Annotated in this window: 40 protein-coding genes and 6 pseudogenes; 24 read left to right on the top strand and 22 right to left on the bottom strand. The window is 69.3% G+C overall.

The window, feature by feature from the left end; translation table 11 throughout:
- Positions 1-235: 235 nt before the first annotated feature.
- Positions 236-2,299 (bottom strand): annotated as a pseudogene (locus tag ABH941_RS00230) (SpoIIE family protein phosphatase); the annotation flags it as partial.
- A 324-nt stretch (positions 2,300-2,623) separates the two neighbouring features.
- On the opposite strand from ABH941_RS00230, the pseudogene ABH941_RS00225 reads away from it, so the two are divergent.
- A pseudogene (locus ABH941_RS00225) lies at positions 2,624-2,881 on the top strand (IS110 family transposase); the annotation flags it as partial.
- 47 nt (positions 2,882-2,928) lie between these two features.
- On the opposite strand, the gene ABH941_RS00220 reads toward ABH941_RS00225, so the two are convergent.
- Positions 2,929-4,392, bottom strand: coding sequence for an aldehyde dehydrogenase family protein (locus ABH941_RS00220; RefSeq protein ID WP_370126436.1), 1,464 nt, complete (start codon positions 4,390-4,392; stop codon positions 2,929-2,931).
- A 175-nt stretch (positions 4,393-4,567) separates the two neighbouring features.
- Between ABH941_RS00220 and ABH941_RS00215 the strand changes: the two genes are divergently transcribed.
- Positions 4,568-7,024 (top strand): SpoIIE family protein phosphatase, encoded by a 2,457-nt coding sequence (locus ABH941_RS00215; RefSeq protein WP_370126435.1) that lies wholly within the window; start codon positions 4,568-4,570, stop codon positions 7,022-7,024.
- A gap of 246 nt (positions 7,025-7,270) precedes the next feature.
- Here the strand turns inward: ABH941_RS00215 and ABH941_RS00210 are convergent, their stop codons facing one another.
- Complete coding sequence (locus ABH941_RS00210; RefSeq protein ID WP_370126434.1) at positions 7,271-8,839, bottom strand: sialidase family protein; 1,569 nt, start codon at positions 8,837-8,839, stop codon at positions 7,271-7,273.
- A gap of 341 nt (positions 8,840-9,180) precedes the next feature.
- Here ABH941_RS00210 and ABH941_RS00205 point away from each other — a divergent pair, with 341 nt between their 5' ends.
- Positions 9,181-12,576 (top strand): lectin, encoded by a 3,396-nt coding sequence (locus ABH941_RS00205; RefSeq protein WP_370126433.1) that lies wholly within the window; start codon positions 9,181-9,183, stop codon positions 12,574-12,576.
- A gap of 167 nt (positions 12,577-12,743) precedes the next feature.
- Here ABH941_RS00205 and ABH941_RS00200 read toward each other — a convergent pair whose 3' ends face one another.
- Positions 12,744-13,277 (bottom strand): MarR family winged helix-turn-helix transcriptional regulator, encoded by a 534-nt coding sequence (locus tag ABH941_RS00200; RefSeq protein ID WP_370126431.1) that lies wholly within the window; start codon positions 13,275-13,277, stop codon positions 12,744-12,746.
- 87 nt (positions 13,278-13,364) lie between these two features.
- Here ABH941_RS00200 and ABH941_RS00195 point away from each other — a divergent pair, with 87 nt between their 5' ends.
- The 7 genes from ABH941_RS00195 to ABH941_RS00165 all read left to right on the top strand — a co-directional run bounded on the left by ABH941_RS00195 (position 13,365) and on the right by ABH941_RS00165 (position 21,742).
- On the top strand, positions 13,365-14,273 hold the full coding sequence (locus ABH941_RS00195) for an NADP-dependent oxidoreductase (RefSeq protein WP_370126430.1): 909 nt from the start codon (positions 13,365-13,367) through the stop codon (positions 14,271-14,273).
- 46 nt (positions 14,274-14,319) lie between these two features.
- The gene (locus ABH941_RS00190; protein WP_370126429.1) at positions 14,320-14,703 is read left to right on the top strand and encodes a limonene-1,2-epoxide hydrolase family protein; all 384 of its coding nucleotides are present in this window, start codon (positions 14,320-14,322) and stop codon (positions 14,701-14,703) included.
- A 383-nt stretch (positions 14,704-15,086) separates the two neighbouring features.
- The gene (locus ABH941_RS00185) at positions 15,087-16,259 is read left to right on the top strand and encodes a Clp protease N-terminal domain-containing protein (protein WP_370126428.1); all 1,173 of its coding nucleotides are present in this window, start codon (positions 15,087-15,089) and stop codon (positions 16,257-16,259) included.
- A gap of 372 nt (positions 16,260-16,631) precedes the next feature.
- Complete coding sequence (locus tag ABH941_RS00180; protein WP_370126427.1) at positions 16,632-17,474, top strand: nitrilase-related carbon-nitrogen hydrolase; 843 nt, start codon at positions 16,632-16,634, stop codon at positions 17,472-17,474.
- A 59-nt stretch (positions 17,475-17,533) separates the two neighbouring features.
- The gene (gene hydA, locus ABH941_RS00175; RefSeq protein ID WP_370126426.1) at positions 17,534-18,934 is read left to right on the top strand and encodes a dihydropyrimidinase; all 1,401 of its coding nucleotides are present in this window, start codon (positions 17,534-17,536) and stop codon (positions 18,932-18,934) included.
- Positions 18,935-19,020: 86 nt separating this feature from the next.
- Positions 19,021-20,037 (top strand): TIGR03842 family LLM class F420-dependent oxidoreductase, encoded by a 1,017-nt coding sequence (locus tag ABH941_RS00170; RefSeq protein WP_370126425.1) that lies wholly within the window; start codon positions 19,021-19,023, stop codon positions 20,035-20,037.
- 106 nt (positions 20,038-20,143) lie between these two features.
- On the top strand, positions 20,144-21,742 hold the full coding sequence (locus ABH941_RS00165) for an NCS1 family nucleobase:cation symporter-1 (protein ID WP_370126424.1): 1,599 nt from the start codon (positions 20,144-20,146) through the stop codon (positions 21,740-21,742).
- Between the two features lie 34 nt (positions 21,743-21,776).
- Here the strand turns inward: ABH941_RS00165 and ABH941_RS00160 are convergent, their stop codons facing one another.
- The 3 genes from ABH941_RS00160 to ABH941_RS00150 form a co-directional block, all read right to left on the bottom strand.
- The gene (locus tag ABH941_RS00160) at positions 21,777-23,420 is read right to left on the bottom strand and encodes a PucR family transcriptional regulator (RefSeq protein WP_370126423.1); all 1,644 of its coding nucleotides are present in this window, start codon (positions 23,418-23,420) and stop codon (positions 21,777-21,779) included.
- A 78-nt stretch (positions 23,421-23,498) separates the two neighbouring features.
- On the bottom strand, positions 23,499-23,669 hold the full coding sequence (locus tag ABH941_RS00155) for a hypothetical protein (protein WP_370126422.1): 171 nt from the start codon (positions 23,667-23,669) through the stop codon (positions 23,499-23,501).
- 135 nt (positions 23,670-23,804) lie between these two features.
- Entirely contained in the window at positions 23,805-25,103 is a 1,299-nt protein-coding gene (locus ABH941_RS00150; protein ID WP_370126421.1) for a hypothetical protein, read from the bottom strand.
- Positions 25,104-25,467: 364 nt separating this feature from the next.
- Between ABH941_RS00150 and ABH941_RS00145 the strand changes: the two genes are divergently transcribed.
- Entirely contained in the window at positions 25,468-25,689 is a 222-nt protein-coding gene (locus tag ABH941_RS00145) for a hypothetical protein (RefSeq protein WP_370126420.1), read from the top strand.
- 224 nt (positions 25,690-25,913) lie between these two features.
- Here ABH941_RS00145 and ABH941_RS00140 read toward each other — a convergent pair whose 3' ends face one another.
- The 6 genes from ABH941_RS00140 to ABH941_RS00115 form a co-directional block, all read right to left on the bottom strand.
- Positions 25,914-26,840: a hypothetical protein gene (locus ABH941_RS00140; protein ID WP_370126419.1), complete on the bottom strand. Its 927-nt coding sequence runs from the start codon at positions 26,838-26,840 to the stop codon at positions 25,914-25,916.
- On the bottom strand, positions 26,837-27,661 hold the full coding sequence (locus ABH941_RS00135; RefSeq protein ID WP_370126418.1) for a hypothetical protein: 825 nt from the start codon (positions 27,659-27,661) through the stop codon (positions 26,837-26,839). The genes ABH941_RS00140 and ABH941_RS00135 overlap by 4 nt, the downstream gene beginning before the upstream one ends.
- 215 nt (positions 27,662-27,876) lie before the next feature.
- The gene (locus ABH941_RS00130; RefSeq protein ID WP_370126417.1) at positions 27,877-28,188 is read right to left on the bottom strand and encodes a hypothetical protein; all 312 of its coding nucleotides are present in this window, start codon (positions 28,186-28,188) and stop codon (positions 27,877-27,879) included.
- Between the two features lie 363 nt (positions 28,189-28,551).
- Positions 28,552-28,728, bottom strand: a complete 177-nt coding sequence (locus tag ABH941_RS00125; RefSeq protein ID WP_370126416.1) for a hypothetical protein — start codon at positions 28,726-28,728, stop codon at positions 28,552-28,554.
- Positions 28,729-29,044: 316 nt separating this feature from the next.
- On the bottom strand, positions 29,045-30,991 hold the full coding sequence (gene htpG, locus ABH941_RS00120; protein ID WP_370126415.1) for a molecular chaperone HtpG: 1,947 nt from the start codon (positions 30,989-30,991) through the stop codon (positions 29,045-29,047).
- A gap of 211 nt (positions 30,992-31,202) precedes the next feature.
- A complete protein-coding gene (locus ABH941_RS00115) occupies positions 31,203-31,886 on the bottom strand; it encodes a type III effector protein (RefSeq protein ID WP_370126414.1) in 684 nt (227 codons plus the stop codon).
- A gap of 122 nt (positions 31,887-32,008) precedes the next feature.
- Here ABH941_RS00115 and ABH941_RS00110 point away from each other — a divergent pair, with 122 nt between their 5' ends.
- The 3 genes and pseudogenes from ABH941_RS00110 to ABH941_RS00100 all read left to right on the top strand — a co-directional run.
- The gene (locus tag ABH941_RS00110; protein ID WP_370126413.1) at positions 32,009-32,464 is read left to right on the top strand and encodes an Hsp20/alpha crystallin family protein; all 456 of its coding nucleotides are present in this window, start codon (positions 32,009-32,011) and stop codon (positions 32,462-32,464) included.
- 338 nt (positions 32,465-32,802) lie between these two features.
- The gene (locus ABH941_RS00105) at positions 32,803-33,237 is read left to right on the top strand and encodes an Hsp20/alpha crystallin family protein (RefSeq protein ID WP_370126412.1); all 435 of its coding nucleotides are present in this window, start codon (positions 32,803-32,805) and stop codon (positions 33,235-33,237) included.
- A gap of 1,193 nt (positions 33,238-34,430) precedes the next feature.
- Positions 34,431-34,811 (top strand): annotated as a pseudogene (locus ABH941_RS00100) (hypothetical protein); the annotation flags it as partial.
- Positions 34,812-35,016: 205 nt separating this feature from the next.
- Here ABH941_RS00100 and ABH941_RS00095 read toward each other — a convergent pair.
- The 3 genes from ABH941_RS00095 to ABH941_RS00085 all read right to left on the bottom strand — a co-directional run bounded on the left by ABH941_RS00095 (position 35,017) and on the right by ABH941_RS00085 (position 39,321).
- On the bottom strand, positions 35,017-35,679 hold the full coding sequence (locus tag ABH941_RS00095) for a DNA-binding response regulator (protein WP_370126411.1): 663 nt from the start codon (positions 35,677-35,679) through the stop codon (positions 35,017-35,019).
- A gap of 1,160 nt (positions 35,680-36,839) precedes the next feature.
- A complete protein-coding gene (gene gap, locus ABH941_RS00090) occupies positions 36,840-37,853 on the bottom strand; it encodes a type I glyceraldehyde-3-phosphate dehydrogenase (RefSeq protein ID WP_370126410.1) in 1,014 nt (337 codons plus the stop codon).
- Positions 37,854-37,893: 40 nt separating this feature from the next.
- On the bottom strand, positions 37,894-39,321 hold the full coding sequence (locus tag ABH941_RS00085; protein WP_370126409.1) for an MFS transporter: 1,428 nt from the start codon (positions 39,319-39,321) through the stop codon (positions 37,894-37,896).
- 53 nt (positions 39,322-39,374) lie between these two features.
- Here ABH941_RS00085 and ABH941_RS00080 point away from each other — a divergent pair, with 53 nt between their 5' ends.
- A complete protein-coding gene (locus ABH941_RS00080; RefSeq protein ID WP_370126408.1) occupies positions 39,375-40,136 on the top strand; it encodes an ArsR/SmtB family transcription factor in 762 nt (253 codons plus the stop codon).
- 160 nt (positions 40,137-40,296) lie between these two features.
- Here the strand turns inward: ABH941_RS00080 and ABH941_RS00075 are convergent, their stop codons facing one another.
- Entirely contained in the window at positions 40,297-40,707 is a 411-nt protein-coding gene (locus tag ABH941_RS00075; RefSeq protein WP_370126407.1) for a cupin domain-containing protein, read from the bottom strand.
- Complete coding sequence (locus ABH941_RS00070) at positions 40,704-42,611, bottom strand: FAD/NAD(P)-binding protein (RefSeq protein ID WP_370126406.1); 1,908 nt, start codon at positions 42,609-42,611, stop codon at positions 40,704-40,706. The genes ABH941_RS00075 and ABH941_RS00070 overlap by 4 nt, the downstream gene beginning before the upstream one ends.
- Positions 42,612-42,957: 346 nt before the next feature.
- Between ABH941_RS00070 and ABH941_RS00065 the strand changes: the two genes are divergently transcribed.
- The 3 genes from ABH941_RS00065 to leuD are packed head-to-tail and all read left to right on the top strand — an operon-like array spanning position 42,958 to position 45,537.
- The gene (locus ABH941_RS00065; protein ID WP_370126405.1) at positions 42,958-43,515 is read left to right on the top strand and encodes a cysteine hydrolase family protein; all 558 of its coding nucleotides are present in this window, start codon (positions 42,958-42,960) and stop codon (positions 43,513-43,515) included.
- Between the two features lie 17 nt (positions 43,516-43,532).
- Positions 43,533-44,933, top strand: coding sequence for a 3-isopropylmalate dehydratase large subunit (gene leuC, locus ABH941_RS00060; RefSeq protein ID WP_370126404.1), 1,401 nt, complete (start codon positions 43,533-43,535; stop codon positions 44,931-44,933).
- A 10-nt stretch (positions 44,934-44,943) separates the two neighbouring features.
- On the top strand, positions 44,944-45,537 hold the full coding sequence (gene leuD / locus ABH941_RS00055; protein WP_370126403.1) for a 3-isopropylmalate dehydratase small subunit: 594 nt from the start codon (positions 44,944-44,946) through the stop codon (positions 45,535-45,537).
- Here leuD and ABH941_RS00050 read toward each other — a convergent pair.
- Positions 45,489-46,430, bottom strand: coding sequence for a LysR family transcriptional regulator (locus ABH941_RS00050; RefSeq protein ID WP_370126402.1), 942 nt, complete (start codon positions 46,428-46,430; stop codon positions 45,489-45,491). The two genes, leuD and ABH941_RS00050, sit on opposite strands and share 49 nt — an antisense overlap.
- A gap of 260 nt (positions 46,431-46,690) precedes the next feature.
- On the opposite strand from ABH941_RS00050, the gene ABH941_RS00045 reads away from it, so the two are divergent.
- The 4 genes from ABH941_RS00045 to ABH941_RS00030 all read left to right on the top strand — a co-directional run bounded on the left by ABH941_RS00045 (position 46,691) and on the right by ABH941_RS00030 (position 51,889).
- Positions 46,691-47,692, top strand: coding sequence for a TauD/TfdA family dioxygenase (locus ABH941_RS00045; protein ID WP_370126401.1), 1,002 nt, complete (start codon positions 46,691-46,693; stop codon positions 47,690-47,692).
- Positions 47,693-47,802: 110 nt separating this feature from the next.
- Positions 47,803-48,981, top strand: a complete 1,179-nt coding sequence (locus ABH941_RS00040; RefSeq protein ID WP_370126400.1) for a pyridoxal phosphate-dependent aminotransferase — start codon at positions 47,803-47,805, stop codon at positions 48,979-48,981.
- A gap of 44 nt (positions 48,982-49,025) precedes the next feature.
- Positions 49,026-50,846 carry a 2-isopropylmalate synthase gene (leuA, locus tag ABH941_RS00035; RefSeq protein ID WP_370126399.1) on the top strand — a complete coding sequence of 607 codons (1,821 nt, stop codon included), beginning with the start codon at positions 49,026-49,028 and terminating at the stop codon, positions 50,844-50,846.
- Positions 50,847-51,181: 335 nt separating this feature from the next.
- The gene (locus ABH941_RS00030) at positions 51,182-51,889 is read left to right on the top strand and encodes a DUF6215 domain-containing protein (protein WP_370126398.1); all 708 of its coding nucleotides are present in this window, start codon (positions 51,182-51,184) and stop codon (positions 51,887-51,889) included.
- Between the two features lie 251 nt (positions 51,890-52,140).
- On the opposite strand, the pseudogene ABH941_RS00025 reads toward ABH941_RS00030, so the two are convergent.
- The 3 genes and pseudogenes from ABH941_RS00025 to ltrA all read right to left on the bottom strand — a co-directional run.
- Positions 52,141-52,650, bottom strand: a pseudogene (locus ABH941_RS00025) (integrase core domain-containing protein); the annotation flags it as partial.
- Positions 52,651-52,680: 30 nt separating this feature from the next.
- Positions 52,681-53,100, bottom strand: coding sequence for a TIGR03668 family PPOX class F420-dependent oxidoreductase (locus tag ABH941_RS00020; protein ID WP_370126397.1), 420 nt, complete (start codon positions 53,098-53,100; stop codon positions 52,681-52,683).
- 274 nt (positions 53,101-53,374) lie between these two features.
- A pseudogene (ltrA, locus tag ABH941_RS00015) lies at positions 53,375-54,484 on the bottom strand (group II intron reverse transcriptase/maturase); the annotation flags it as partial.
- A gap of 757 nt (positions 54,485-55,241) precedes the next feature.
- Here ltrA and ABH941_RS00010 point away from each other — a divergent pair.
- Positions 55,242-56,621: pseudogene (locus ABH941_RS00010) on the top strand (IS1380 family transposase).
- 396 nt (positions 56,622-57,017) lie between these two features.
- The gene (locus ABH941_RS00005; RefSeq protein ID WP_370126396.1) at positions 57,018-57,533 is read left to right on the top strand and encodes a hypothetical protein; all 516 of its coding nucleotides are present in this window, start codon (positions 57,018-57,020) and stop codon (positions 57,531-57,533) included.
- The last annotated feature ends 138 nt before the right edge of the window (positions 57,534-57,671 follow it).

Genomic DNA, 57,671 nt, shown 5'->3' with positions numbered 1-57,671 from the left:
GGTACGACGCGCACGCCGAATCGCCGCGACCCCTGGTTCCCGAGGAGCAGCCTGACCGCCCGATGATCCGACGAGGCGACGGGCTCCGCCCGTGACCGACTTCCGGGCGCGCGGCGACCGGACCGGCCTGTGCGGCATCTGCCGCGCAGGCCCAAACCACCCGGGCGATGCCGCCAGCCGGACCCACGCCGAGCTGATGGCTGCGCGGGCCCGCTCCATGAGGCGTCCGCCCAGCTCAAGCCTGGTGACCACACTCCTGCGACGGTCGGATCGGCAGCTCGGCCCAGATGGTCTTGCCGGTAGGGGTGTGCCGGGTGCCCCAGCGCTGGGCCAGCTGGCTGACCAGCATCAGGCCCCTGCCCCCCTCGTCGAAGACCCGAGCGCGGCGCAGATGAGGCGCGGTGTCGCTGATGTCGGAGACCTCGCAGATCAGAGCTCGGTCACGGATCAGCCGCAGCTGGATCGGGGGCTCGCCGTAGCGGATGGCGTTGGTGACCAGCTCGCTGACCACCAGCTCGGCGGCGAACCCGTCCTGGCTCATCGCCCAGACGGTGAGCTGGTCGGATGTCAGCTTGCGGGCGTGCCCCACCAGGGCCGGGTCGGCGGCGATGTCCCAGGTGGCCACTTGGTCCGCGGGCAGCGCCCGGGTACGGGCCAGCAGGAGGGCGACATCGTCGGTGGAAGGGGCCGGGAGCAGCGCGTCGCACACGGTGTCGCAGAGGGTGTCGAGGGATGCGGCAGGCCGCGCGAGAGCCTTACCGAGCAGCAGGTAGCCCTCGTCGATGTCACGGTCACGGGACTCGATCAGGCCGTCGGTGTACAACGCCAGCAAGGTGCCCTCGGGCAGTTCGATCTCGACGGCCTCGAATGTCCACCCACCCAGGCCCAACGGCGGACCGGCGGGCAGGTCCACGAATTTCACCGTGCCGTCCGGGGTGACCAGGGCGGGCAGCGGATGACCGGCTCGGGCCAACGAGCACAGCCGGCTGATCGGGTCGTAGATCGCGTACAGGCAGGTGGCGCCGACGTCTCCGTCGCTCTCCGCTTCGCTCCCCAGACGGGAGACCAGGTCGTCAAGGCGCGTGAGCAGTTCGTCCGGCGGCAGGTCGATGTCGGCGAGGGTGCGTACGGCGGTGCGCAGCCTGCCCATGGTGGCCGACGCCTGGATGCCGTGGCCGACCACGTCGCCGACGACCAGGGCGACGCGCGTGCCCGACAACGGGATCGCGTCGAACCAGTCGCCGCCGACCCCGGCCTGGGCCCCGGCCGGCAGGTAGCGGGAGGCCAGCCGCACAGCGGATTGCCGGGGCAGCCCGGTCGGCAGCAGACTGCGCTGCAGCGTCAGTGCTGTTTCGCGCTGAAGCGTGTAGCGACGGGCGTTGTCGATGCATACGGCGGCCCGAGCCGTCATCTCCTCGGCCAGCAGCAGGTCGTCCCGCTCGTACGGCTCGGGGTTCCGGTGGCGGAAGAACACCGCCACCCCGAGCGTGGTTCCTCGCGCCCGCATCGGAACCGCCATCACCGTGTGGGCCCCGAAATGCTGGATCCGGGCCGCCCGGACCGGGTCCTGCGCCGCCCCGCGGCGCATCGACTCGTCGGTGATCCGGCGGCTGACTGGATGGCCTTTGGCCAGGCACTCGGCGGGCGGTGAGTACTCGGGGTAGTACTCCACCTCGCCGAGCGGGACGACCACCTCCGGGGTGCCGGGCAGCACCGACCGGTGTGCGACCCTGCGCAGCGCGACCGGGCCGTGCAGCGGGCCGGACGGCGGCTCACCGCCGTGGTCGAGGGAGACCAGCAGGTCCACGCTGACGAAGTCGCCGAGGGCGGCGGTGGCCACGTCGGCGAGCTCCTGCGCGGTGCGCCCGACATCCAGGGTGCTGCCGATCCGGGCACTGGCCTCGTTGAGCAGCCGTAGCCGCTGCCGGGTGACGTCCAACTCGGTGCTGTCCTGGGCGGCCAGCAGAATGCCCCGGATGGTGCCCGCAGTGTCTGTCAGCGGCGCCAGGCGGACCGAACGGGTGGGTTCGCCGACCGCGCCCGCACTGGGTAGGCAGTTCTCGACGGTGACCGGTACGCCGGACTCCAGAACCTGGCTCATGCACCTCTCAATCTGCTCGCCCTGCGGAGGCGCCACGATCTGCGAGATCCGCAGCCCCCGCATCTCGTCCTCCGAGCGCGCGAGCAAGCGCTGCAAACCCGGACTGGTCCGCCGGGTCCGTAGGCCGGTGTCATAGAGCGCCGTGACGCCCGGGTAGTACGCGAACGCCAGGCTCGTGAGTGCCGAGTCCCCAGGTGCCCCCCGCGGGTTGTCCTCCCATACATCCCGCGCTACGGGTTCCGACGCTGGTCCCGGTACGGCTTCCGGTACGGGTTGCGGTGGGGGTTCCGGCACGGTTTCAGGTGGGAGTTCCGGCTGGGAGCGGCGATCGTGGTCCGGACGATCGCCCGGGGCGGTGCTGCGGCGCTCCATAGTCGCTCATCCCGCCCTTCGCCGGAGACCGTCCCGCTGAGCCCCGGAGGGAGCATGTGCCGGGAGAACACCTCTACCAATCCTGATGCTCCGGAGCCGCTGGAGCAACCGCGTACGCGGAGGGGTGCGTTTCTCCCCTGAGAAGCTGACGACCTGGCCCACCAGCTCCTGGCCCTGGACGAGCGGATCAAGGAGAACGACAAGGAGATCCGCGAGACCTTCCGCACCGACGATCGGGCCGAGATCATCGGGTCCATGCCCGGCATGGGCCCGATCCTGGGAGCCGAATTCGTCGCCATTGGCGCCCCGGCGCAGACGGATGGCGGCGATGACCAGGGCCGCGAGGGGGCAGGCAGCCTCCTCGTGCTGGGCGCTCTCGTCGGCGCGAAATGCGGCGCGGCACGGCGCTGGCGGTCGCAGGGGCATCAGGGGCGACTGCCAGCCCCCGACCCTGCTCAAGCTCCCTCGGTCACCGTCATCCAGCGCCATTGGGTGAACAGCTCCAGGTTGGCCGTGCCGCCGATACGGGAGGCGTTGCCCGATGCTCCCATCCCGCCGAAGGGCGCGTTCGCGGCGTCCTTGGCGGACACGTCGTTGAGGTGCACCATGCCCGTGCGCAACTGCTCGGCCACGGCGGTGGCCCGCCGCACCGAGCGGGAGTGCACGGCCGCCGTCAGGCCGTATTCGGTGTCGTTCGCGATCTCGACTGCCTCGGTGTCGGTCCGGAACGGGACGACGGGGGCGACGGGCCCGAAGATCTCCTCGCTGAAGGCGGGCATGGCCCGCCCGACGTGGTCCAGGACCGTGGGCGGGTAGAACAGCCCGTCGCGGCGTCCGCCGACCAGCACCCGTGCTCCGGCGGCCACGCTCTCGTCCACGATGCGCTCGATCCGCGCGGCCTGGCGCTCGTTGATGACCGGGCCGATCACCACGCCCTCCTCGCGCGGGTCCCCGATCCGCAGTGCCTCGGCCTGCCTGACCAGCGCCTGCGTGTACGCCTCCACGAGGTCGGCATGCACCAGATGGCGTCCGGCGGCGACGCAGGCCTGCCCCTGGTAACCGAAGGAGCTCATCGCGCCGGCCGCCGCCGCGGCCTCGACGTCCGCGTCGTCGAGCACGATGATCGAGTTCTTGCCGCCCAGTTCCAGGGCCACCCGCTTGAGCTCCTCGCCCGCGGCGCGGGCGACCGCCCGCCCGGCTTCCGTGGAGCCGGTGAACGAGACCATGGCGACGTGGGGGTCGGCCACAACGGCTTGGCCGGTCCCGATGCCTCCGGGCAGGACATGGAGCAGCCCTTCGGGTAGTCCGGCCTCCTCAAACAGCCGGGCCACGACGACACCGCCGGACACCGGTGTGTGGGGATCGGGTTTGAGCAGGACGGCATTGCCGAGCACAAGCGCGGGTGCCAGGGCCCGCATGGCGAACAGCAGCGGTGCGTTCCAGGGGTTGATCACACCGATGACGCCGAGCGGTACCCGCCATGCGTAACTGGCCTGACCGGGCAGTGACGGGCTGAGGATCTCGCCCAGCGGAAGCGACGCGAGCCCTGCTGCCTGCGCCAGTTGGCTCAGCCCGGCGGCAATCTCGTAGTCGCCCTTCGCCGGGATGCCTCCGGACTCCCTGACGATCCACTCGCGGATCGCACCGCTGTTGACGCGCAGTGCCCGGGCGGCGCGCAGCAGCACCTCGGCGCGCTCCGGAGGCGGCACCTGGGCCCAGGCCCGCTGAGCCTGGGCTGCCGTGACCGCGGCCCGGGCGACGTCCGCAGGCGCCGCCACACCCACCTGCGCCAGCTGTTCCCCCGTAGCCGGTTCGGTCACCGTGGCAGTCCCGCCCTCGGACAACCGCCAGCCACCGCTGTAGATCCTCCCGGTCCATTCATCCGTGTCCGGCCATGTCCCCTCGCCGAAAACGGTCATGGCTCGGCCCTCCATCCCCAGTGATCGATTGATCGAATAATCGACATATAGATGGGTCTTTGGGTCCTTTCAACCTTCTTGATCATATGTCTGATGATGTTGATCGGCCAGCGGTTGCTCCCGGCGTCGTGGCAACCCATGGTGGAAAGGACCGAGGCGAGGGCGGACGAGCGCGATGACGGGATCTGAATCCCAGGACGACCGGGCGGCGTGGCCCGAGGAGGATCCCGTCGACGGGGCAGCCACGGCCAGGGCTACCGTGGACCCGCGCGGCATCGTGACCGGGTGGAGCGAAGGAGCGCGACGGCTGCTCGGATACCGGTCCGCAGAGGTCGTCGGCCGGGCCGCGGCCGGGCTGCTCGCCAGGCAGCCTCCAGTCGATACGCTACGGTCCCTGAAGACGCTGCCGAGGTGGAACGGGACGGTGACGCTCCGGCACCGGGACGGCCATCGCCTCACCGTGGATCTGCTGGCCCACCGCCGGGAGCCGGACAACGGAGCCGGCGCAGTCGGCGGGGGCAGTCACTGGCTCCTGGTCTCCCCCCTGGCCCGCCCTCCCGCATCTCCCCAGGACGATGCGCTGACGATGTGGGCGTTCACCCAGTCCCCGGGGACGACCGCGCTCTACGACGCCGGACTGCGGCTGCTACGGGCGAACGCCCGCATGGAACGTGTGATCGGCCTCTCCGAAAAGGCGATGCAGGGGCTGCGCGTGTCGGAGATCGTGGTCGACCCGCAGAGCGACCGCACAGAGGAGTGCATGCGGCAGGCGTTGCGGACCGGCGAGCAGCAGCACATACAGGTGGCCCTGCACCTGGTGGGCCACGAGCGCGCGAGCTCCTGGACGACGGCACTCACACCCGTGCGGGACGCCGAGGGAACGGTGCGGGGCGTGCTCCTGTCCGCGCAGGACATGACCGAGGAACACCTGGCCCGGGGCCGTCTGGCCCTGCTCAACGACGCCAGCGTCCAAATCGGCAGCACCCTGGACCTCGCCCGTACCGCTCAGGAACTCGCCGACGTGGCCATCCCGCGGCTCGCGGACTTCGTCACCGTCGACCTGCTACCCGCCATCGAAGGCGGCGAGGACCCTCGCGCCGGTTCGCCGACCAGCCCGGTCATGCTGCGCCGCGTGGCCTACCAGTCGGTCCTGGAGGGCTGCCCCGAGGTCGTGGTCCAGCGTGGAACGGTGGCCGCCTACCCCGATGAGTCGACCGCAGCCAGGTGCCTGATCACCGGTCAGCCGCTGATCGAGAACGTGAACGCCGCCGCGATAGCCCAAGTGGCGGCCCGCACCCCGGACCGGGCCGAGCGGATGCGGCGGTACGGCTTCCATTCCGTACTGGCCGTGCCGATGCGCGCCCGCGGCATCACCCTCGGCGTGGCCACGTTCTCCCGCCACCGGCGGCCGGAGCCCTTCGAGCAGGACGACCTGCTCCTGGGCCAGGAGATCACCGCCAGGGCCGCCATATGCATCGACAACGCCCGCCGCTACGGCCGCGAGCGCCGTACCTCCCTGACCCTGCAGAGCAGTCTCCTGCCGCAGCGGCTGCCCCCGCAGGCCGCCGTCGAGGTCGCCTCCCGCTACCTGCCCGCCAGCGTGCAGGCCGGCGTCGGCGGCGACTGGTTCGATGTGATCCCGCTGTCCGGCGCCCGGGTCGCCCTGGTCGTCGGCGACGTCGTCGGCCACGGCATCCAGGCCTCGGCCACCATGGGACGGCTGCGCACCGCGGTACGCACCCTGGCCGATGTCGACCTCCCGCCCGACGAGCTGCTGACCCACCTGGACGACCTGGTCATCCACCTGTCCGCCGACGCCGACGCCGGTGCCGACAGCACAGCCGGCACCGCCGACGACATCATCGGCGCCACCTGCCTGTACGCCGTCTACGACCCGGTCTCCCGGCGCTGCACCCTGGCTCGCGCGGGCCATCCCCTGCCGGCGCTGGCGACCCCGGACGGCGCAGTGGAATTCCTCGACGTCCCGGCAGGCCCCCCACTCGGGCTGGGCGGCCTGCCCTTCGAAGCCATCGAGGTGGAACTTCCCGAAGGGAGTCTCCTCGCGCTGTACACCGACGGTCTCGTCGAAGCCCGTGGCCGCGACATCGACCAAGGCCTTGACGCGCTGCGCGCGGTGCTGGCCCGGTCGGTTCCATCCTTGGAGGACACCTGCGACACCGTGCTCCAGGCGCTGCTGCCGGACCGCCCTGCCGACGATGTGGCGCTGCTGATAGCCCGCACCCGCGCCCTGGACGCGGCCCACGTCGCCACCTGGGACGTGCCCCCCGACTTCGCCTCCGTCGCCCGGATCCGCAAGCAGGCCTGCAAGCAACTGGACGAGTGGGGCCTGGACGACGCCGTTTTCGTCACCGAACTGATCGTCAGCGAACTCGTCACCAACGCCATCCGCTACGGCGGCGCCCCCATCCAGCTCCGGCTGATCCGCGACCGCAACCTCATCTGCGAGGTCTCCGACGCCAGCAACACCGCTCCCCACCTGCGCCGCGCCCGCGCCTCCGACGAAGGCGGCCGCGGCCTGCTCCTGGTCGCCCAGCTCACCCAGGACTGGGGAACCCGCCAGACGTACACGGGCAAGACGATCTGGGCCGAACAGACCCTCCCCGCCACCTGACGATCCCGGCGCCGCCGAACTCCCGTAGGGTCGACGGCGGAACACGGCAGGGAGCCTTCGGCGATGCAGGTGGCACGGTTCTACCGGCGACGGCATCGGTGGCCTGGCTGCCCGCAGCTCCGGGTCGGCGACCAGCCACATCCTTACCGCCGGACCCTCTCCGACCACTGCTGCTCGGCCGACTGGCAACAGGTGGTCATACGAGACTGTTGGCGCCGCACAGGCCACATGTGCAGGTCGGTCGGTTCAGTGTCGGTAGGCGTGGGCGGTGAAGCGGGTCCGGGGCGTGACGTGCGCGGTGGGGGCTGGTGTGGGCGTGGCCGCGTTGACGATGCCCGGCCGGAGGAGACCGCTGTAGGCGTCGGTGGAGTCCAGCGGGCCGGCGTTGTTGGTCTCGACCAGGATCGGTCGCAGCGAGCCGGCGTCGGCGGCCAGGCCCTCGTAGTCGCCCAGGAAGTGGCCCCATCCGGCGTAGGGCGCCTGGAGCCAGTCGAAGACCGGGGTGATCCGCCGCTCCGACGGATAGCCCTCCCCACCGCGCGGGAGCGTGAGCAGCCAGGCCGCCGTGGGCAGGGTGGTGGTGTTGCCGGGGGTGAGGTAGCGCAGGTCGTAGTAGGTGATGTCGACCGTGCCGTGGCTGTCGACGGCGATCGAGGGGGTGAAGGCGGGCGCGGCGGGGGCCTGGTTCTCCCGGGTCGGCGCCGACCAGGTGCGTCCGCCGTTGGTGGAGTGCACGAGCTGGATGGAGTTGTACTGGCCGCCGCTGAAGTCGGAGCCCTCGTAGGCGAGGTACAGCTCGCCGCTCCGCGGGTCGATGGCGACGTTGGGCAGGCCGCTCCCCGCTCGCAGGGCCTTGGTGGCGTCGGCAGGGGCGTTGGGGTCGACCTCGGCGACGGACGTGTCCGGCGTCACCGCGACCGGCTTGCTCCAGCTGCGCCCCTGGTCGGTGGAGTGGACGACGCCGTAGTGCGCGTCGGTGACCGTGCCGGCGGTCGCGTCGGAGTAGGTGATCCAGTTGAAGAAGTCATAGAGCGTGTCGCTGCGCGGGTCGACGACGATGACATTGCCGATGGTCTGCGAGTTGGGCACGGCGGTGGTGTCGACGAAGGGACGGGCGGTCGACCAGGTGCGGCCCTTGTCACGGGTGATGGATATGTACGCCGGACCGGTGAAGAAGGGTGCAGGGCTGGTGGTCTGGTCGAGGCGGTCCCAGACCTGGTAGGCGACGCCCGCGTGGACCGGGTCGGCCGTGACCGAGTTCTTGTCGTCGCCGATCGCCGGGTCGTTGTCGTCGATCAGCATGCTGGTGTGCTTCCAGGTGCGGCCGCCGTCGTAGGAGGTGGTCGCGGCGACGCCGTTGCGGGCGTCGGTGACGTTGAAGACCAACCCGCTGGCGTAGGCGGTGCCGTCCGGGCCGAAGCTGACCCAGCCGTCGGAGGCCCGCTGGAAGGGGAGGCCGCCGGGAGCGCAGTGGCTGAACGGCAGCGGAGTCTCGCTGAAGTGGCGGCCGTCGCGGGTGTAGCTCGCGGTCAGGCCCCGGGCGCCGCCGTTGGACCAGCGGTCCTGCTGGAAGATGCCGACCGCGCTGCGCGGATCGCGGGGGTTCGCCGCGACGTACGGCTCCACCTCTGCGGAGGGGGAGTTGGTCCCGGGCCCGTCGCCGCTGAGGTCGCAGGCGGCGTAGGGGTCGCCGGGGGAGGCCAGGTTGAGCGGCTCTCCACCGGCGGCGGCGCCGGCCGATCCGGTGGTGAGGGCAGAGGAGAGCAGGAACAGCAGGGATGCTGTGGCAACGGCTGATCGGACATGTGCGCGCATGTGATCCCCCGGACATGGGATGCCTGTGACGCTCCTGTGCATCTGTCGACCCCAGAGCTTAGCGGGCCATGACACTCCGCGGGAGGGTGCCGTTGCAGCCCGATCGGACAGATGACGGTGAGTCAGGAGTCCATATCGACACCCGCAGTGACGAGGTGCGCCGAGGGGGCAGGTGATGCGGAGGCCCTGGTTGACATGCACTCAGCATCCGCGCTCTACTCATGCTTCGTGCCGATTGGCAACGTTGTCAGACCCTCGGGCGTGACGCCGATGCCGATCGAGGAAGCCACCTGCCCCTGGCACACCACCCATGCGCGAAGCGCAAAACGCGGAGGCAACCGATGACCACACGGCGCCGCCCGGGCGGACCCCGTATCAGCAGCAGACTCCGTCAACGCCTGACCGTGGTGGCCCTGGTGGCCATCTCGGTCGTACCCCTCCAGCCCCTCGGCAGTGCAGTGGCCGCGTCCGGCCCACAGCTCGTCACGGACCCCGCAGCCCTGGTCAATCCTCTGATCGGCACCTCGGGTGCCGTGGACACCTTCCCCGGTCCCGACATGCCCAACGGCATGATCCAGTGGAGCCCGGACACCACGCCCGCCCGCACCGACGGCGGCGGCTACGAGTACGACAGCACCAAGATCTCCGGCTACAGCCTCACCCATGTCTCGGGCCCCGGCTGCCCCGTCGCGGGCGACATCCCGATCCTGCCGCTCACCGGTGCGCTGAAGGGCAACCTCTCCGACACCATGTCCACGTTCAGCCATGCCAACGAGCAGACCGGGATCGGCTACTACGGCCTGACCGACGCCTTGGGCGTCAGGACCGAGTTGACCGACACCACCCGGGCGGGCCTGGGGACGTTCACCTTTCCGGCCGGCGCGCAGGCCGATCTGCTGCTCAAGCTGAGCGGCGGCGCCACGCAGGTGGACGGCACCCGGGCGAAGGTGGTCAGTGACACCGAGGTGAGCGGCGCCGTCGACAGCGGCCACTTCTGCGGCGCGAACAACCGCTACACGCTGCACTTCGACATCAAGTTCAATCACCCGTTCACCCAGAGCGGCACCTGGGTCGGCAGCACCATCAACCCCGACGCGAAGTCGCTCAGCCTCGGCCGGCCCCAGCAGACGCCGGCCGCGCCGCAGAGCACTCCGCGGAAGGAGCAGCACTTCACGCTCCCGGGCACCCCGTCGCCGAAGATCCACCCGACCAGCGGCGCCAGCACCGTGGGCGCCCGGCCCTCGACCGACAAGGCGCCCTCGCCCACCGCAACGGCCTCGTCCGCCCCCGTCACCGGCGCCAACGGCATGTACCTCACCTTCGACACCTCCTCGTCGACCACGGTGACGGCGGCCGTCGGGATCTCGTACACCAGCGACGCCAACGCCGCCTCGAACCGCTCCACCGAGGTCAAGGGGTGGGACTTCGCCGGCATGCGGCAGGCCAACCACGACGCCTGGAACACCGTCCTGAAGCGGGTGCAGGTCGGCGGCGGCAGCAACGACCAGCAGGTGCAGTTCTACACCGCCCTCTATCACTCGCTGCTGCACCCCAACGTGTACTCCGACGACAACGGCCAGTACATGGGCATGGACGACCAGGTCCACAAGCTCAGCAAGGGCCAGAAGGCGCAGTACGCCAACTACTCGGGCTGGGACACCTACCGCTCCCAGACGCAGTTGATCGCCATGGTCGAGCCGAAGGTGACCGGCGACATCGTCACCTCGATGCTCAACGGCTACGACCAGACCGGCCTGCTGCCCAAGTGGGCTTCCGACAACGGCGAGAGCTATGTGATGGTCGGCGACCCGGGCGCCTCGATCATCGCGGACGCGTACGCGTTCGGGGTGCGCAACTTCGACACCGCGCACGCCCTGGACGCGATGGTCCATGAGGCCACCGCGCCCAACCAGGACCGTCCCGGCGAGTCGGTACGCGATGCCAAGGGCTACCTGCCGCTGGACGAGACGGACTACGGCTGCTGCAACTTCTACGGCCCGGTCTCCACCCAACTCGAGTACGACAGCGCGGACTACGCCCTGGCGTCCTTCGCGAAGGCGCTGGGCAACACGGCGGACTACCAGAAGTTCGCCACCCGCGCCCAGGACTGGATGAACGTCTTCAACCCGCAGACCGGCTACATCCAGGGCAAGGACCTGGACGGCCAGTTCGCCGGCAGCTTCACCCCCGGAACGTCCAACGGCTTCGTCGAAGGCACCTCCGCCCAGTACACGCCCATGGTGCCGTTCGACCTCCAGCAACTGATCACCGCCCGTGGCGGGGACGCGGCGTACTCGTCCTACCTGGACAGCCTCCTGGGCGACATCACCGCCCCCGGTGCGACCAACGCCGACCTCAGCAACGAGCCCAGCCTGGAGATCCCCTGGGAGTACGACTACCTCGGGCAGCCCTGGAAGGCCCAGGCCGCCGTGCGCCAGGCGCAGCAGAAGCTCTACTTCAACGCGCCGGTCGGCTCGTTCGGCAACGACGACCTGGGGGCGATGAGCTCCTGGTACGTCTGGTCCTCGCTCGGGATGTACCCGGAGACGCCGGGCACCGACACGCTGGTGCTGGGCAGCCCGGCCTTCCCCGTCGCGAACGTGACGTTCGGCAACGGCAAGCAGGCCGCGATCAACGCCCCGCAGGCCGCGCCCAACGCCCCCTACGTCCAGGCAGTGGACGTGAAGGGCAAGGAGTGGAACAACTCGTGGCTGACGTTCACTCAGTTCGAGAAGGCCGGCACGGTCGACTACAGCCTCAACACCGTGCCGAACACCGCCTGGGCCGCTTCGGGCACCGCGGTCCCGCCGTCCGACACCACCGGCGGCGGCCGGATGCTCGCGGCCACCGGACCGAGCAGTGACGGGCTGATCGTCGCGCCGGGCGGCTCGGCCGACGCCACACTGCGGCTGACCAACCTCAGCACCCAACCGGTCACCGCCGACTGGACCGCCACCGCCCCCTCGGGCGTGACCCTCGCCGCTCTCTCGGGTTCGCTGACCGTGCCCGCGTCGGGCAGCGCCGAGGCGAAGACACCGGTGACGGTCGGGAGCACCGAGGGCGCGTACGCGGTGACGTTCGCGGTCACCGACCACAGCAGCGGTGCCGCGATCGCCGCAGCCACGCTGCGGGTGTCGGTGGCTCAACCGGGCGAACTGTGGCCCTACGAGTCCAACAAGGGCGTCTACCCCGACGGCACCCACTTCTCCGGCGGCTTCGACGACGAGGGATGGGCCTACTCACAGACCGCCCTGGCCACGGCCGGGGTCGGCAGCAACACGAAGGTCGGCGCGGACGGCATCGCCTACAGCTGGCCGACCATCGCCGCAGGCCGACCGGACAACCTGGAGGTCGCGGGCCAGACGATCCCGCAGCCCAACGGCACCACCGGCGCCTACCTCGGCCTCCTCGGCGCCGCGACCAACGCACCCCTCGACGGAACCGGCGTCCCCGGCCAACTCACCGTCACCTACACCGACGGCACCACCACGGCGGCGACGGTGACGTTCTCGGACTGGACGCTCAACGGCGCCTCCAAAAAGCCGGTGGCAGGCGACACCACCGCCGTCACCACCACCTACCGCAACACCGCCGACGGCACCAAGGACACCGTTCAGGCCTACGTCTTCTCGGTGAAGGTGCCGCTGGACAGAACGAAGAGCGTGGCGTCCGTGACACTGCCGGTGACCGGCGCCTCGGGAACGGTACACCTGTTCGCGATCGCCTTCGGCGGATAAGCCCACCACCACACCGCTGAACCCGAACCACGGCGCCGGTGGCACCCCGCACGAGTACCCGACATGCCGCCAAAAGTCACCTCGAAGCTGCTGGTGGGCGGGCTGGTACGGCACTCGTGCGGGGTACTCGCGCTGGTCTCCAGGTCAAGCCCTGCGCCCGCCGCCGGTCACTCGCTCCCGGGCGGGCGCCAGTCCACCGGCGGCGGCAGCGTGCCCTGCGCGATTATGTTCGCGTAGACGCTCTCCAGCGCCTGGCTGAGCGGCCCGACCAGCTCGCGCGGCAAGCCGTCGAAGAACAGGCGACGCACGAGTTCCACGTGTCCCAGAGCCGCGGCCTCCAGCACCTTCCGGCCGTGCTGGGTCAGCCTCACCTCGGTCACGCGCCGGTCGTTCGCAGACGGGCTGCAGCTCACCAGCTCCCGCTTGGCCATCCGCCGCACGTGGTGCGAGACCCGGCTGCGCTCCCAGCCGATCTGCGCGGCCAGCACCGTGATCGGCATCAGGCCCCCGTCGGCGACGCTCAGAGCCGTCAGGACGTCGTAATCCGGCAGGGACAGATCGCTGTCGGACTGCAGCTGGCGATTCATCTCGTAGGTCAGCCGCAGCTGAACCCGGATGTACGCCATCCAGGCCCGCTGCTGTTCGCCGTCGAGCCACCCGCCCTCGGGCACCGGCGCGCCACCATTGGCATTGCGTGACATGTCACCTATACTTTCTGTCCAGCACCACCGTCGAGGCGTGCCGCGCCCACATCATCTCGCGCGGACCGCCAGGAGCAGGAGGTACCCATGCCGTACGCAGCAGTGCTCACCGGATACGGATCGCCCGAGACGCTCGTGTGGTCGGAAGTCGCCCTGCCCGCACCCGGACCTGGTCAGATCAGGATGCGCGTACACGCGGCGGGAGTCGGCCCGACCGACCTGAAGATCCGGCGCGGCGACCTCCAAAGGATCTTCCCGCTGCCCGACCCCGCCGTTCTCGGCTTCGAGGCCGCCGGCACCGTCGACGCCCTCGGACCGGGCGTGACCGGCGTGTCGCTGGGAGACGAGGTCGCCGCCCAGTTGCCCACGCTCGGCGGGTACGGCGAATACGCCCTCGCCTCGGCCTGGACCGTCAAACCGGCCACCGTCAGCTGGGCCGACGCCGCAGCGCTGCCCGCCTCGGCCGAAGCCGCCGTCGGCGTCCTGCGCCAACTCGGCGTCACCTCCGGCGAGACCCTGCTCATCCTCGGCGGCGGAGGCTCGGTCGGCGTGATCGCCACCCAACTGGCCGTCTTCCAGGGCCTCACGGTCTTCAGCGCCACCGGCCCGAGCGACGAGCAGTTCGCCAAGGATCTCGGCGCGATCCCGGTCCGCTACGGATCGGCGCTCCTGGCGCAGATGCGCGCGCACGTCGGCAAGGTGGACGCCGTCCTCGACGCCGGAGGCAGGGGCGGCCTGCGCGACGCCGTCGAACTCGCGGGCGGCCCCGCGCGCGTGATCACCCTCGCGGACGAGCACGCGGCCGACTTCGGCGTCGCCCTCTCCGCCCCCACCCCGGACCGCGCTCCCGACGCGGTCGAGCAGACCATGCCACTACTCGCTTCCGGGCAACTCCGTCTGCGTGCCCAGCGGCTGCTGCCGATGCGGGACGCCGCGCAGGCGCACGCCCTCCTCGAAGCAGGCACAGCGCACGAAAAGCTCATCCTCACCGCTTAGCGGCCTGTCGCAGTGCACCGTTCGGATCAACCACGGGAGGAACCAGATGGAGAGCCCGATCGAGGTAGTGCGCAGGTTCTGCGCGGCGTGGTCGGACAACGCCGGGGCCGCCGAGCTGGCGGCGTTCTTCACCGACGACGCCATCTACCACAACATCCCGCTGGCGCCGATCACCGGCCGGGAGGCCATCGCCAACACCATCACCTCGTTCATCCGCCCAGGCCCGCCAGGCATTGAGCACATCGAGTTCCGCGTCATCAACATCGCAGCCAACGGACCGGTCGTGATGACCGAGCGGGTGGACGTCTTCAGGCTCACCGACACATCGTTCGAACTGCCGGTCATGGGAACCTTCGAGGTCACCGACGGCAGGATCAACGCCTGGCGCGACTACTTCGACATGAACCAGTTCACCAGCCGGATGGGATAAGGCCGGACCTCATCAGCGCTCGAGTCCACATGGAGCGCGTGCCGACGTGAAGCTGCTGGTGACCGTGCCGGGCGGCACTCGCCGGGGGCGAGGTGGGGCCTGCCCGGCAGTGAGGGCACGGTCCGACACGAGTCGGACTGCCAGATCCACAGCCCAACTGCACTGCGACGTCCGCATGTTGCCGGGGCACGGCAAACGATCGCGGCACTGCGCAGCGGCTGCATGTGAACGTCGGCGAACCGCTCGCCGGGCGGGGCGGGGCGTGCGACCATCTGCCCCAGCCCTACACACCGGGGGGACCGATGTTCGATGGATTCACCGCCGACGCCCGTAGTGCGGTGGGCATCGCGGCCTTGCTCGTGAAGCGACGCGGAGCGACGGAGATGGACAGCCGTGACCTGCTGCTGGGGCTGGCGGTCCACAAGGACTCGGGTGCCTGGCGGGCACTGACGGCCCTGGAGGTCACCGCCACGCGGATCGATCCCGGCCTCCCGGCGCTGCTCGCGGCCACCCGGGACGCACCCCCGCCGCTGGGGGACGTACCGCTGGGCCCGTCCGTTCGCGCGGTGTTCGGAGGTCTGTCGGCACTGCTGGTCGAGTCGGAGTGCTTCGCGGTCCACAGCGGCCACCTGCTGATCGCGGTCGCGGAGCAGAGCGAGGGGCCGGGAGCAGCGGCACTGGCCGCAACCGGGGTCAGCGCGCAGGCCGTCCGCGACCAGGTCGTGCCGCTGCTGCCCAACGGACCCGAGTTCGCCCTACCCCGGTCCTGGGAGGAACTGCCCGCGCCGGCCCGCCTGCCCGGACGGTCCACCCCGGTGGCGGTGATCACAGCCGCGGTGCTGTGGTACTGCCTGGTCGGGGCGGCGATCACGGCCCTGGCGGCGGGTTCGACGCGGCTGCCGCTCGCTGTCTTCCTGGGCGCCATGCTGCCGCTGGCACCGCTGCTCGCGTTGGCGCTGCGCGCCCGCAAGCTCCGGCGCCGGCTTCGGATCCTGGAGCACCGGCACCCCCGGGCCACACCGCTACCGCCGCTGCTGGCGGCGGTAGCGGCCGGGCGCGGCCTGTCCCGGGCCGAGATCCGGGTGGACCGCTCCAGCCGCCGAAGCTTCAACGTACGGCTGGGCGAGCGGGGCGTGGTCGTGATCGCCCTGGCCGCGGCGGTCAGCCCGGCTCAGTGGCGGTTCGTGGTACCGCACGAGATGGCCCACCTGCTGCGCAACGACCAGCTCAGCGGACAGGTGTGCGTGACGCTGCTGGTGCCGCTGGTGGTCGGCGGCGCGGAGAGCGGATCCGCGGCGGCGGCGCTGGTCGCCCTGGGCGGCGCCCTGCTCCAGCAGCTGACGGCCCGTTGGTCAGCGGAACTGGCCTGCGACCGGCTGGCTGTGCGCTGGAGCGGCCTGGCTCCACTGACCGCCTGGGCCGACGCGACCCGCACCCGCAGACGCCGGGGAAGGAACCGGCTCCTCAGATGGCGACTGCGACGCCTGCTGCTCGGCCCGCTGACCCACCCACCGCTGTGGCTGCGCGAGACCGTGTCCGGCGGAAACCACGGCTGACACCCATCACCGGGAACGGGACCGGCCGCTCTCCTGCTGGTGCGACCGGACACTGTCCTGCGCCGGCATCGTGACATGGTTGCCCGCCGACACGCCGCCTGCTCGAAGCCGAAACGTGGGGACCGACCGCGAACCGTGCACTCGATCAGGACTGACCGCGTAACCATAAATTAACGTCGGGACTCGACCGGAAACGTGGATTTCACTGGACCCGTCGCCGTTCTTCAAATTCGTTTTTTCGAATTCCGGCCGAGTGACGCCGCGCAACGGTGGAATGCCCACAGCGTTACACCGTGGCACTGCACCGCCCCGGCCACGGTCTCCTAATGTCGGCCGTCAACGGGGAAACCGCTCTTCCAGAGGAGACAGCCGATGAGCCGTGTGGTCCGCGCAGCCCTGGTCCAGACGAGGTGGACGGGCGACAAGGAGTCGATGATCGACCTGCACGAGCAGTACGCCCGTGAGGCGGCCGCGCAGGGTGCTCGGGTCATCGGTTTCCAAGAGGTCTTCAATGCTCCGTACTTCTGTCAGGTACAGGAGGAGGAGCACTACGCCTGGGCCGAGGCCGTGCCGGACGGGCCGACTGTGACCCGGATGCAGGACCTGGCCCGCGAGCTCAACATGGTCATCGTGGTGCCGGTGTACGAGGTCGAGCAGCCCGGTGTCTACTACAACACGGCAGCCGTGATCGACGCCGACGGCAGCTACCTCGGCAAGTACCGCAAGCACCATATTCCGCAGGTCAAGGGCTTCTGGGAGAAGTACTACTTCAAGCCCGGCAACCTGGGCTGGCCGGTGTTCGACACCGCCGTGGGAAAGGTCGGGGTCTACATCTGCTACGACCGGCATTTCCCGGAGGGCTGGCGCGCGCTGGGCCTGGCCGGTGCTGAGATCGTGTACAATCCGTCGGCGACCAGCCGGGGCCTGTCCGCCTACCTGTGGCAGCTGGAGCAGCCGGCCGCCGCCGTGGCCAACGAGTACTTCGTCGCCGCGATCAACCGGGTCGGCGTCGAGGAGTACGGCGACAACGACTTCTACGGCACCAGCTACTTCGTGGACCCGCGCGGCCAGTTCGTCGGCGAGCCGGCCTCCGACAAGGAGGAGGAGTTGGTCGTGCGCGACCTCGACCTCGGCCTGATCGGGGAGGTCCGCCATCAGTGGGCCTTCTACCGGGACCGCCGCCCCGACGCCTACGGCTCCCTCGCCGAAGCCTGACCGGAGCCGGCCGAGGCCCGAGCAACGCCCTGACGGGGAGAGCGGAAGGAACAACGCGTATGACTCGCACGGTGATCCGGGGCGGGCTGGTGATCACGGCGGCCGAGGAGACGGTCGCCGATGTCCTGATCGAGGGCGAACAGGTGGTGGCCCTCGCCGCCGGCGGCAGCCAGGTGGCCGAGGGCTGGTCGGCGGACCGCGTGATCGACGCGTCCGGGAAGTACGTGATCCCGGGAGGGGTGGACGCGCACACCCACATGGAGCTGCCCTTCGGCGGAACGTCCGCCTCGGACACCTTCGAGTCCGGCACCCGGGCCGCGGCGTGGGGCGGGACGACGACGATCGTGGACTTCGCGGTGCAGTCCGTGGGCCGCTCGCTGCGCGAGGGCCTGGACGCCTGGCACGCCAAGGCCGAGGGCAACTGCGCCGTCGACTACGCCTTCCACATGATCATGTCGGATGTCACCGGGGACAGCCTCAAGGAGATGGACTTCCTGGTGGACGAGGGGGTGACCTCGTTCAAGCTGTTCATGGCCTACCCCGGCGTCTTCTACAGCGACGACGGGAAGATCCTGCGGGCGATGCAGCAGGGCGCGGACAACGGCGGCCTGGTGATGATGCACGCGGAGAACGGCATCGCCATCGACGTGCTGGTGGAGCAGGCACTGGCCAGCGGACGCACCGACCCGCGCTACCACGGCCAGGTACGGCACGAACTGCTGGAGGCCGAGGCGACGCACCGCGCCATCCGTCTGGCCGAGGTGGCCGGCTCGCCGCTGTACGTGGTGCACGTGTCGGCCGCCTCGGCGCTGGCGGAGCTGACGGCCGCGCGGGACCGGGGGCTGAACGTCTTCGGCGAGACCTGTCCGCAGTACCTCTTCCTGTCCACCGACAACCTGGCCGAGCCGGGCTTCGAGGGCGCCAAGTACGTGTGCTCGACGCCGCTGCGGCCCCAGGAGCACCAGGTGGCGCTGTGGCGCGGGCTCCGCACCAACGACCTGCAGGTGGTGTCGACAGACCACTGCCCGTTCTGTTTCTCCGGTCAGAAGGAACTGGGGCGCGGGGACTTCTCGAAGATCCCCAACGGCCTGCCCGGCGTGGAGAACCGGATGGACCTGCTGCACCAGGCCGTGGTGGACGGGCGCATCTCGCGGCGGCGCTGGGTGGAGATCGCGTCGGCGACGCCCGCCCGGATGTTCGGGCTGTACCCGCGCAAGGGGACGATCGCGCCGGGTGCGGACGCCGACATCGTGGTCTACGACCCGGACGCGACGCAGACCCTGTCGGCTGCGACGCACCACATGAACGTGGACTACTCGGCCTACGAGGGCCTCCGGGTGCGCGGCAAGGCGGTGACGGTGCTCTCCCGGGGCACGGTGGTCGTCGACGACGACGCCTACCTGGGCCGGCCCGGACACGGCCGCTACCAGGCCCGCGCCACCTGCCAGTACCTCATCTGAACCCCACCCGACCCCCGTCCGAACCCCATCCGATCTTCTCCTGACGCTCCCCCGTCTTCCCACTCCCGTGCTACCGGAGGTTTCCCGTGGACATCGGCCTCGTTCTGCAGACCGACCCGCCCGCTTCGCTGCTGATCGAACGGATGAAGCGGGCCGAGGCGGCCGGCTTCAGCCACGGCTGGACCTTCGACTCGGTGGTGCTCTGGCAGGAGCCCTTCGTGGTCTACAGCCGCATCCTGGCCGAGACCGAGCGCATGGTCGTCGGCCCGATGGTCACCAACCCCTCGACCCGTACCTGGGAGGTGACGGCGTCGCTGTTCGCGACGCTCAACGACATGTACGGCAACCGGACGGTGTGCGGGATCGGCCGCGGCGACTCCGCGATGCGCGTGGCGGGCCGCAAGCCCGCCACCCTGGGCCGCCTCAGCGAGGCGATGCACGCGATCAAGGAGCTGGCGGAGGGCCGGGAGACCGTGGTCGACGGGACCGCGATGCGGATCCCGTGGGTCAAGGAGGGTGCGTCACTGCCGGTGTGGATGGGCGCGTACGGACCCAAGGCGCTGGCCCTGACCGGCCGTCAGGCGGACGGCTTCATCCTGCAGCTGGCCGACCCCTATCTGACCGAGTGGATGGTCAAGGCCGTCCGCGACGCGGCCGTCGCGGCCGGACGCGACCCGGGCGAGGTGAAGATCTGCGTGGCGGCCCCGGCGTACGTCACCGAGGACGACTCGCCGCAGGCCCTGGCGCACGCGCGGGAGCAGTGCCGCTGGTTCGGCGGCATGGTCGGCAACCACGTCGCCGACCTGGTCGGCCAGTACGGCGAGAGCTCCGGCCTGGTCCCCCACGCGCTGACCGCCTACATCAAGGAACGTCAGGGGTACGACTACCGCCACCACGGCCGCTCCGGGAACCCGGACACCGCGTTCGTACCCGACGAGATCGTGGACCGGTTCTGCCTGATCGGTCCGCCCGAGGCACAGGTCGCGAAGCTGGAGCAGCTTCGTGACCTGGGTGTGGACCAGTTCGCGGTCTACGCCATGCACGACGCCGTGGAGTCGACCATCGACGCCTACGGCGCCCGTGTCATCCCCGCGGTGAGCTGACGACCCGGGAACACCGCTCCACTCGTTCGTCCGGCAGCCCGACGCCGTGCCCGCCGGCTTCCTGTCCCGTCCCCACGCGAGACCCCGCGAACCGAGGTGGCCGTCCATGTCAAAAGTCACGCCGTCAAAAGTCACGCCGTCCACAGTCACGCCCCTGCCCACGGCGGCGCAGACCGCCCATCCCGACGGAAGAGTCGAACTCGCCGCCGGAGTCACTCTCACCGACCCGCGCTTCACCAACGAGGACCTGATGCCGGTCCCGGTCGAGCGCAGACGCTGGACCACCTACAACTTCCTGGCGCTGTGGGTCGGCATGGCCCACAACATCCCCTCCTGGACCCTCGCCTCGGGCCTGGTGGCACTGGGCATGGACTGGAAGCAGGCGGTGCTCACCATCGCCCTGGCCAACGTCATCGTGCTGGTCCCGATGCTGCTCACCGGACACGCCGGAACCAAGTACGGCATCCCCTTCCCGGTCTTCGCCCGCGCCTCCTTCGGCCTGCGCGGCGCCAACCTGCCCGCGCTGATCCGCGCGGCCGTCGCCTGCGCCTGGTTCGGGATCCAGAGCTGGATCGGCGGCGAGGGCATCTTCCTGCTGGCCGGCAAGCTCTTCGGGCACAGCTGGCAGACCGCCTCGGCGATCGGCGGCTTCCCCTGGACGCAGTGGCTCTCCTTCCTGCTCTTCTGCGCGCTGGAGATCGCCATCATCTGCCGCGGCATGGAGACGCTGCGCCGGTTCGAGAACTGGGCCGCGCCCTTCGTCATCGCCGGTGCGCTGGCCCTGCTCGCCTGGATCGCCGTCAAGGCCGGAGGCTTCGGCCCGCTGCTGTCCCAGCCCTCCAAGCTCGGCTGGGGAAGCGGCTTCTGGAAGATCTTCTTCCCGTCCCTGATGGGCATGATCGGCTTCTGGTCGACACTGGCGCTCAACATCCCCGACTTCACCCGCTTCGGCGGCAGCCAGAAGGCCCAGACCCGCGGCCAGGCCCTCGGCCTGCCCACCACCATGACCCTCTTCGCCCTGCTCTCGGTCCTGGTCACCTCCGGTTCCCAGGCCGTCTACGGAACGCCCATCTGGGATCCGATCGCGCTCGCGGCCAAGATGAACAGCGTCGTGGGCACCCTCTTCGCCCTGCTGGTGGTCCTGGTGGCAACTCTGTCGGTGAACATCGCCGCCAATGTCGTCAGCCCCGCGTACGACCTCTCCAACCTGCTGCCGAAGATCATCAGCTTCCGCACCGGCGCGCTGATCGCCTGCCTGGTCGGCATCGTGATCTTCCCCTGGAAGCTGGTCGCCGACCCGCACGTCTACATCTTCACCTGGCTCGGCGTGGTCGGCGGCCTGCTCGGTACCGTCGCCGGCATCCTCATCGCCGACTACTGGATCATCCGCCGCACCCACCTGGAACTGGACCAGCTCTACACCCCCGGCGGCCGCTACTGGTACGCCTCCGGCTGGAACTGGCGGGCGGTGGTGGCCTTCGTCGTCGGCGGCCTGCTGGCCGTCGGCGGCTCCTACGGCGGTCCCTTCCCCACGGGCGGCGTGATCCCCTTCCTGCAACCGCTCGCCGACTACGGCTGGGCCGTCGGCCTGGCCTCCGCGCTGGTGCTCTACGTCGGCTTCACCCGCCTGGCCCCGCCGGCGGAGCCGAACGCCCCGGTCTCGAACGCCCCAGTCTCGAACACGCCGGCCACGGCCGAGAGCTGAGGCCGGTCACGGCGACGGGCCGCCCGGTTCACCGTTACCGGGCGGCCTCAGGGCCCGCAGCCTGCTGCGCCTCGTGGGCGAGCAGCGCGACATAGAGCGAGGTCAGCTGCTCCCAGTCGTCCAGGTCGACGTCCAGGAGCGTCTGGATGCTCTCCAGCCGCCGGTACAGCGCGGGTCGGCTGACGTGGTGCGCCTGAGCGGCCAGCGACTTGTTGCGGCCGGTCTCCAGATAGGTCCGCAGCACCGCCAGCAGCGGTGCATTCTCCAGCAGCGGCCCCAACTCCCTTTCGATGAACGCCTGCAGCTCCGGCTCGTCCCGCAGCAGCCGGACCAGCCCGCGCAACCGTACGTCGCGCAGCCGCGCCACCGCGGTGGCCGGGGGTCCCGCCACCGCGGCATCCGCGACGTGCACCGCCTCGACGAAGGACCGGCGTACCTCGTCGAGCACGGCACAGCCGAACCCCGCCCCGACCACGGCCCGGCGCCCCCGCGCCGCCAACCGCTCGTGGGTCTGCACCGCGACCCTCCGCAGCGCGGCATCGGCGTCCTGGTCGTGCGGGATGCTCAGCAGCACCGCCGTGCCGTCCGCACCGATGCTTCCCACCAGGCCCGCCACCGACTCCTCGCCGAGGATCCGGTCCAGCAGCTGCGGCAGCCCCTCCCGGTCGGCCGCACTGCCGGCCAGCTCGCGGACCACCACCGGCACGAAAGTGCGCCGGTTCACCGGCAGTCCGGCGGCCCGGACCCGGGTGAGCAACTGCTCGGGCCGGGCCGCGCCCGAGGCCAGGTCGCCAAGCAGCGACTGCGCCGCGTGGTCCTCCCAGCCCCGGTCGCGGTCGCCGAGCAGACGGTGCATGGCCAGCGCCTCGGCCGCGCGCTGCCCCAGCACCCGGCCGGACTCCTCCGAGCCCGGGTAGCCGAACAGCACCAGCCACCCCCACCGCTGGCCCCGGGCCTCCAGCGCCGCCACGATCCAGCCGTCCGGGCCGACCGTCACCGGGTCGTTCCGCACCAGCTCGGCGACCTGCCGGGAGACCCGGTCCCAGTCGCGCATCAGCTCGCTCAGCGAGTTCCGGTCCCCCGCGGTGGCCAGTACCCGTTGCGCCAGGTTGACCAGAACGGCCGGGCAGCCGCCGAAGGAGGCGATCTCGTCGAGCAGCTGCTGCAGCGGGGCGCCGGAGAGGTTGAGCGCGGTGAGCGAGGAGCGGATCCGATCGGAGAGGTTGAGCGCGGCGAACCTGCCGTGCACCAGCTGCGAGTGCACCTCCTCGGTGAGCCGGGCGAACGGCGCCGGACGGTGCAGCACGATCAGCGGCACCCCGCACCGTTCCGCCGCCCGGCGCATCGCCGGAGGCGTGGTCCGGAACGCCCGGCCCAGACCCAGCAGGACGGCCGCCACGTCGGCCCGCTGCATCGACTCGACGTAGGCGACCTGGGCCTGCTCGTCGCCGGCCAGCAGCAGCCCGGTGGTGAGCACGATCTCGCCGCCGGTCAGCATCACCCCCACGTCCGCCGCCTCGGCCACGTGCAGCCAGCGCACCGGCCGGTCCAGATGGGCTGCTCCGGCCACCACCTCGGGTCCCCAGGTGGCCATCAGGTCCAGCCCCAGCACGTCGCGCACGGTGAGCCGGCCGGCCGGGTCCCGGGTGTCCGGCCCGGGGGGTGTCTCGTCGCTCACGCGGACCGACCTCGCTGAGTGTGCTGGGGCCGGACCCGGTGCTTGAACCGGAATCCGGCACTCTCGATTCCGCGAAGCTTACGCCCCGGCCGCCGCCACCCTGGCCCTACGGGCCAACGCGAAAAGGACCGTTGCCGCAGCCACGGTGACCGACCGCTTCCAGGACGCGGGCCAGGGCACCAGCACCAGCCCGGCGTCCCCGATCAGATCCGACTCGTCGAACACAGCAGAAGCCGCTCGCAGCGACATGCCAGACCGCGTCGCGGAGATGCTCCTCCAGACCCGGTGGATGCAACCCTGAAAGAGTCACATCTTCCCTGTTCAGAGAGTATCTCCGCTGTCACGTCCGGACCCTGGACCGGCTGTCGCCCGATGGATTCGGGCTCAGAAGCTGTGGCTTTGGAGGTCGCCCAGCAGGGTGTTGAGTTGCTTCTCCTGCTCGGCGGCTGGAGCCGGCTGGATGTTGCCGTGGTCGATGGCGTACGCCTTGAGGACCGCATCCATCCGGTCGTCGAGCAGGGTCCAGGTCGAGTGGTTGACGGCCTGCAGCGAGGTGGCGTCGGCGTCCCAGTCGTCGCGCATCTTCTGCACGGTGGCATGGGAGGCCGCGGCCGTTCCGGCCCGGTCCTGGCTGATCGCCGTCTGGGCGAGGTTCTCGTACTTCGCCACTGCCGTGGTCCTCTGGCTGCCGGTCAGGGCCGCCGTGGGGCAGGCCGGCATCGTCTCGCTCTGCCCGGTCGGGTCGCAGGTGACGTGGGGCTGGTTGTGGGCCCAGATCATCAGCGCGACGGTGCCGGCGGCGATCACGCCGAAGGCTCCCAGCGCGATGTGCTCCTTGCGCGCGTTGGTGGTGGTCGACGGCTCGTGCGTCATCTCGTAGGTCTCGGCGACGTCGCTGCGGCTGACCGTCAGATAGATGACCGTCACCAGGATCGCGCCGAGGAAGACCAGGCTCGTGGCGAAGGTGCCCAGGCCCAGTCCCACCGGGTCGCCGGGGGTGACCGCGGCCTTCGGGGAGGCGAGCCAGTCACCGATGTTGGCGCCCAGCGGGCGGGTGAGGATGTAGGCCAGCCAGAACGAGAGAACCGGGTTGGCGCCGAACTTCCACAGCGCGGTGATCGACACGATCAGGCCCAGCGGCAGGAGCACCGACTGCGCGGGCGTCCAGTTGGTCAGCTCCAGCGTCCAGTCACCGGTGGCGGTGCCCAGCGCGAAGGTCACCAGGACGGTCAGCCAGTAGAACGCCTCACGGGGGAAGGTCGTGATGCTGTGGATCGACAGGGTCCGCTCGCGCAGCCACCAGACCCCGAAGACCAGGGCCAGCAGGACCGAGAACACCGTCGAGCTCAGCCACAGCGGGACGTGCTGCTCATCGGTGAGCATGTCGGTGTACAGCGTGCCGGTGACACTGACCACCACCACGGTGAGCCAGTACGGGAACGGGCTGTAGCGCTTGGTGCGGAACTGGACCGTCAGCACGACCGCGAATACCGCGGTGAACAACAGCATGGTGTTGGTCAGGCCGAAGCCCAGCGTGGTGTTGATGTAGTCGGCGAAACTCTCACCGACGGTCGTGCAGAGGATCTTGATGATCCAGAACCAGACCGTGACCTCCGGCACCTTGTTCAACAGGCGGCTGCCCGAGGCGCCTCTGCGGGTCGCGGTAGTCGTCGAAGTCGTCATGCCGCGACACTAGCGTCTACATCCGTGTAGACAGTGCTGCAACCGCGTGTCGTAGCCCGCCGATCACCACGGGGCCGAGGCCGTAAGTCGCACCGGTCAGCGGCTGGAGGCGGCGAGGTGGTGCCCGCCGTTCCTCGCCTTCGCCGGCCGCACTGCCCAGGTCACCGGTGCCACCGCCGGCATCGGCCTGGAGACCGCGGGGCCGGGATTCTCCTCACCATCGGACTGCTCGGCACGCCGCGTGTGACCGACGCCACTCCTAGGATCGGCCGAGGGCTGTAACCCGGCACCCGTCGAGCTGCGTAGAGCGTGCGAAAAGAGTTCCACACCCGCCTCCGGGCGCACGTGAATGGAAGAGGAAACCATGCGCAAGAACGCCGAGTCGCAGATCGAGACCTACGAGATCTCCGACAGCGAGCTGGACAGCATCTCCGGAGGTGTCGCCGACGCCAGCGTCAGCGTCCTGGGCTACGGCGCCTCCGTGGGCATTGGCGACGTTGTCGGGACTGCCAAGTCCGTGGTCGCCACCCTGCCCGTTTCGCCGCTCCTGAGCCTCGCCTCGGTGCAGACCACCCCGTCACTCTGACAGTGGTCGATCAGGGCCCTGGAACCCGCGTTCCAGGGCCCTGCGGCTCGCGTGAACGCGAACCGCGACGAATCGGCCGTCGACGCCGCCGTGGGCGGAATGCTCTCCTGGATCACGGGCCGTGCCAGGGTGGACGGGTCATCACGAGTTCCCCCGGACAGCGAGGCGACGTTCCTCTGCTACCGGCCGACTGCGGACCTGAGCCGCCGTCAACAAACCACCCGCTAGGGGAAGACGGTCGCGCGCGAGGTCGTCAGCCACTCCACGATCGCCTTCGAGATCGCCCCGTCAGCGCGGATATCGTAGCCCTCGTAGCAGGGCATCGGATTGGCCTCGAGGAAGAACCACTCGCCGGTCGACTCCTGGATTTTGAAGTCGACTCCGAGGAAAGGAAGGCGAGATTCGGCAACAAGGCGACGGCATCCGTGGAGGACATCGGCTGGAAGCGTAAGTGCGGCGAAGCGGTTGGCACCGCGCGCCGCGCGGTAGTCGAGTTGCGGCGAGTGGATCACCTCACCGAACGCGCGGTCGCCCACGACGTGCACGCGCACGTCCGGGCCGACAATCCTCTCCTGGAAGAGAGCCGGAGTGTGGACCAGCCGTGGGAGGCGCGGCTCGTGCTCTCCTTCGAAAAGGGTCGCCCAGGTCTTGGCCGCGCTGGCTCCCTTGAAGATCGCTCCTTGGGAGCAGCTCCGGATGAACGCTTGGGCCGTTGTCGGATCGTTGGTGAGGCACGATCTGGGAGTTCGCCAGCCGCAGGCAGGTGCCAACGAGACGGCGTGCAAGACCTTGCTGAAGTTGGCCGCCTCGCGTAGGGGAGGATTGAGCACAGGCAGATCGATGGCTCCCAGCAGTCGACACAGCGCCTGCACCTGACCGTCGGCTCGGTGCGCCAGTCTCTCGTCGGGAGCGGCGTCGCTGACGTTCAGCAGGCGGCACCACACCGCGCTGACGTCGTGGAAGCTCAGCTCCGTCGCGTCTTCGCCGGCGCGTATGCGGGTTTCCCGGAGATTGTCCAGCGGGATGTCGACGTCCCCGGACATGGCGAGGGTCGGCAAATCGACCACGTTGAAGGGGATTCCGGCGTGCGCAAGGGCGCGCAGACCGCGCACGAACGTGGGGTCGGCGGCCAGGCCGATGGAGAGGATCACGACGGCCCGGCCAGGAGGCTGCGCAGAAGGGACCGGAAGACCTGCTCTTTCAGTCGTCCGAATTGATGGAGCATCGGATGGCAGGAGAAGTCAAGCAGTCTGATGCCCTCATCCTCCGGCTGGACCACGAAGAGGCAGAACGTGACTCCGGCGGTACGGAGACGCTTCACGATCGGGGCCAGGCGGGCGCCGTCCGCAGAACTGAGGTGGCCGGTGGACTCCGAGAGATCGAACTCGCCGTCCCCGGCCAGCAGAATGTGTCGGGTCCGCTCCGGATGAAAGTGGGTGAACTGCAGGATCTCGTCCACGCCGCGGGACGTCCCGTCCGTCCCGTGCCCGAGGAACGCTCCGTCGCGGACTCGACGTACGTTGATGCGTTCTCCGGCTGGTACCCGATCCGGCTGAACTCCGATCGACGAGGAAGGGAGTCCCACGCCGGGGAGGTCGCGCGCCTCCAGTGGGTCGAAGTGTGGAAGAAACCCCTGTGTCGACGGCCTGTTCACCACCGGCCCATGCCACAGGGCGAGCGCCGACCACCAGACGGCAAGCGACTCCGCATGGACGAATACCGCCTCACCGGCTGCGGCGTCACTGCCGACGATGTCCGGAGGACGGATCCCCCGGTTGAACACGCCACGCACCTCCTCGCCCGCGACGCGAAGGTCCACCCTGGCTGCGCCGTTCCGGTCTGCCATCACCGTCACCGCGACCTCATCGAAGCGGCCGTCGGACACCACCACCCTGTTCCCCCTGGCTTCGGCGAACTCGGCGAATCGGAGGGCCGTCGCATCACCCGGTGGGGCGAGAACCAGGATCGTCACCGCACTCCCCCAGCTCCGCACCGGGCTCCCGTTGCGTGGTCCACCACGGTTCAGCCCGTTGTGCGGCGCAGTCGCCGGACCGAGCGGCGGCAAGCGCCGCAGCGAGCTGCCAGGCCCGCCTGGAGAGGTCGGACGTCACATCAGGACGCGCACTGGCGGGAATGAACGGGCGCTCCACCTGCTGGTGCGCCGGATTCCCTCTTTGCCTCTCCCCGTCAGCCACGTCTGGCCGGCTGCGCCGCAGGCCGGAATATCAGCCCCCATTCACCGTCCTGCGGCTCAGGCGAGTACACCCCGTCTGGAACTGCGCTGCGCTCCCCGAACTGGCCGATTTCGGTCCGCTCGGTGTTCTCGCTGCTCTCCGTGGTCTCACTGCGCTCGGTGGTTTCGCTCCCCTCTGTCCCTATCGTGGAAGCCGACAGCCTCCCCGTCAGGTCGGAACCCCTCCGCAAATCGAGGAACCGCTGCGCCATTTCCTGGATTTCGTCGGGAAACGTGGTGAGCTGCGGTGATGGTGTGACGGACATCGTGACCCCCCGGCTGCATGCGCACAGTGCGCTCAGCGTAGCTCCCTGACCACCGTCCGCTGAGGGGGCGCACGAAGCACGTGGAGCCGGGGGGCGTACGCCCACACTGTGAACTCGCCTTCGTCGGGCCGTGCTTCGTGAAGCGCGTCGGCCGGTACAGCGTCAAGCCTGGAAGCGTGGGTTCCCGGATGGGCCGTCAGCAGCTCGTACAGCGCGGTGAACCGGTGCTCGGTGGCCGTGGCCAAGTCGGGCCGGCGGTGCTGTCCTGGACGCTGGCGGCGGTGACCAGCACGGCGGCGTCGCCCCTGCCGAATACCTCATCCATGCAGGTGGGATGGACCTTTCGGTGTCGACCGCAGGTGCTCATGCACCCAGGTCCTCGTAGTGGTCCACGTCGTGGTGCCGGGCGAAGTCGCGCTCCAGCAGTTCCACGAAACGGCGGTGCAGCCACGCGTCGCCGTCCTCGCTCATCGAACCGTCGGCGCGGGCATCATCGCAGTAGCGCTGGATCCACAACAGCAGCGTGAGCAGCAAGCGCACGTGCAGGTCGCGCGAGTCCCCTGACCGCAACCGGAACCGGGGCGGCTTCCCCCTTGCCCTCTGGTGCGCATCCCCGTCCCCGGAACCCCGCGGTGCGAGGGGGCTCATCAGGTCGGCCTGGGACGACTTCTGTGCACTCACGGCAACCCCCTTGGGCTCTGAGGTCGGCAGCGGCTTCGGGACTGGTCTGGTCCGACCCGGGACCGTTTTCGACATCATCGGTCCCTCCTCGTGCCGTTCCAGGGCAAGCCGGCGCCCACGACGGGAGTGGGTGCCGCCGACCGGTCGTGTTCCAGGTCGGCCGCACTCCGCGGGGTTACAGGGCTTGCGTCAGGCGGTCGGTGAGGAGGCGGGTGAAGCGGGCGGGGTCGGGGAGATCGCCGCCTTCGGCGAGCAGCGCGCTGCCGTGGACCAGTTCGGCGATCTCAGTGAGAGCGGGGTCGTCCGGATTCGCCTCGTGGGCCCGGTGCAGGGCGGTGACGAGGGGGTGGCTCGGGTTGAGTTCGAGGATCCGCTTGACGGCGGGTGGTTCCTGGCCCATGGCCCGGTACATCTTCTCCAGGGTGGGGGTCAGGTCGTGGGCGTCGCCGACCAGGCACGCGGCGGAGGTGGTGAGCCGGGTGGAGAGGCGGACCTGCTTGACATGCTCGGCCAGGGCGGTCTGCAGCCAGGCCAGCAGGGTGGCGTAGTCCTGGTCGCGCTGGGCCTTGGCCGCCTTCGCGTCCTCGTCCTCCTCGTCGGCGCGGTCGAGGTCGACCTGGCCCTTGGCGATGGACTGGAAGCGGTGGCCGTCGAAGGCGGGGACCTGGTCGGTCCAGACCTCGTCGACGGGGTCGGTGAGGATGAGAACCTCGTAGCCGTTGGCGGTGAGGGCCTCCATGTGCGGGGAGTTCTCCACCATCGCCCGGTTCTCGCCGGTCAGGTAGTAGATGGTGTTCTGACCGTCCTTCATCCGCGAGACGTACTCGCGCAGCGTGGTCGTCGCGTCCGGGTTGTGGGTGGAGGCGGCGGAGAGCAGTTCCAGTAGCGTGTCGGTGTTGTCGCGGTCCTCGATCAGGCCTTCCTTGATGACCCGGCCGAACTGCTCCCACAGCGTGGTGTAGGCGTCCGTCCTGGTGGCCTGCATGCTCTTGATCGCAGCGAGGACCTTCTTGACGAGGCGCCGGCGCACGGCGGTGATCTGGCGGTCGTGCTGGAGGATCTCGCGGGAGACGTTGAGGGACAGGTCGTGAGCGTCGACAACGCCCTTGACGAAGCGCAGGTAGTTCGGCATCAGCGCGTCGCAGTCGTCCATGATGAACACGCGCTTGACGTACAGCTGCACGCCCCGCTTGGTGTCGCGGGAGAACAGGTCGAACGTGGCGTGGGCAGGCAGGAACAGCAGCGCCTCGTACTCGAAGGTGCCCTCGGCGCGCATGTGGATGGTCTCGGCGGGGGGCTGCCAGTCGTGGCTGATCTGCTGGTAGAACTCGCTGTACTCGTCCGCGGTCACCTCGCTGCGCGGGCGGGCCCACAGGGCCTTCATCGAGTTCAGGGTCTCCGGCCGGCCTGCGGTCGCGTCGTCGGCGCCGGCGTCCGTGTCGGCGGTGTCGGTGGGTTCGGTGGGTTCGGTGGCCATGCGGATGGGCCAGCGGATGAAGTCCGAGTACTGCTTGACGATCTGGCGGATCTTCCAGGTGGCGAGGTAGTCGCCGAGACCGTCCTCGCTGTCCTCGGCCTTGAGGTGGAGCGTGACCGACGTGCCGACCGGCAGACCTTCGGCCTCGGCGATCGTGTAGGTGCCCTCGCCGTCGGAGTCCCACAGCGTGCCCTGTTCGGTGCCGGCCCGCCGAGTGTGCAGGGTGACCTTGTCGGCGACCATGAACGCGGAGTAGAAGCCGACGCCGAACTGCCCGATCAGGTGCTGGGCCGTGTCCGCGTCCTTGGCTTCCTTGATCTTGGCGAGCAGGCTGGCGGTGCCGGACTTGGCGATGGTGCCGATCAGGTCGACGACGTCGTCGCGGGTCATGCCGATGCCGTTGTCCCGCACCGTCAGGGTGCGGGCGTCCTTGTCGACCTCCAGGGTGATGTGCAGGTCGGAGGTGTCCGCGTCGAGGTCGGTGTGGGTGAGGGATTCCAGGCGGAGTTTGTCGAGGGCGTCGGAGGCGTTGGAGATCAGCTCGCGCAGGAAGATGTCCTTGTTCGAGTAGATCGAGTGGATCACCAGCTGCAGCAGTTGGCGGGTCTCCGCCTGGAACTCCAGCGTCTCGGTCGTGCTGGCCACGGGCCTTGTCTCCTTCGGATGGCGGAAAGGGTGCGGGTCGGGTCGGTGCTGGGGCGCAGGTGGCGGACCGCAGTGGGTTCCGGTCGGCCTGCCAGCCGGTCGGGGCGTCTCAGACGTGACTGAGGGGTTGGTAGGGCTGCTCGGGGCGCGAGTGGCCGGGGCGGGCGGTGCCGTAGCAGGACAGGAACGGACCCGGTCGTGGCCGGGGCGGTCATGGGCCGGCTGGGGTGCGGCGCTGCCGGCCGCTGCCGGCGCGCAGCCGGTCGGCGCGGGCGGTGAGTTCGTCGAGGCGGTCGGCGATCTTCGGGTGGCCGGCCTCGACCAGGTGGGGGCGGGCTTCGGCGAGAGGGGCGAGCAGGCGGGCCGGGTCGTTGTCACCGAGCGCGTCCAGGAGACGCTTTATGGCCGGGGCCGCGCTGGTGGTGAGGTCGTCGAGGGCGCCGATCTGCCCGGCAAGGCGGCGCAGATCGGCGGCGTTGTCGCGGGCCCAGCCGGTCACCGCGCGGTCGGCGGCGCGCTGGTCGCGGGCGGCCTGGACGCGCTGCTCGCCGGTGCTGCCCGCCGTGGTGCCCGCAGCCTGGTCGGGGCGCAGGCGCAGGTAGCGGCGTTCGGCAGCCTGGCGGCTCTGGACGCCTAGGGATTCGGCGAGGTCGGCCCAGGTGGCGCCTGCGGTGCGGGCGGTCTCGATCAGCCCGGTCTCCCAGCCGGCGAGTTCCTCACGGACGTGCCGCAGCAGCATCAGCGCCGCAAGAGCCTGCTGGGGATCGTCCTGGGCGTTGGTGTCGGGGGGTGCGTGGCGGGCTGTGCGGGCGGCGGCGTCCATCATCCCCAGCGCGGAAGCGGCGGCCAGGAAGGAGACCGGTCCCGCCTCGCCGGCGTGGTCGTGCACGTCCATGGTGGTCACTCTTTCGCTGACGGCTTGTTTGTCATCGCCGAGACGACATGCTACAACGGTTTCCGTCCGCACCGCACCGGTGCGACGCAGCCAGAAGCCCTGTGGACCGGAGGTGTCCGACGATGTTCATGCGCACTACGGTGACCAGCCAGGTGAACCCCACGGTCCGACAGGACCGGCCGGAATCCGGGTCCCAGCCGGTACCGATCCCGGCGGATGCCTGGCGCGACGGCGACCGGTATGTCGTCGCACTTGACCTGCCCGGCGTCCCGGCCGAGGCGATTGATGTGGAGGTGGCCGGCCGTCAGGTGACGGTGCGCGCCGAGCGGCGCCCCACCAAGCGGACCCAGGCCGCGCGCACCGAGGCCGGTGAGCGCCGGCACGGGGCGTTCGCCCGCCGGATCGAACTGCCGGACACCCTGGACGCCGGCCGCCTGAAGGCGCGGCTGCACGACGGCGTCCTCACCTTGACCGTGCCAGTGGCGGGGGCGGCCAAGCCCCGCAAGATCACCATCCAGGGCGCCGAGGGCACGCGGCCCCGCCCCAGGCAGGACGCCGCGGCCCCCGCCGCGGCATGACCACCCTGGCCGCGACGCCCCGCTCGCCGCCACCCGGCCGGGGTGGTGATCGACCGGTCGGGCGTGACATTCGCCGACTGCCGGGCGCTGGGTGCACTGATCGCTGCCCGTGCCTCGCCGCCGAGCTCGGCCGCCCGCGGTGCTGCGCGGCACCAGCCCCCGGTGGCCCGGCTGCTGAAGGCCACCGGCCCCATTCCCTGTCCACCTACCACGCATAACCACGTCCCCATGTCGTCCATCAAGCGACATGCAGAGGTTGTCACTTTGTGGACGACGTGCTATCACGGGATGTGTGAGCGCGTTGATGTTGCAACTGGATTCGACGAGGAGGCTCGACGATGTTGATGCGCACTGACCCCTTCCGCGAGCTGGACCGGATCACCCAGCAGATGTTCGGGACCGCCGGCACGTGGTCGCGCCCGTCCGCGATGCCCCTGGACGCCTGGCGCGACGGCGACACGTTCTACGTCCAGTTCGACCTGCCCGGCATCACCCCCGACGCGATCGACCTGGACGTCGAGCAGAACGTGCTGACCGTCAAGGCCGAACGCCGTCCCACGCAGCGCGGCGACAACGCCGAGGTGCAGGCCTCCGAGCGGCCGCTGGGGGTCTTCTCCCGGCAGCTGTTCCTCGGCGACACCCTCGACACCGAGAAGATCAGCGCCGCCTACGAGGCGGGTGTGCTCACCCTCACCATTCCGGTCGCCGAGACCGCCAAGCCCCGCAAGATCCAGATCAGCGGCGGCAGCGACCGCAAGGAACTCCAGGCCTGACCTCGGCTCTCAGTCCTGGACGCGGGAAAGCGAGAACGGCCGTGCGGGCGGAACATTTCCCCGGACGCCCGCACGGCAACTCCGCCACCGCTTCCGGGCATCCCCCGACCCCAGGCCCGCCGTCGGGCCTGGCGGGGGAAGGTGCGCAGTCCGCCGCACACCCCGGAACGGGGTCGACAACACCCGGTGAGGACGGCAAAGGACGGGAGGCGGCCATGGGATACGGCCAGGATGCCGTCGCGGAGGCGCGCCGGGTACTCGGGCTGCCGCCGGGCGCGGACCTGGAGCAGGTCACCCACGCCTACCGGGCACTCGCCCGGACCTGGCACCCGGGGGGCGGCAGGGGAGGGCCTGTTGCAGGACAACAAGCAACTCGCCTGGCAGGCTGTGGCTGACGGCCACATAGACATCGAGCCGGACCAGCCGAAGTCCCCGGAGCGCTGAACGGAGTGCTGACGGGGTGCTGAACGGAGCGTTGAAGCCCGGCACTTATCGGTACGGGGTCGAGTGCGGACTGCAGCGTGCACTCGCCGCGGTCGCGGCCCTTTTCGCGATGAGCTGGTCGGCGTTGCTGGTGGTGACCGCGGACCGGCTCACCGCCGACCTTCTGGTCATGGCAATGTCCTTTGTGGCACTGACTGTTGTCGTGGCGATCCGCGGTGCCCGGGTCGGCCTCGGCCGGAGTGACGTGCTGGTCCCCGCCCTCGTGGCGCTCGGCGCGGACGCCGTGATCGCGATCGAGCAGCCGTCGTTGATCGTGGTTGGGCAGCGGTGCATGCTCACCGTGCCGGTTGTGCTGCTCGCGATCGGATTCCTGCCGCGTCCGACCGCTTGGCCTGTCTCCTTGCTGGCCATCGGCGGCCAGCTGGCCGCGAGTTGGCCGATGGACGGACCCGTCGGCGCGATCCAGGGAGTCTGGCCGGTGGCGGCAGCGGCGACGGCCGCCGCGGTGCTCGCGCCCGCCCCCTCTACCGCGCGGCGCACCTGCTGGTGCCGGAACTGCTTGAACGGAAGGGTCCACGGTCAGCAGGCCGGTCCCTTCCGGGCCCCCGGTTCCGTGGCGCGCCACTGCCAGCGCCGTGGGTGTCAATTACTGCATCCGTCCAGGCCAAGATGCCTCCCTGCCTTAGTAGCCGCCCCGAGAAGTGGAGGTCGCGGTCGCCAACTGGAGGCTGTCAAGCGCGGGCAGCACGATGTTCCCCATGCGCGCCGTCCTCGCAGCCCTGTCGCACCAACTGCCGCGGTGGAAATTGCGCCGACTCCATCTGCTGGTCTCCCCCGACACCGTGCTCCGATGGCACCGCGACCTGCTCCGCCGACACCACGCGAGGGAATCTCGCCCCAAGCGCCCCGGCCGGCCCCGCACCATCCGCTCCATCCGCCTGCTGGTGCTACGACCCGTCGACGAGAATCCGACGTGGGGCTACCGGCGCGTGCACGGCGAACCGGCCGCCCTGGGCATCAAGATCGCCGCCTCCACCGTGTGGAACATCCTGCACGAGCACGGAATTGATCCAGCACCAGAGCGCAACCGCACCACCTGGGCCGCCTTCCTGCACTCCCAGGCCCAGGCACGGGCACAGGCCCAGGCAATCGTGGGATCTCCCGCTGCCACCAGTCCGAACACGGTGCCGCAGCCTGGCTCGCCGTGCGCTCCTACCTCGACTCAGCCCGCAAGCACCGCATGAGCGCCTTAGACGCGATCCGCCGCGCCTTCACCGGCAACCCCTGGATGCCACCCATCGCCCTAGCCACCTGACCAGCGGACACTGCACAACGTCACAATCCAGGGCTATTGCTTCTGAATGCGTACTGTGGAGTAGGCGACTTTCCCCCCGATCCCGAGGATTGATCCTGCGTGTCCATAGCGATGACCGACGTATGCTGAGCGATAGCCTGCTGATACATAAGGACGGCTTCGACCCGGTTCCGGACCTTTAGTTTGCCGAGCACGTGGGAGACATGGCTTTTGACGGTCGCTGCGGTGATGGCCAATATTTGCGCTACTTCTAGGGTGGATCGCCCGTCGGCTAAAAGGGAGAGCACCTCGAACTCGCGGTCGGAGAGGTTCAGCAGCCCCTGTGCGGGATCGGGTTTCCCGGAATCGGTCCCGGAGCCTACCGAATGGTGGCCAGCCCGACTCCGCCCTCCGTGCCCGGCTGGGCGGGAGGCGAGGAAATCGAGTTCCGCATTAACCAGGGTGTAGCCGGCGACTGCTGCGCCGACCGCGACCACAAGCCGTTCGGGATTGGCATCCTTGATCAACAAGCCTGCCGCACCCGCGACCAGAGCGGAGCGAAGCTCTGCCGCGGTCCAGCGGGAACTCAGCAGCAGCACCCGCATGTGGGCGCTGGCGAGTTTGCTTACCTGCCGGCTTACATCGCTGCCGGGGTCGATCGACCACACAACCACTTGCAGTCCGTCGAGCCGCCATTCGCGCATCGGCCGCTTGGCATCGACGGTGGTGACCGACAGAACCGTCCCGCTGTCCCGCAGCGTCGTCCCAATGATATGGCGGGAGAGCGGGTCACCGTCTACAACTAGGACCGAAGGGGCCGGAGAGCGTATTGGCCTTATCGTGGATCCGTTTATCGACTGGAGGTTCGCAGTATTCCGCGGAAGTGAATCCTGTACCATTTAAAATTTCCCCCATGCGTGTCTTGCGCTACCTCGCGGCTGCCGCCCATGCGCGCACCAGGACGCGCGCCCAGCCTGGCTGCTTCATCGCAGCCTGCATCCGAGACAAGATGCGAAAGGGCGCAAAGCAGGGCGCGGCTCAGCGGCCGAAGCCGGGCCCCCGTGGTTCCCGAGCCCGGTTTCATCATGGTGCCCGAATCTGCCGAAGGTCCGCTGCTCTGGCGGCACTCGTAAGGTCTCCCCACTCCTCGGCGCCGAATCTTTCTGCGCGACGCCGGTGAACAGCGGCAGGCCGTTTCGTGCTGTCATGCGTCCCTCCTCCCAATGATGTCTCCGCCGCAGGTGGGCAGCTCAGAAACAGACGTTCCTTACCTGTGGCACCTCGGCTGGTTGAATCTCAACAAAGTCGCTTCCCCCATTCCGTGCGCCCCATCAGTTTCTCAGAATTGAGCGACCACTGCCAAGTAGGTTTCCGGAGCATGTCGCTATCATGGCAACTGGGTGGATGGTGCTTAGAGTCTCGGTTTGCGAATATTGCTCCGCCTGATTCGCCCGGATTTCTCCCTCCCTCGAAGGCCGGAACGAGCGCAAAGGTTGAGTGCGGAGCGTCCAATCCCTGGGCAGACCAGAAAATTCATACCTATCCAGTTACCTGGCACGTTGGGCGGTCCCTAAAGCGGAGCGGGTGTTCGGTGACCGGATGATGCTGCCCCGACGAAGAAGACCTGCCTTGTGACCTGCGAGGATGGGAGTTCTCTAGGCTTCCGGCTCACGGTCGGACAAGGTACGTCCGAAATGAAGCCCTCCCATGGCGCTGCAGCGAGGTCCGCGGCGTTCGATGACCCGAATCTCCTTGCCTTCGGTCGGCCTGGCCCCGGCGGTGCGCCTCGCCGAGCGGTGCGGCCTGCCGGCACTGGCCGACCTGATCGGAAAGAGCCCCCGGGAGACCCCGGGGGGCCGTGTGGTCAGTCGGTGTTTCCCAGGAGCCGGACCACGTCAATGGTGCGGTGGGAGAAGCCGGACTCGTTGTCGTACCACCCCACGACCTTGACCATTGACCCCCTTTGATCGTCGTCAATGACCATGGTGAGCGGGGCGTCGAAGGTGCAGGAGGCAGAGGTGCCGATGATGTCGGTGGAGACCAATGGGTCCTCGCTGCAGACGAGGACATCCTTGAGCGGGCCGCGTGCTGCGTCCGCGAAGGCTGCGTTGACCTCCTCAACGGTGACGGAGCGCTCGATCTCCACGGTCAGGTCAACGATCGAGCCGTCGACGACGGGCACCCGCATCGACAGGCCGTCCATGCGTCCGGCAAGTTCGGGCAGGACGGCGCCGATGGCCCGGGCGGCTCCGGTGGTGGTGGGGATGATGTTGTTGGCGGCAGCGCGGGCCCGGCGGAAATCCGGGTGCGGAGCGTCGTGCAGGCGCTGGTCGCTGGTGTAGGCATGCGCGGTGTTCATCAGACCGCGCCGTACGCCGAAGTGTTGGTGCAGCACTTGGGCGAGGAGGGCCGCGCAGTTGGTGGTACAGGACGCATTGGAGACGATCTTGTGCGAGGCGTCCAGTTCACCGTCGTTGATGCCGTACACCACGGTGAGGTCGACGTTGGTGGCTGGGGCGGAGATGAGGACGTGCCGTGCGCCCGCGTCGAGGTGGGCTGCGGCGGCCCTGCCGTCGGTGAAGACGCCGGTGGACTCGATCACGACATCGACGTTCAGGTCGGACCAGGGCAGGTCAGCCGGGTTCTTCTCGCGCAGGACGGGGATCGTGCGCTCACCGATGACGAGTGTGTCCCCGTTGACCGTGACTGGTTGCGTCAACCGGCCGTGGACAGAGTCGTAGCGCAGCAGATTGGCCAGGAGCTCAGGGTCCGTCAGGTCGTTGACGGCCACGATGTCGATGTCCTGCTGAGTGAGCGCGACACGGGTGACTGTGCGTCCGATTCGGCCGAAGCCGTTGATGGCGATGCGGGTTGCCATGGTGGCGGTTCTCCTCGTTCCAGAGAGCAGGGCGAAAGGGTCAGGCAGTAGCGCGTGTCCTTGCGTTCCGCCAGGAGGACAGGGCGAGCAGCGCCGCGGCGAAGAACGCTGCCGAGGCGATGAGTGCCGAGGTGTGCAGTCCAGGAATCAGGTCTCCCGGGCCCGCGGTGAGGGTGGCGAACAAGGCGACGCCGACGGCGTTGCCGATCTGGCGTGCCACGTTGAACACGGCCGATGCCACGCCGGCGTTCTCGGCGGGGGCGGCCTGCACGATCGCGGCGGTGGCGGCCGGGACGGTGCTCGGGGTGGCCAGGCCGGTGGCGATCAGCGCGGGCAGGAGCATCCAGTACGGGGTGTGAGGGCCGGCGAGCAGCCAGCCGATGAATCCGGCCCCGCCGAGCAGCAGGGCTCCGGTCATCGGCACGTACGGGCCGTAGCGGGCGGTCAGACGGCCGGAGAGCGGGGCCGCGACCACGGCCATGCACACGGTCGGCAGTAGGGCCACCCCGGCGCCCAGCGCGCCATAGCCGCGCTGATTTTGCAGGTAGAGCGTGGACAGGTAGAGCATGCCGTAGTAGCCGAGGTTGAGCAGGACGCCCACTGCGGCGGTCGAGGAGAAGCCGGGGGACCGGAAGAGCGGTGGGGGTAGCAGCGGCATGCCCCCGCGTGCCTCGATGCGGCGCTCAGCCAGAGCGAACAGGACGAGCGCGACCACGGCGAGGGCACCGGCGCCCAGTACCAGCGGCGAGGTCCATCCGCTGGTACCGGCCTCGTTGAGCATGCCGGCCAGCGCCATCACGCCGACGATGCCCAGGACTTGGCCCAGGGGGTCCAGGCCACGTCCGCCCGCACGGGCGCTGGGCGCGGGGACGCTCCTGCGGGTAAGCCAGATGGCGACCAGCGCGATGGGCACGTTGATCCAGAAGGCGGCCCGCCAGCTCAGGCCCGCCACCAGCAGACCGCCCACGACGGGCCCGGCGGCGAACGCAACGCCCGAAATGCCGGCCCACACGCCGAGGGCCTTGGCCCGCACTGCCTTGGTCGGGTAGGCCGCGGTCAGCAGGGCCAACGAGGTGGGCACCAGCAGTGCGCCGCCGGCGCCCTGCACCAGACGCGAGGCAATGAGCATCTGTGGGCCGGGGGCCAGGGCACAGCCGACTGAGGCGAGCGTAAAGACGCTGAGGCCCGTCAGGAAGACCTTGCGGTGCCCGAGCCGGTCGCCGAAGCCGCCGCCCATCAGCAGCAAGCCGCCGAAGACGGCGCTGTAGCCGTCGACGACCCAGGCCATCTCCGAGGCGCTGGCGTGCACGGAGTCACGGATGGTGGGGATGGCGACGGTGACGATGGTGACGTCGAGCATCACCAGGAAATAGCCCAGGCTGAGGGCGATGAGCGGGGGCCATGACAGCCGCTGGGTCAGTGAAGGCGATGACGCATGCGTCTCCGCCGCTCCGGTCGTTGTACTCATGCCGCCATGCTCGGACGCCAATAGTTAGCTCCCCATCAAAGTATGCTCGTAGAATGATGGTGGACCAGCCCGAACCTGACCTGGCGCGCGCCGCACGCCTGCTGGCCAGCCCCTCGCGGGCCCTGATGCTCAAGGCCCTGTGCGACGGCCGGCCGCTGGCGGTCACCGACCTGGCGAGGGTGGCCGACGTGAGCGTGCCCACAGCGAGCGTCCACCTCGGACAGTTGGCCGAGGCAGGGCTCGTGCGGGCCGAACGCTCGGGGCGCAACCGCTACTTCCACCTCGCCGGGCCTGATGTCGCCGCGGCCCTGGAGGCGCTGGCGGTCATCGCACCGCCCGATCCGACCCCGGTGACCACACTGCGCACGCACAGCCGCCACAGCGCGCTGCGCCGCTCGCGCACCTGTTACGACCACCTCGCGGGGTCCTTGGGTGTGGCGCTGATGTACGCCTTCCTCGACCAGGGACTGCTGCAGCGGGAGGAGGGTGCGCTCGCCTCTCGGTCCCGCGCTGATCAGCCCGGCTCGTACGGCAAGCAGGCCTCGTACCAGTTGACCCCCGAGGGGACCGAACGCTTCGCCGCGTTCGGCATCGACGTGGACGGGATGACTCGCGGGCGACGACCGATAGTGCGCTACTGCGTCGACTGGAGCGAGCGGCGTCATCATCTCGCCGGTGCTCTGGGTGCCGCGCTGGCCGAACGGTACTTCCACCTGGGCTGGTTGCGCTACGGCGTCTCGCCGCGCGTCGTCCATCTCACCGACACCGGCAAGGGCGGGGTGATGGACACCTTCGCGATTGAAGTCCTGAACTGAAAGCGGCCGGTACGGGCGGGGTTGATTCCGCCCGTACCGGCCGCTACATGGGTGGCGCCGCTTCGGTCTTGCCAAGTGAAGGGCCAGTCGCTGGCGGCCTTTGCCAGGCTGCCGGTCTCCTTCGCCGCCGCGCTAACGGGCCCCGCCGCTTCGCGAAGGGTCAGTCGCCGTCGCGGGAGACGGTGGGTGCCTCCCGTACCCCCAGTACGGTGACGCCGGTCTCGGTACGCACCCGGTGCACGCTGCCCGGGGCCTCGATGACCAAGTCGCCCGCGGTGTAGCGGTCACCATTGTCGTTGACGAGGTCTCCATCGAGGACGAACATGAGCTCGTAGCCGAGGTGTTCGTGCAGGTCGCCGTGGGCGCCCGGAGCGAAACGCACCAGGAACGCCGTCGCGTTCTGCGGCGCCTCGGTGGCGTAGAGCGGGCAGATCTCCACCCCTGACCGTCCCGGCTCGTTCCAAGTGGTCCACTTCAGCGTGTCGCGGCCCTCGGTGGTGAGCAGTTGGCGCAGCACCGTGACGGCGCGCTCACGGGGGGCATCGGTCCTTTGGGCGAGAGCGTCGCTCATACGGGCACTCCTTCCAGGTCTGTGGTGCAGGCGGATTCCCGTTCTGCAGCCAGTGGGGTTTCCGGTCGGATGGCAAGGGCGCTCGCGGCGACGGCGTCGGCGTCGCGGAAGAACTCGTTCCACGGTCCTGGGCGGCCACTGCCAACGAGCGTGAACCATCGGGTGTGCTCGGTCGGCAGACCCAGGACGGTCAGCCCGGTGTCCGGGCGGCCGTCGCGGTCCAGCGGGTGGAACGGAGTGCGGGTGACGGCTACGCCGCCCGTGCGGAAGGCCGCCTCTCCGTTCCCGTTGACGAACTCCGTCCACGTTCCGCGCCGCAGCAGGTTCACGGTGAGGGGAGAGGAGTCGAGCCGAACGTCCGGGTTGGGGATGCGCGCGTCGACCAGGACGTCCACGGCGGCAGCCGAACCGGGGACGGCGTCCGAGGAGACGAAGAAGGAGCTGGACTGTGCGTCGACTGTGAAGCGGGTCTGGGGGCCGACGACCCGCAGCAGCCCCGCTTCGATCAGGGCCAGCGCGTATCGCACGCGGATACGTGGGGGACCCGCCGCGAGGAAGGAGTGGCGCGGTGCGAAGTCGGCCAGGAAGTCGCGGTGGGCCTGCGGGTGGAACCCGGCGAAGTCCATCAACTCCCTTATGACCCAGCGGGTGTCGCGCAGCACGTCGAGGGACGTTTTGAGGGCGTCGTCCACGTTCCCGCGTTCGGCGTGCTCCAGGTCGACTCGCATCGCCTGGACCAGCGCCCGGTCGAAGTCGGCCACTGCCGTGAACGCCTTCCCCTCGAAGGGGCGGCTGAGCTGCCACAGGTCCGGTGCCGCCGAGGTGTCCCGGACGCCATGCAGTTCCGCGAGGTCTTCGACGTTGGGCACCCCGTGCCGTGCACGGGCGATGACCTCGCTGCGGAAGGGCTCCACCCGCCCGGGGGCCTCGTGGCGCAGGACCGCGGTGAAGTAAGCCAAGTGGATCTCTGCCATCAGCCAGGGCAGCACGTCCCGCTCAAAGTTCAGGGGTCCGTCGCCGGCGTGTGTCCTGACGGTGTCGGGGGTGAAGAGGGTCGTGCCCGACTTGTAGGTGGCGGACTTCTGGTTGCGGCCCCGGGCGGGCAGCGGCATGCCGCTGCGGGAGCCGGCAAGCATGCGGGGCTCCTCGCCGCTCGGCTCGTACCGTAGCTCGCCGCCCAAGTCCTCGACGAACTTGCCGCCGCGCCCCACTGTGAGCGCGTACATGATGTCGTAGAAGGACAAGCCGATGCCCACGATCCCGACGGTCGCGGTGGCGGGGATCTCGCCCAGGGGCATGTCGGCCGCCGAGTCGCCGCGTATGTAGCGCAAGTGCGGGCGGGCGGCGGCGAATTCGGCAAGTTCCCGGTGCGCACCGGTGAGGTCGGGCGTCGGGTGCCCCGTGGTGAGGACGACCCGGTCGGCCCGCAGCAGGGTGCCGTCCGACAGGTGGAGGGCATAGCCGTCGGCTCCTGGGACGAGGTCCTCGACGGTGGCGGTGACGCGGTGCAGCGCGGCCCACGGCGGCAGGGACGCGTCGATGGTGTCCAGTACGTAGCGCATGTACCGGCCGTGCAGAGCGCGCGGGGCGTATGCGTTGGGCCCGGGGCAGTCCGCCTCATTGTCCGCCCACCACTGGGCGAGCGACGGTCCGGCTCCAGGACGGGCGGGGCCGCCGTCAGGCAGTCCGGAGAACATGCTGACCTCGGCGCAGACGGTGTTCATGAGGAACCAACTGGGCTGGTCGGAGCGCCAGATCCGGCCGCAGCCGACCTCCACGGCATCCACCAGGAAAATCTCCGTCCTGCGGGCAGCGCCCGTGGCCAGGCGTGCGGCGATCCTCTCCAGCACCCCCAGCCCCCGGGGGCCGCTGCCGACTATGACGATGCGATGTGAGCCTTCCACCACGTTGGACCTCTTTCACGGTTCGGATTCGTGCAGAAAACAGCGCCAGAGGCGGATCGAATTCTCCTGCGATGTTCTGCACGGACTCCCATCCTTTTGGGATCGTCGGCCCATGCAGACTTCAGGGGCATGGATGGCGCCCGAGGGAGATGGATAAGAGCGTCGTTCGCAAATGCCAAACTACCGGGCCTTCGCTCGCGAATCAAAGTAAATTCGCTCATACTCCCATGAGCGGAATTCATGCAAATGGCACCGCCGGGTGAATATGGCTACGATGGCGCCGCGCACAGAACATTCGCACCAGCCACAGCGGAGACACATCGTGGGACGCCCGGCACTCATTCTCATGGACCTGATAAACGACGTGGTCCACCCCGACGGCAGCTACGCGCGCGAGGGCTACGCGGAGCAGGTCGGCTCCCGCGGCGTACTGGAGCAGGCCGCCGCAGCAGCGGACCTGGCCCGCAGCCAGGGCATCGCGGTCATCCACGTGACCGTTGGCTTCTCGACCGGTTATCCCGAATGGCCGGCCGGCTCGCCGGTGTTCGCACCGTGCCGCGACGAGAAACGGCTCCAGCTCGGCGAATGGGGCACCCAGCACCACGAGCAGGTCCGGCCGCTCCCCGGCGAAGTAGTCCTCGCCAAGCACCGGCTCAGCCCCTTCCACGGCACCGCCCTCGACATGATCCTGCGCACTCAGGGCGTGGACCGGCTGCTGCTCGGCGGGGTATCGAGCGACCTGGTGGTGATGTCGGCCGCCCGTGAGGCGCACGACCGCGACTACCGCGTGGAGATACTGGAGGACGCCACCGCTGCCGCGAACCAGGAGCTGCACCGCGCGGCCCTGACGCTGCTGGCCCGCACCGCCACCCTGACCAGCGTCGACCAGGCACTGGCCCACTGACCACGCAAGGAGTGCCCATGGGCTCGACCCTGGCGCAGAAGGTCTGGAACGCGCACATCGTCCGCCCCGGCGACAACGGCGAGGACCTGCTGTACGTCGACCTGCACCTGCTGCACGAAGTCAACACCCCGCAGGCCTTCGACGGCCTGCGCGCCACCGGGCGGCCGGTGCGGCGACCGGACCTGACGCTGGGAACGGAGGACCACAACACTCCCACAGTCGCCATCGACAAGATCATCCAGGACCCGGTGGCACGCCACCAGTCGGAGCTGATGCGCCAGAACTGCGCCGACTTCGACATCCCGCTGCTGCGCATCGGCGACCCTCAGCAAGGCATCGTGCACGTCATCGGCCCCGAACTCGGCCTGGCGCGCCCCGGCATGACGATCGTGTGTTGCGACTCCCACACCACCACGCAGGGAGCCTTCGGCGCGCTCGCCTTCGGTATCGGCACCAGCCAGGTCGAGCACGTGCTGGCCACCCAGACGCTGCCGATGCCCCGCCCCCGCGACATGGCGGTAACCGTCAACGGCACCCTGCGCCCCGGGGTGACAGCGAAGGATCTGGTGCTCGCCCTGATCGCCAAGATCGGCACTGCCGGCGGCCAGGGACACATCGTGGAATACCGCGGCACCGCCATCGACGCCCTGTCCATGGAGGGGCGGATGACCCTGTGCAACATGACAGTGGAGGCAGGCTCGCGAGCAGGGATGATCGCACCCGACGCCACGACCCTGGATTATCTCTCCAGGCGTCCGGGCATGCCGCAGGGAGCGCTCTGGAAGGCGGAGGCCGAGTATTGGATGGGCCTGCGCAGCGACCCGGACGCGGTGTTCGACAAGGAGGTCGTTCTCGACGGCGGCTCCGTATCCCCGTACGTCTCCTGGGGCACGAACCCGGCCCAGAGCGTCCCGCTCAGCGGCGTGGTCCCGGGCCCACAGGAGTTCGCCACCGAGCCGGAGCGTGCCGCGGCCCGCCGCGCGCTGGACTACATGGGACTCACCCCCGGGACGGCGATCCGGGAGGTTCCGGTGGACGCGGTGTTCGTCGGCTCGTGCACCAACGGCCGGATCGAGGACCTACGTGCCGTAGCGAACGTTCTCGACGGACGCAAGGTGGCCGATAGCGTCCGGATGATGATCGTCCCGGGGTCGGCGAGCGTGCGCAGGCAGGCCGTCGCGGAGGGGCTGGCAGACGTCTTCGACCGTGCGGGCGCGGACTTCCGGGCAGGCGCCGGCTGCTCGATGTGCGCAGCGCTCAACGAGGACCGGCTCCGTCCCGGTGAGCGGGCCGCCTCCACCAACAACCGGAACTTCGAGGGACGGCAGGGGCGCGGGTCGCGTACCCACATCGTCTCCCCCGCAGTCGCGGCCGCCACTGCCGTGTCCGGGCGGCTCGCTGCCCCCGACGACCTGTAAGGAACCTGCCTTGGAGAAGTTCACCGTCCACCGCGGCACGGCAATGCCGTTGCAGCGCAGCGATGTCGACACCGACCAGATCATTCCGGTGCGGTTCCTCAACCACTCCGAGCGCATCGGGCACGCCGACGCACTGTTCGCCGACTGGCGCGCTGACCCTGACTTCGTCCTCAACAAGCCCGAGTACCAAGGCGCCAGCGTGCTGATAGCCGGCAATGACTTCGGCACCGGATCCTCTCGCGAGTATGCGGTGTGGGCACTGCTGAACTACGGTTTCCGCGCCGTGGTCGCGCCGCGTTTCGGCGACATCTTCCACGGCAATGCCCTGATGAACGGCCTGCTCCCGGTCACCCTGCCCGAAGAGATCATCGAGACTCTGTGGGAGCTGGTCATCGCCGAACCGGCCCGTCAGGTCACCATCGACCTGGTGGAGTCGACGCTGCACTGCGCAGGGTTCACCGCCTCCTTCCACGTGGAGGAGGGCTCCCGGCTGCGGCTGCTGTCGGGCCGGGACCTCATCGCCGACACGCTGCAGTACCAGGACGCCATCGCCTCTTACGAACGCGTGCGCCGGCCCGCCATGCCCACCACGACGTTCCTCTGACGGGCGGCGAGAGCGGGCAGCTCACCGACTCGCTGCCCGGCCACCTCCCGAGCGGCGGCGCTGAACGCGAGTACCCGGCGATCCTCACGCCTGCCGGTCCGCGTGCCGATGGACAACTGGCGTGAACGGCCGGGCGCCAGCTCCAGGACGTGCAGGTTCGGTAGGACGGCCGGCAGCACGGTATCGGGCAGAATCGTAACGCCAAGGCCCTCGCCGACCATGGACAGCACGGTGTTCAGGTCGCGTATGTGATGCGGGGGCACAAGTGCGCCTGCCTCCTCGCGGAAGGCGCGCAGCGCCACTGCCTCAGGGTCCCAGGAAGGGATGATCAAAGGCAGGCGCGCGACCAACTCGTACGGCACGGCGTGCTGGCCGGCCAGCGGATGGTCCCGGGAGACCAGGGCGTACAGCGTCTCGCGTTTCAGGGGCGCCGTGTCCACGTCCGGCGGGTCCGAGTACATGATCCCCACGTCCACGCTTCCGGCCCGTAGCCAACGTTCTACCTGCCTGTCGTCGCCCTCCCGGACGGTGATGTCCTCCTCCCCGCCCGTGAGGGCGAGTTGCGACATCAGCCGCGGCAGGAGCTGCGCGGCGAAGGTGGGCACCGTCGCTACCCGTAGCGGCCCGTCCTCGGCGCACGCGGAGCGGGCCCGGGCGACGACCAACTCGGCGTGGTGGACCACGGCCTGCGCATGCCGCAGCGCGCGCCGGCCCTCAGCGGTCAGGACGGCGCCGCCGCGCTCGCGGCGCATCAGCGTCACACCAAGCTCCTTCTCCAGCGCAGCCACGGCATGGCTGACGGCCGACTGGCTGATGCCCAGCCGCAGTCCGGCGCGAGTGAAGCTCTCCGTCTCGGCGACGGCAACGAAAGCGGAACACTGCGTCAGTTTCACCAGGTCTCCCCGAACGAATCGTTATGCGAGGTGCTCATGATTCGGCCACGGTAGACACGGCGGATCGGCTCAATCGCGGCTATCCCCACAAAGGAGGATCGGCAGTCGTCACTCCTCCACCCCAAGGGGGCCCGCTCCACCTTTTGATGAGCTCCGTTGACCGCACTGCAGGGGTCATCGATCATGCGTTTCGGGAAGCCCCTCCATGCGCCCTTTCTCCGGCCCACGCGCGTGGTTGACGAGAATAAGGAAAGCGACCGATGCGCCCCATCCACTCACTGAACAAGTCGGAACACGACGATCTTTACCACGTCCTGGACTCCGTCGCAAAGCACCCCTACGAGGACTATCCGTCCTTTTCCCGGGCGGTCACGGACATGATCGACCAGGGGCGGGTACCCGCCTTCTTCGCCGAACTCTGCGGCCGCATCAAGGACGAGCGCCAGCGGGGCACGTCACAGGCACACGTACTGCGCAACGTGCCCATCGACGCCGACGTCCCCATGCTCGACCACGACGACCCGGTGACCGACAAGCACGCCAAGAAGACGACCTTCGTCGGCGAAGCCCTGCTGGAGCTGTTCAACCAGCTCGTGGGAACCCCGCTGCTCACCTACGCCCGGAACCGGGGCGACTTCTTCACCGACGTCGTCGCCTACAACCGCTTCAGCGGGATGTTCACCGGCTACAGCGACAGCGAGCTGTACTTCCACAACGACCGCACCGCGCACCCCGTCAGGGCCGACTACATCTCCCTGCTGGGCATGCGGTGCCCCGACGACGTGATCTACACCGGATACGTCGACGGCACAGCACTGCTCGAACATCTGGACCCGGCGGTGCAGGAGACGCTCCGCCGGCCGTACTTCATCACCTCCTTCGACGTCTTCTCCCGCGAGTTCAACGCAGCTCTCACTGAGTCCGAGAAGCACCCGGTCCTCTACAACCACCACAGCTTCCGCTACATGGACACCGCCACCACCGTCGCGCCCGACGCCCCGGTCGAAGCCAGGGATGCGATCATCGCCGTCAAGAACGCGCTCGCGAAAGCCGACAAGCAGCGGCACCGCATACTGACCGGCGACCTGTTCGTCCTGGCCAATCAGGACGGCATGCACAGCCGCGAAAAGATCGAGATCCACGACCCGGTGCAGGCAAAGTCCCGGTGGCTTCTCAAGACCTACGCCTTCCGGGACGACGCCACCGCCGACGCACACGCCGACGCGTGGCTCGACGGCGTCAGGGGCCGCGTCGCCGACTGATGCCTACCGACCCCATATCCGCCGCGGCGGCCACCGGCGCCTGCGCCACCCGCGCCTCGTCCTGCGCGTGACGCGCCGCATCTCACGCCACACCCACAGGAGAAACCGCTGTGCCTCGCGCTCGCGTAGCTTCCCGCTTCTCGGGGATCGAGAAGTCCCCCACCTACGCAATCCTCGACCTGGCCGCAGAGCTGCGTGCCCAGGGCGAGTCGATCCTCGACCTGAACGGTGGAGAACCCGACTTCGACACGCCCGACCACATCACCGCCGAGGGCCGGCAGGCCCTGGACAGCGGCTTCACCCACTACACACCCAGCCGCGGCCTGCCCGTGCTCCTGGAGGCCATCGGCGACAAGCTGCTCAAGGACAACGGCCTGGCCCTGGACCCAGCCCGCCAGATCATCGTCACCCCCTCCGCCAAGCACGCCCTGTTCGTCTCAGTCATGACGCTGCTCGGCCCGGGCGATGAGCTCCTGATCCCCACCCCAAGCTGGGTGAGCTACCCCGCCATGGCCCGCCTGGCCGGAGCGGAACCGGTCTTCGCCCCGCTCAGCGCGGAGAACGGCTTCCGCCTCACCCGGGAGCTCCTGGAAGTGCACCTCACCCCGCGCACCCGGGCGCTGCTGATCAACAACCCCAACAATCCCACCGGCAACGTCCTCAGTCCTGCTGAGGCAGACGCGGTGGCCAGCGTCGCCCGTGACCACGACCTGTGGGTGATCACGGATGAGATCTATGAGAAGGTCCGCTTCCGCGGCGAGCACATCAGCCTCGCCGCCCTGCCCGGCATGGCCGACCGCACACTCACTGTCAACGGCTTCTCCAAGGCCTACGCCATGACCGGCTGGCGCCTTGGCTACGTAGCGGCGCCCGAGGACGTCTCGGCCCAGATGCTGAAGGTGCAGCAGCACACGGTGGGCTGCGCTGGTTCCTTCGTGCAGCGGGGCGGACACAGCGCCCTGACCGGCCCGCAGGAACCCATCCAGCGGATGCGCACGGCCTACGCCGAACGCAGGGACCTTCTGGTGGAGGGCCTTTCCGGTATACCTGGCTTCGCCTGCCCGAGCCCGGACGCCGCGCTGTACGCCTTCTGCGACATCAGCGGCACCGGATTCGCCGATCCGACGTCCTTCACCTCCTGGCTGCTGCGTGAGGCGAAGGTGGCCGTCACGCCCGGCTCAGCCTTCGGACCCGGCGGCAAGAGGCACATCCGGCTGGCCTTCGCCTCGGACCCCAAAACCCTCACCGACGCAGTGGACCGCATCAAGACCGCCATGGACCGGCTGTGACCGCTCCCCCCGTCGAACCGCCCCGCTCCCAGAGAGGCCTCCCGATGACCGCAGCGCCCCTCGTGCCCCTTCAGCAGCAGCCGGACCTCGGCGTCCAGCAGCCGAGGCCCTGCCCCACACCGATCACTGCGGCCACCGTGCGCCAGCGCCCCTCGGGCATGCCCGTGCACCGCTACCGACCCTACGAGGCCGTGGACCTGCCGCATCGTACCTGGCCGTCCAACCGCGTCGCCGCGGCTCCTCGCTGGCTGTCGACCGACCTGCGCGACGGCAACCAAGCCCTGATCGACCCCATGCAGCCCGAGCGCAAACGGACCATGTTCGACCTGCTGGTCCGCATGGGTTACAAAGAGATCGAGGTCGGCTTCCCGGCCTCCGGCCAGACCGACTTCGGCTTCGTGCGCTCGCTCATCGAACAGGATGCGATCCCGGACGATGTGACGATCTCCGTTCTGACCCAGGCGCGCGAAGAACTGATCGAACGGACCGTCGAGTCCCTGGTGGGCGCACCCCGGGCCACCGTGCACCTGTACAACGCAACGGCCCCGCTCTTCCGCCGGACCGTGTTTCGCAACGACAAGACGGCGACCAGAGGGATCGCAGTCGAAGGTACGAATCTGGTGATGAGGTACGCCGACAAACTGCTCGGCTCCCACACCGTGCTCGGCTACCAGTACAGCCCGGAGATCTTCACCGAGACCGAACTGGACTTCGCCCTGGAGATCTGCGAAGCGGTGATGGACGTGTGGCAGCCCGACGAGGGCCGCGAGATCATCCTGAATCTGCCGGCCACCGTCGAGCGCTCGACCCCCTCGACGTACGCGGACCGCTTCGAGTGGATGTCGCGCCACCTTTCGCGCCGCGCATTCGTGTGCCTGTCCGCCCACCCCCACAACGACCGGGGCACCGCGGTCGCGGCCGCGGAACTGGCGGTGATGGCGGGCGCGGACCGCATCGAGGGCTGCCTCTTCGGCCAGGGCGAGCGCACGGGCAACGTCGACCTGGTCACTTTGGGCATGAACCTGTTCAGCCAGGGCGTCGAACCGATGATCGACTTCTCGGCGATCGACGACATCCGGCGTACGGTCGAGTACTGCACGCGCATGGAAGTCCACGCACGGCACCCCTACGCCGGAGACCTGGTGTACACGTCGTTCTCCGGATCGCACCAGGACGCGATCAACAAAGGGCTGGCGGCCCTTGAGGAGAAGGCCGCCGCGCAGGGACGGCTGGCGGCGGAGGCCGACTGGGAGGTCCCCTACCTACCGATCGACCCCAAGGACGTCGGCCGCTCCTACGAAGCGGTGATCCGCGTCAACTCGCAGTCCGGGAAGGGAGGCGTGGCCTACGTACTGAAGGCCCACCACCACCTCGACCTGCCCCGCCGCCTGCAGATCGAGTTCTCAAAGATCGTCCAGAACCACACGGACACGCACGGCGGCGAGGTCACCGCGGAACGCATCTGGTCCCTCTTCTCGGATACCTACCTCGATCAGTGCGACAACGCCTGGGGCTGGGTCGCCGTACGCGACCACCACATCGACACGACACCCGACGGCACCTGCCACCTCACCCTCGACCTGGACACCGACAGCGCACCCACGAGCCTGACCGGCTCGGGCACCGGCCTGTCCGAAGCACTCACCACCGCTCTCGCGCCCTTGCGACAGGTGTCCGTACTCGAGACGGTGAGCCAGCCCCTCGACGACAACGCCCGGCAGGCCGTCTGCGTCTACGCCGAATGCCTGGTAGAGGGCCAGTTGATGTGGGGCGTCGGCATTGAGGGCGACCTCACACGGGCCTTGATCAACGCGCTCGTATCGGCAGCGAACCGCCATCGCGGGCAGCCCAATCGCCTCCGTTGACGGCGGCCGTGGAAAACGGCTCCCGTCCACGTGCTGTCGATCGGTGGCTGTGTGTCACAGTCGGCGATGCTCCTACAGATGTCAAGCGGCTTGTGCGAGGCCGGTCGGGGCGGTTTGCGGTCTGCTGTGGGTGGTCAGAGCGCGGCAGACCTCGCGGGCGACCGGCCGCCACGGGGGCGTTCGATTCATCCGGCCGCGGTGGGGACTGAGCCGCCTCAGCCTGATCCGATGCAGACGAGTGCCGGGACCACGACTGACCACGGGACGACCTCGGGGTTAGGATCTGCCCCGCGTGCACCTGGACGCACAGGAAACGCAGGGCAAGGCGGGGGAACATGATCGAGGAGTACGCCGGAGTCCGGAAGAGCCTGCATCCCGGAGTGCAGGCCGCTGCAGCGCTGGTACTGGTGGGCGGCGTGCTGGGCGCCATGTGGGGGCTGGGGATCTTCAACCTGAGCTCCGCCGCCGCCAGTAGGCCGGCCGTGTGCAGCGTCACCCCGGCGACCCCGGCGACCCCGGCGACCCCGGCGGCGGCGACCGCGGACGCGTCCGCCGGGCGACTGTGCGCGGCGTTGAACCGGTCGGACCTGCCGGTGCTGCTCGGGACCCCGGGCGATCATGTGCTGAACGCCTCGGGAAGCACCAGCACCAGCACCTTCACCTCCGCCGGGGGCTCCCAGAGCCGCACCCCCCAGGCGGACGTGCAGACCACGACCTACTCGCTGGAACTCACGGGGAACGACGACGACCTCACCGTCGCCCAGGCGGTCCCCCTCCTCGGTCGAACCGCGCAGCAGACCACGGTGCTCGGCCACCCGGCCGTCCTCTACTCGAACCACACCATCGCCTTCAGCCTCGGCGGCGGGACGACCCGTCCCGGCGGCATCGCTCGGACCCTGATGGTCGCCAGGAGCGCGAAGGACGGCGGCGGCTCCTTCGAGATCGCCCTCTGGCGCCAGGACGACGTACTGCCGGACGACAACGCGCTACGGCGCGTCGCCGAGCGGATACTGCCGACCCTCCCCGGCTGGACCAACGGCTGACCTGAGCACGTCCTACTCCCGCCTGTAGCGGTTCGCGCACCCGGAGAACCACATCCACGCCCTCCGGTGTGCCGCTCGGAAAATCATCGCTGCAGTTTGAACGGTGAATGTCCGTGACTGTTCGGCGGTGGCTGAAATGCTGACCTCATGATCGTGTCGCTGCTGTACCGCGCCGCCCGCACCCTGCTGTCCATACCGGCGGTCCTGCTGCGCTGGGACACCTGTGGGTGCCGATTTCTCATCCAGCCTGGTCAGGCGGCATGTTGGTACTCATGGAGCACTCCCCCGAGCCGGTCCTTCCGTCGGATGCTCAGGTGATCCAATCGGATGGCCTCGACGATGGGCTCGGGCAGCGGTCGCAGCGGGGCGGCACTGCGCAGTGTTCGGTGGGGCCGGTGACCGTTGTAGAAGGACTCGAACTCGCGGAGTGCACACAGGAGGTGGGCCTGGTTCCAGATCAAGGTCCGGTCCAGTAGCTCGCGCTTACAGGTTCCCATCCAGCGCTCCATGATCGCGTTCATCCGCAGTGTCTGGATACCGCTGAGGACGATCCGAACCCCGGCGTCGGCCAGGACCGCGTCGAACGCAGCGGTGAACGTGGAGCCGAGGATCCGGATCGGCCGGCTGGCGTGCTCGATCACCGCGAAGACGTACAACCGGGTACCCGTCAGGGTGCGGGTGTCCAGAAAATCGCAGGCCAGTAGGGCATCGGCCGGGGAGCGCAAGAATCCGGCCCAGGTGGTGCGGTCCCGCTGCGGCGCGGCGAGACGGATACGCCAGCCTCCGAGCGGTCAGCCCCTATACGACCAGCCGGAGATGCTCCCCACCGCGATGGCGACCACAGGGCCTGCTGGTAGGTGCTCGCGGTACTGCGGGTAGCGCCCGGCCAGGAGTTCGACCGCGGAGTCTCGGGCGTCGCCGCTCTCCCAGATTTCGGCGCGGCCATCGACACGCACCCACCACAGGGCTTCCCAGTCGTCGGAGTAGTGGTCGACCAGGACGGACACTTGAGGGTTCTCGGCGATATTCCGCAGCCGGCGCAAGTTCATCGATGACTTGGGCTTGTGGTCGATGACGAAGTACAAGTGGGTGCCGTCGAAGGCGTAGGTGATCGGGACGAGATGCGGTTCGCCGCTGGTGGATGCCGTGGCAAGGCGGGCTACTCGGGCGCGACGAAGGCGCTGATCGGCCTCGGCAGGTTCGAGTTCCATGGCGGGACGGTACCGCGAGTAAGGAACTACAGATGGATCTCCGGCACAGGCGAGTCTCGTCCTCCGCGAGATACCGGCACGCCGCTGTGTGTCGCAGAACCCGGCGCAGTTGGGTAGCCCCGCCACATGCGCGCCACCGAACGTCGGCTGGGCGTAGCGCGCCGTTCGATTTTCGCCCCCTCCCCTTCCATGGGAGCGCGCTGAAGTCGCGGGGAGCGGCAGTTGACCTCTTTGACCACCCGTCAGGCTGCCATCCGTAGACGCGTCGACGGTGGTGCTTGGCGCTCATGAACAGCGCCAGCCGCGTCAGCGCATAGGTGTGGATCTTGGTGAAACGGCGGGCGGAGTTGCCGTACCGAAAGTACGCCGCCCATCCGGTCAGGAACCAGTTGATCTCCTGGATCACCAAGTCCACCGACACCCGTAGCCGGCAGCGGTCCGTCAGTTCACGAATCCGCTCCCTCACCCGGGTCATGGCCTTGTCTGCGGGCCAGCGTGCGAGGAAGACGACCGGGCGCTTCCCGTGCGAGGCGGACGAGCGCACCAGGCGGTGCTGGAATCCGAGGAACACGAAGCCCTCGTCTCCCACCTCCAGGTGCACGATCCGCGTCTTGGCCTCCTTCGGCTCCAGGCCGAGCTCGGCCAGCAGTTCCCGAAGCCGCGCCAGCGCGGCTTCGGCCTGCGTCCGGGACTTGCACATCACCACCAGGTCGTCGGCGAAACGCACCAGTACGCCGTGCTCCCGTTCCACCCATGCCCGGTCGAGCCGGTGCAGGTAGACGTTGCAGAGCGCGGGGCTGATCACCCCGCCCTGGGGTGTGCCGGTCGGCGACCTGTGGACCTGTCCGTCCTGCAGGACTCCCGCGCGCAGGATCACCCGCAGAAGCGTCAGCACGGACTGGTCGCAGACGCGTTCCTCGACCGCCTGCACCAACTTGTCGATCGGGATCGCCTCGAAGCAGTTGGCGATGTCCGTCTCGACCACCCAACGCCGGCCCCGCCAGGACTCGTCGATGAGAACCTGGAGGGCATCGTGCGCCGAGCGCCGCGGGCGGAACCCGTAGCTGCACGGCAGGAAGTCCGCCTCGAACACCGGCTCAAGCACGATCTTCACAGCGGCCTGCACGATCCGGTCGCGGACCGAAGGGATCGACAACGGCCTGGACTCCGATGGCATGCCGGGCTTCGGGATGAAGACCCGCCGTGCCGGGAGTGGCCGATACCTGCCGTTCCTCAAATCCGCTGCCAACTCGTCGAGCAGCCGGGCGACCCCGTACTCCTCGACTGCCGACAGGGTGACTTCGTCAACACCCGGTGCACCGTCGTTGCGACGCACCGCGACCCACCCCCGCCATAGGACGTCCCTGCGAAGGATCTTGTCCATCAGCGAGTGGAACCGTCGTCCGGGGTCAGCCTTGGCCGCCCGGTAAAGCGTGTGCTGCAGGGCACGCACCTTGTCCAGCGGAGCACTTCCCCTGGCGGCGGGACTAGCCGTTGATCCGGCACTCACCGGGCACCTCCACCACGACCGCACGCATCGACGAAGCAGTGGCCCTTCCCTCACCGGGGGTTGTGTTGTCCCTCCGGCTCAAGCAGTACTACGGCCACCTCCGACGCCCACCCGGCCCGCTTCCACTTCCCGGAGGACATCCGGTTATAGGAAGCGACGCTTCCGGCGGCATGTTTCCGCAGGCCACCGGGCCGGGGAGGGCCTCCCCAGTTCCCGCCGCTACTGTCCGAACGTTCCACGCCCCATACGCCGGGGAGTTCCTCGCGGCTGCCTCTCCAGGGTCTTCACCGCTTCCATGGCCTTCGCCCTGACACCCGGGGCTCGGCTCTCCCTTTCCTGCCTTACGGCAGGGACACTAACGACGCGGCAGGCTTCGCGTGATGCTGCGGACCGTTCGTTTGCTCCCCCCGCAGGGGCTCTTGACGCTGGGCTTCGACCCGACCCGTTTCCCGGCCGAGCCGCCAGCCTGCTACCGGGCTTCCTGGCAACTACCCGGACCGGACTTCCACCGGCAAGCAACGACGAGCTTATGACCATCCATCAACCGCCTACACGAGCAACCTCCGGTCTCTGGGCGCACGATGAGGCTTGTCTAAGGTCTGCGTCGTACCAGCAGGAAGGATCTTTCTGCGTGCACACAACCGGGTCACGTCCCAAGCTCGTCGTCTCGTCCGACGGCCTCGGGGCGGTCAGCCACGCCGGCTCGCGCCTACTCGCGGATCTCGCCGACGCCACCGGCCTCACTGGCGCGTTCAGCAACGCGCTTCGCCGCCTACGCCCGCGCGGCACCGGGCACGACCCTGGCCGAGTCGCCGTGGACCTGGCGGTGATGCTCGCCGACGGCGGCGAAGCCATCCGCGACCTCGCCCTGCTCCGCGACCAGGCCGCGGTGTTCGGCACGGTCGCCTCCAGCCCACCGCCTGGCGCGTACTGGCCGCCACCGACGCCCCGGCGCTTTCCGCACTGCGGGCAGCACGGGCCGCCGCCCGCGAGACCGCCTGGATGCAGGCCGCCGAGACCAGAACCCCAATACCCGCGGCCCGCGCCGCCGGCCACGACCTGCCGGGCCTGGTCCTGGACCTCGACGCCACCCTGGTCACCTGCCACTCCGAGAAAGAACAGGTCGCCGCCACCTACAAGCACGGCTTCGGCTACCACCCACTGCCGTGCTTCCTGGACAACACCGGCGAAGCCCTGGCCGGCCTCCTTCGACCGGGCAACGCCGGCGCCAACACCGCCGCCGACCACATCACCGTCCTGGACCACGCCCTGGCCCAGACCCCCGACGCCCACCGCCACGGCACCGAGATCCTCATCCGCACCGACAGCGCGGGCAGCGCCAAAGCCTTCCTGGCCCACATACGCGCCCTGCGCGACCACGGCGTCAATGCCTCCTACTCCGTCGGACACGCCGTCACCGCACCGATCCGCCAAGCGATCCGCGCCCTGCCCGCACACCTCTGGCACCCGGCCCCGGAACAGGACGGATCCCAGCGCGCCGGCGCGGACGTCGCCGAACTGACCGGGATGCTCGACCTGGCCGGCTGCCCGGCAGGCAGCCGGATCACCCCACCCCGGTGCCCAACTCTCCCTGTTCGACAAGAACGAAGGCCTGCGCCACCAGGTCTTCCTCACCGACACCCCCTACGCGGGCGGCGGGTCACTGCAGTTCCTGGAGGCCCGCCACCGCGCCCACGCCCGCGTCGAACAGGTGATCGCGGACCTCAAATCCGGGCCGCTGGCCCACCTTCCCTCGGGCAACTTCCAGGCCAACGCCGCCTGGCTCGCCCTGGCCGCAATCACCCACAACCTGATGCGCGCCCTGGGCACCCTGGCCTCGACGTTCCACGCCAAGGCGACCACCGGGACCCTGCGCGACCAGCTCATACGCGTGCCGACCCGAATCACGCGCGGGGCCCGGCGGCTGACGCTGCGTCTGCCCGTGAACTGGCCCTGGCGCGAGGCCTGGTCGCAGATGTTCGCCGTGCTCCACGCACCACCACACCACTGACAGCCCCATCCGTCCTGCCCGCGAGGGCCCGAACCTGTGGACATGTGGAAAAGCTGGGCAGACCAGCGGCTACCCCACGCCCACTGCTCACCTCCGAGTCGGCAACCGACCGCAAGACCCCCGAAACGATCACCCGGAAATCAAGCCGGTGGATCCGGGCTCAGTCTCCACCCTTGTCTCCCCCGGACTCGGCAAACCTCCGCGCGAGCGGATCGGACCAGATCGCAAGCTCCGGATTGATGACCGCCGCCGGTGCAGATGACGGCGTACGAGCGGCCCCGACGTACACGGGCACGCCCTGGAATCCGCCTCCTTTACCCGTACGGTCTCGCGCACGGGCATAGACTCGTGATGAGTCAGCGTCTTTGATGCTGGCCGCAGTGGAGGGGGCGGGGGATGGATCAGGGCGCAGTGAGGCAGTTGGCTCGGCAGATTGTTGAGCGGGCTGCGCCGGACGAGGCACCGGAGTTGGACACGCTCGCGGATGCGTACTTCGAGGACCCGGCGCGGATGCGCGCAGGCGACAAGACGCGGAAGGATCCGCTTGGTTTCGGGGACGCCGAGACCATCGCGTACATCACACCTGCGGTCTTGTTCGTCGCGGACCACGTGCTGTCCGCCGTGCTGGACGCGGCCATCGTCGAAGGTACCCGGAAGTGGTGGAGTCGACGGCGTAACAGGCACGCCAGTGCTCAGGCCGCGCTGGCGTCGACTGATGACGCCTTCGACCCTTCCGAACTCCTTGACGCCTACGGCGGCGACCTCGAGAGGATTCGAGAGACCGCTAGGGCGGCGGCTGCTGAGTTCGGAGTGGACAGCGCGCTCGCAGGGACGATCGCGGAGGTTGTCGTCGCCGTGCTTTCTGGTGTGCAGCCGGAGGCACAGCCGCTGCCGCCCGAGTCATCGCAATAGGATGTAGCGCGTGCAGAAGTAGGTTCCCACCACCAGTCCGGTGAGAGCGTGGTGGTGAACTGTGCTGTAGCTCGATGAGGTGCAGTTTTCCGGTTGAGTGGGTGTGGTTGTGGCTGGGTCGGGGCAGTCAGCGGACGG

The organism is Streptacidiphilus sp. EB103A, from assembly GCF_041261405.1.
Taxonomy (GTDB): Bacteria; Actinomycetota; Actinomycetes; order Streptomycetales; family Streptomycetaceae; genus Streptacidiphilus.
Note: the sequence above shows the minus strand (reverse complement) of the source record. Positions and strands in the feature narration are given on the sequence as shown.

Coding starts and splice junctions, on each gene's coding strand:
- ABH941_RS00065 (WP_370126405.1), top strand. CDS start 42,958: ATGGACCTGATAAACGACGTGGTCCACCCCGACGGCAGCTACGCGCGC.
- ABH941_RS00115 (WP_370126414.1), bottom strand. CDS start 31,886: ATGGACGTGCACGACCACGCCGGCGAGGCGGGACCGGTCTCCTTCCTG.
- ABH941_RS00200 (WP_370126431.1), bottom strand. CDS start 13,277: ATGTCACGCAATGCCAATGGTGGCGCGCCGGTGCCCGAGGGCGGGTGG.
- ABH941_RS00130 (WP_370126417.1), bottom strand. CDS start 28,188: ATGTCCGTCACACCATCACCGCAGCTCACCACGTTTCCCGACGAAATC.
- ABH941_RS00080 (WP_370126408.1), top strand. CDS start 39,375: ATGATGGTGGACCAGCCCGAACCTGACCTGGCGCGCGCCGCACGCCTG.
- ABH941_RS00005 (WP_370126396.1), top strand. CDS start 57,018: ATGGATCAGGGCGCAGTGAGGCAGTTGGCTCGGCAGATTGTTGAGCGG.
- ABH941_RS00030 (WP_370126398.1), top strand. CDS start 51,182: ATGATCGAGGAGTACGCCGGAGTCCGGAAGAGCCTGCATCCCGGAGTG.
- ABH941_RS00165 (WP_370126424.1), top strand. CDS start 20,144: ATGTCAAAAGTCACGCCGTCAAAAGTCACGCCGTCCACAGTCACGCCC.
- ABH941_RS00205 (WP_370126433.1), top strand. CDS start 9,181: ATGACCACACGGCGCCGCCCGGGCGGACCCCGTATCAGCAGCAGACTC.
- ABH941_RS00045 (WP_370126401.1), top strand. CDS start 46,691: ATGCGCCCCATCCACTCACTGAACAAGTCGGAACACGACGATCTTTAC.
- ABH941_RS00085 (WP_370126409.1), bottom strand. CDS start 39,321: ATGAGTACAACGACCGGAGCGGCGGAGACGCATGCGTCATCGCCTTCA.
- ABH941_RS00155 (WP_370126422.1), bottom strand. CDS start 23,669: ATGTCGCTGCGAGCGGCTTCTGCTGTGTTCGACGAGTCGGATCTGATC.
- leuC (WP_370126404.1), top strand. CDS start 43,533: ATGGGCTCGACCCTGGCGCAGAAGGTCTGGAACGCGCACATCGTCCGC.
- leuA (WP_370126399.1), top strand. CDS start 49,026: ATGACCGCAGCGCCCCTCGTGCCCCTTCAGCAGCAGCCGGACCTCGGC.
- ABH941_RS00210 (WP_370126434.1), bottom strand. CDS start 8,839: ATGCGCGCACATGTCCGATCAGCCGTTGCCACAGCATCCCTGCTGTTC.
- ABH941_RS00110 (WP_370126413.1), top strand. CDS start 32,009: ATGTTCATGCGCACTACGGTGACCAGCCAGGTGAACCCCACGGTCCGA.
- ABH941_RS00185 (WP_370126428.1), top strand. CDS start 15,087: ATGGACAGCCGTGACCTGCTGCTGGGGCTGGCGGTCCACAAGGACTCG.
- gap (WP_370126410.1), bottom strand. CDS start 37,853: ATGGCAACCCGCATCGCCATCAACGGCTTCGGCCGAATCGGACGCACA.
- ABH941_RS00195 (WP_370126430.1), top strand. CDS start 13,365: ATGCCGTACGCAGCAGTGCTCACCGGATACGGATCGCCCGAGACGCTC.
- ABH941_RS00075 (WP_370126407.1), bottom strand. CDS start 40,707: ATGAGCGACGCTCTCGCCCAAAGGACCGATGCCCCCCGTGAGCGCGCC.
- ABH941_RS00145 (WP_370126420.1), top strand. CDS start 25,468: ATGCGCAAGAACGCCGAGTCGCAGATCGAGACCTACGAGATCTCCGAC.
- ABH941_RS00180 (WP_370126427.1), top strand. CDS start 16,632: ATGAGCCGTGTGGTCCGCGCAGCCCTGGTCCAGACGAGGTGGACGGGC.
- ABH941_RS00150 (WP_370126421.1), bottom strand. CDS start 25,103: ATGACGACTTCGACGACTACCGCGACCCGCAGAGGCGCCTCGGGCAGC.
- ABH941_RS00220 (WP_370126436.1), bottom strand. CDS start 4,392: ATGACCGTTTTCGGCGAGGGGACATGGCCGGACACGGATGAATGGACC.
- ABH941_RS00190 (WP_370126429.1), top strand. CDS start 14,320: ATGGAGAGCCCGATCGAGGTAGTGCGCAGGTTCTGCGCGGCGTGGTCG.
- ABH941_RS00095 (WP_370126411.1), bottom strand. CDS start 35,679: ATGCGCGAATGGCGGCTCGACGGACTGCAAGTGGTTGTGTGGTCGATC.
- ABH941_RS00215 (WP_370126435.1), top strand. CDS start 4,568: ATGACGGGATCTGAATCCCAGGACGACCGGGCGGCGTGGCCCGAGGAG.
- ABH941_RS00105 (WP_370126412.1), top strand. CDS start 32,803: ATGTTGATGCGCACTGACCCCTTCCGCGAGCTGGACCGGATCACCCAG.
- ABH941_RS00020 (WP_370126397.1), bottom strand. CDS start 53,100: ATGGAACTCGAACCTGCCGAGGCCGATCAGCGCCTTCGTCGCGCCCGA.
- hydA (WP_370126426.1), top strand. CDS start 17,534: ATGACTCGCACGGTGATCCGGGGCGGGCTGGTGATCACGGCGGCCGAG.